At 62.8% G+C, this 57671-nt stretch carries 50 protein-coding genes (1 of these 50 running past the window's edge); 17 read left to right on the top strand and 33 right to left on the bottom strand.

What is annotated here, in order from left to right; genetic code table 11:
* From SO180_RS23985 to SO180_RS23975, 3 genes are all read right to left on the bottom strand, one after another.
* Nucleotides 1–545 carry the 5' portion of a carbohydrate ABC transporter permease gene (locus SO180_RS23985; protein ID WP_449381316.1) on the bottom strand. 373 nt of this gene lie to the left of the window's left edge, so the window shows 545 of its 918 coding nt (coding positions 1–545); the start codon lies at nt 543–545; its stop codon lies beyond the left edge, outside the window.
* Nucleotides 546–721: 176 nt separating this feature from the next.
* Complete coding sequence (locus SO180_RS23980) at nt 722–1984, bottom strand: ABC transporter substrate-binding protein (RefSeq protein ID WP_449381302.1); 1263 nt, start codon at nt 1982–1984, stop codon at nt 722–724.
* 1 nt (nt 1985) lies between these two features.
* A complete protein-coding gene (locus tag SO180_RS23975) occupies nt 1986–2933 on the bottom strand; it encodes an N-acetylmuramic acid 6-phosphate etherase (protein WP_449381301.1) in 948 nt (315 codons plus the stop codon).
* A 90-nt stretch (nt 2934–3023) separates the two neighbouring features.
* On the opposite strand from SO180_RS23975, the gene SO180_RS23970 reads away from it, so the two are divergent.
* Genes SO180_RS23970 through SO180_RS23950 form a run of 5 tightly spaced genes read left to right on the top strand, consistent with a single transcriptional unit; the run spans nt 3024 to nt 7952 of the window.
* Complete coding sequence (locus SO180_RS23970; protein WP_449381300.1) at nt 3024–3902, top strand: glucosamine kinase nucleotide-binding domain-containing protein; 879 nt, start codon at nt 3024–3026, stop codon at nt 3900–3902.
* A complete protein-coding gene (locus SO180_RS23965) occupies nt 3893–4648 on the top strand; it encodes a GntR family transcriptional regulator (protein ID WP_449381299.1) in 756 nt (251 codons plus the stop codon). The genes SO180_RS23970 and SO180_RS23965 overlap by 10 nt, the downstream gene beginning before the upstream one ends.
* Entirely contained in the window at nt 4645–5670 is a 1026-nt protein-coding gene (locus SO180_RS23960) for an SIS domain-containing protein (protein ID WP_449381298.1), read from the top strand. The genes SO180_RS23965 and SO180_RS23960 overlap by 4 nt, the downstream gene beginning before the upstream one ends.
* Nucleotides 5670–6806, top strand: a complete 1137-nt coding sequence (gene nagA / locus SO180_RS23955; protein WP_449381297.1) for an N-acetylglucosamine-6-phosphate deacetylase — start codon at nt 5670–5672, stop codon at nt 6804–6806. The genes SO180_RS23960 and nagA overlap by 1 nt, the downstream gene beginning before the upstream one ends.
* Nucleotides 6807–6854: 48 nt before the next feature.
* Nucleotides 6855–7952: a Gfo/Idh/MocA family protein gene (locus SO180_RS23950; protein WP_449381296.1), complete on the top strand. Its 1098-nt coding sequence runs from the start codon at nt 6855–6857 to the stop codon at nt 7950–7952.
* A 37-nt stretch (nt 7953–7989) separates the two neighbouring features.
* On the opposite strand, the gene SO180_RS23945 is transcribed toward SO180_RS23950, so the two are convergent.
* The 5 genes from SO180_RS23945 to SO180_RS23925 all read right to left on the bottom strand — a co-directional run bounded on the left by SO180_RS23945 (nt 7990) and on the right by SO180_RS23925 (nt 14897).
* Nucleotides 7990–10344: a glycoside hydrolase family 31 protein gene (locus SO180_RS23945; RefSeq protein WP_449381295.1), complete on the bottom strand. Its 2355-nt coding sequence runs from the start codon at nt 10342–10344 to the stop codon at nt 7990–7992.
* Nucleotides 10345–10393: 49 nt separating this feature from the next.
* The gene (locus SO180_RS23940) at nt 10394–11467 is read right to left on the bottom strand and encodes an ABC transporter ATP-binding protein (RefSeq protein WP_449381294.1); all 1074 of its coding nucleotides are present in this window, start codon (nt 11465–11467) and stop codon (nt 10394–10396) included.
* A 16-nt stretch (nt 11468–11483) separates the two neighbouring features.
* Nucleotides 11484–12533: a carbohydrate ABC transporter permease gene (locus tag SO180_RS23935; protein ID WP_449381293.1), complete on the bottom strand. Its 1050-nt coding sequence runs from the start codon at nt 12531–12533 to the stop codon at nt 11484–11486.
* Nucleotides 12530–13447, bottom strand: a complete 918-nt coding sequence (locus SO180_RS23930) for a carbohydrate ABC transporter permease (RefSeq protein ID WP_449381315.1) — start codon at nt 13445–13447, stop codon at nt 12530–12532. The genes SO180_RS23935 and SO180_RS23930 overlap by 4 nt, the downstream gene beginning before the upstream one ends.
* 151 nt (nt 13448–13598) lie before the next feature.
* Nucleotides 13599–14897, bottom strand: coding sequence for an ABC transporter substrate-binding protein (locus SO180_RS23925; RefSeq protein ID WP_449381292.1), 1299 nt, complete (start codon nt 14895–14897; stop codon nt 13599–13601).
* A 112-nt stretch (nt 14898–15009) separates the two neighbouring features.
* On the opposite strand from SO180_RS23925, the gene SO180_RS23920 reads away from it, so the two are divergent.
* The gene (locus SO180_RS23920; protein ID WP_449381291.1) at nt 15010–16002 is read left to right on the top strand and encodes a LacI family DNA-binding transcriptional regulator; all 993 of its coding nucleotides are present in this window, start codon (nt 15010–15012) and stop codon (nt 16000–16002) included.
* A gap of 596 nt (nt 16003–16598) precedes the next feature.
* Nucleotides 16599–22718, top strand: coding sequence for an AAA family ATPase (locus SO180_RS23915; RefSeq protein WP_449381290.1), 6120 nt, complete (start codon nt 16599–16601; stop codon nt 22716–22718).
* 58 nt (nt 22719–22776) lie between these two features.
* Here SO180_RS23915 and arfA read toward each other — a convergent pair whose 3' ends face one another.
* From arfA to SO180_RS23870, 9 genes are all read right to left on the bottom strand, one after another.
* Entirely contained in the window at nt 22777–24321 is a 1545-nt protein-coding gene (gene arfA / locus SO180_RS23910; protein WP_449381289.1) for an arabinosylfuranosidase ArfA, read from the bottom strand.
* 37 nt (nt 24322–24358) lie between these two features.
* Nucleotides 24359–25189 (bottom strand): ABC transporter ATP-binding protein, encoded by an 831-nt coding sequence (locus SO180_RS23905; protein ID WP_449381288.1) that lies wholly within the window; start codon nt 25187–25189, stop codon nt 24359–24361.
* The gene (locus SO180_RS23900; RefSeq protein WP_449381287.1) at nt 25186–26217 is read right to left on the bottom strand and encodes an ABC transporter ATP-binding protein; all 1032 of its coding nucleotides are present in this window, start codon (nt 26215–26217) and stop codon (nt 25186–25188) included. The genes SO180_RS23905 and SO180_RS23900 overlap by 4 nt, the downstream gene beginning before the upstream one ends.
* Entirely contained in the window at nt 26217–27080 is an 864-nt protein-coding gene (locus SO180_RS23895) for an ABC transporter permease (protein ID WP_449381286.1), read from the bottom strand. Before SO180_RS23895 ends, SO180_RS23900 begins: the two co-directional genes overlap by 1 nt.
* Nucleotides 27080–28084, bottom strand: a complete 1005-nt coding sequence (locus tag SO180_RS23890; RefSeq protein ID WP_449381285.1) for an ABC transporter permease — start codon at nt 28082–28084, stop codon at nt 27080–27082. Before SO180_RS23890 ends, SO180_RS23895 begins: the two co-directional genes overlap by 1 nt.
* A 74-nt stretch (nt 28085–28158) precedes the next feature.
* Nucleotides 28159–30060, bottom strand: a complete 1902-nt coding sequence (locus tag SO180_RS23885) for an ABC transporter substrate-binding protein (RefSeq protein ID WP_449381284.1) — start codon at nt 30058–30060, stop codon at nt 28159–28161.
* 256 nt (nt 30061–30316) lie between these two features.
* Complete coding sequence (locus SO180_RS23880; RefSeq protein ID WP_449381283.1) at nt 30317–31297, bottom strand: peptidyl-alpha-hydroxyglycine alpha-amidating lyase family protein; 981 nt, start codon at nt 31295–31297, stop codon at nt 30317–30319.
* 112 nt (nt 31298–31409) lie between these two features.
* Nucleotides 31410–32081 (bottom strand): 4-carboxy-4-hydroxy-2-oxoadipate aldolase/oxaloacetate decarboxylase, encoded by a 672-nt coding sequence (locus SO180_RS23875; RefSeq protein ID WP_449381282.1) that lies wholly within the window; start codon nt 32079–32081, stop codon nt 31410–31412.
* Between the two features lie 97 nt (nt 32082–32178).
* A complete protein-coding gene (locus SO180_RS23870; RefSeq protein WP_449381281.1) occupies nt 32179–33165 on the bottom strand; it encodes a LysR substrate-binding domain-containing protein in 987 nt (328 codons plus the stop codon).
* A 130-nt stretch (nt 33166–33295) separates the two neighbouring features.
* Between SO180_RS23870 and SO180_RS23865 the strand changes: the two genes are divergently transcribed.
* From SO180_RS23865 to SO180_RS23840, 6 genes are read left to right on the top strand one after another with little or no spacing between them, the layout of a single operon-like run.
* Complete coding sequence (locus SO180_RS23865) at nt 33296–34054, top strand: SDR family oxidoreductase (RefSeq protein ID WP_449381280.1); 759 nt, start codon at nt 33296–33298, stop codon at nt 34052–34054.
* Nucleotides 34055–34098: 44 nt separating this feature from the next.
* The gene (locus SO180_RS23860; protein WP_449381279.1) at nt 34099–34551 is read left to right on the top strand and encodes an acetyl-CoA carboxylase biotin carboxyl carrier protein; all 453 of its coding nucleotides are present in this window, start codon (nt 34099–34101) and stop codon (nt 34549–34551) included.
* Entirely contained in the window at nt 34551–35906 is a 1356-nt protein-coding gene (accC, locus tag SO180_RS23855) for an acetyl-CoA carboxylase biotin carboxylase subunit (protein ID WP_449381278.1), read from the top strand. The genes SO180_RS23860 and accC overlap by 1 nt, the downstream gene beginning before the upstream one ends.
* On the top strand, nt 35903–36565 hold the full coding sequence (gene pxpB / locus SO180_RS23850) for a 5-oxoprolinase subunit PxpB (RefSeq protein WP_449381277.1): 663 nt from the start codon (nt 35903–35905) through the stop codon (nt 36563–36565). The genes accC and pxpB (SO180_RS23850) overlap by 4 nt, the downstream gene beginning before the upstream one ends.
* A gap of 8 nt (nt 36566–36573) precedes the next feature.
* On the top strand, nt 36574–37542 hold the full coding sequence (locus tag SO180_RS23845; RefSeq protein WP_449381276.1) for a 5-oxoprolinase subunit C family protein: 969 nt from the start codon (nt 36574–36576) through the stop codon (nt 37540–37542).
* Entirely contained in the window at nt 37533–37955 is a 423-nt protein-coding gene (locus tag SO180_RS23840; protein WP_449381275.1) for an acetyl-CoA carboxylase biotin carboxyl carrier protein, read from the top strand. Before SO180_RS23845 ends, SO180_RS23840 begins: the two co-directional genes overlap by 10 nt.
* 26 nt (nt 37956–37981) lie before the next feature.
* Here the strand turns inward: SO180_RS23840 and SO180_RS23835 are convergent, their stop codons facing one another.
* From SO180_RS23835 to SO180_RS23795, 9 genes are all read right to left on the bottom strand, one after another.
* Entirely contained in the window at nt 37982–38749 is a 768-nt protein-coding gene (locus SO180_RS23835) for a LamB/YcsF family protein (RefSeq protein WP_449381274.1), read from the bottom strand.
* Nucleotides 38750–38786: 37 nt separating this feature from the next.
* Nucleotides 38787–39764 (bottom strand): 5-oxoprolinase subunit C family protein, encoded by a 978-nt coding sequence (locus SO180_RS23830; protein ID WP_449381273.1) that lies wholly within the window; start codon nt 39762–39764, stop codon nt 38787–38789.
* On the bottom strand, nt 39761–40456 hold the full coding sequence (pxpB, locus tag SO180_RS23825; RefSeq protein WP_449381272.1) for a 5-oxoprolinase subunit PxpB: 696 nt from the start codon (nt 40454–40456) through the stop codon (nt 39761–39763). The genes SO180_RS23830 and pxpB (SO180_RS23825) overlap by 4 nt, the downstream gene beginning before the upstream one ends.
* 215 nt (nt 40457–40671) lie before the next feature.
* On the bottom strand, nt 40672–41766 hold the full coding sequence (locus tag SO180_RS23820; RefSeq protein ID WP_449381271.1) for an ABC transporter ATP-binding protein: 1095 nt from the start codon (nt 41764–41766) through the stop codon (nt 40672–40674).
* A gap of 11 nt (nt 41767–41777) precedes the next feature.
* Nucleotides 41778–42842, bottom strand: a complete 1065-nt coding sequence (locus tag SO180_RS23815; protein ID WP_449381270.1) for an extracellular solute-binding protein — start codon at nt 42840–42842, stop codon at nt 41778–41780.
* Nucleotides 42843–42870: 28 nt separating this feature from the next.
* The gene (locus SO180_RS23810) at nt 42871–43674 is read right to left on the bottom strand and encodes an ABC transporter permease (RefSeq protein WP_449381269.1); all 804 of its coding nucleotides are present in this window, start codon (nt 43672–43674) and stop codon (nt 42871–42873) included.
* Nucleotides 43674–44522 (bottom strand): ABC transporter permease, encoded by an 849-nt coding sequence (locus SO180_RS23805; protein WP_449381268.1) that lies wholly within the window; start codon nt 44520–44522, stop codon nt 43674–43676. Before SO180_RS23805 ends, SO180_RS23810 begins: the two co-directional genes overlap by 1 nt.
* Nucleotides 44523–44777: 255 nt before the next feature.
* Entirely contained in the window at nt 44778–45980 is a 1203-nt protein-coding gene (locus SO180_RS23800; RefSeq protein ID WP_449381267.1) for a pyridoxal phosphate-dependent aminotransferase, read from the bottom strand.
* Nucleotides 45981–45982: 2 nt separating this feature from the next.
* Nucleotides 45983–46777, bottom strand: coding sequence for an SDR family oxidoreductase (locus SO180_RS23795; protein WP_449381266.1), 795 nt, complete (start codon nt 46775–46777; stop codon nt 45983–45985).
* A 229-nt stretch (nt 46778–47006) separates the two neighbouring features.
* On the opposite strand from SO180_RS23795, the gene SO180_RS23790 reads away from it, so the two are divergent.
* Entirely contained in the window at nt 47007–47699 is a 693-nt protein-coding gene (locus tag SO180_RS23790) for an SDR family NAD(P)-dependent oxidoreductase (RefSeq protein WP_449381265.1), read from the top strand.
* Nucleotides 47700–47897: 198 nt separating this feature from the next.
* Here SO180_RS23790 and SO180_RS23785 read toward each other — a convergent pair whose 3' ends face one another.
* The 4 genes from SO180_RS23785 to SO180_RS23770 form a co-directional block, all read right to left on the bottom strand.
* Complete coding sequence (locus tag SO180_RS23785; protein ID WP_449381264.1) at nt 47898–48131, bottom strand: hypothetical protein; 234 nt, start codon at nt 48129–48131, stop codon at nt 47898–47900.
* Nucleotides 48128–48349 (bottom strand): hypothetical protein, encoded by a 222-nt coding sequence (locus tag SO180_RS23780; protein WP_449381263.1) that lies wholly within the window; start codon nt 48347–48349, stop codon nt 48128–48130. The genes SO180_RS23785 and SO180_RS23780 overlap by 4 nt, the downstream gene beginning before the upstream one ends.
* A gap of 284 nt (nt 48350–48633) precedes the next feature.
* Nucleotides 48634–49380, bottom strand: coding sequence for a Crp/Fnr family transcriptional regulator (locus SO180_RS23775; RefSeq protein ID WP_449381262.1), 747 nt, complete (start codon nt 49378–49380; stop codon nt 48634–48636).
* Nucleotides 49380–52550, bottom strand: a complete 3171-nt coding sequence (locus SO180_RS23770; protein ID WP_449381261.1) for a CheR family methyltransferase — start codon at nt 52548–52550, stop codon at nt 49380–49382. The genes SO180_RS23775 and SO180_RS23770 overlap by 1 nt, the downstream gene beginning before the upstream one ends.
* 177 nt (nt 52551–52727) lie before the next feature.
* Between SO180_RS23770 and SO180_RS23765 the strand changes: the two genes are divergently transcribed.
* Both SO180_RS23765 and SO180_RS23760 read left to right on the top strand, forming a co-directional pair.
* The gene (locus SO180_RS23765) at nt 52728–52937 is read left to right on the top strand and encodes a hypothetical protein (RefSeq protein WP_449381260.1); all 210 of its coding nucleotides are present in this window, start codon (nt 52728–52730) and stop codon (nt 52935–52937) included.
* On the top strand, nt 52918–53160 hold the full coding sequence (locus SO180_RS23760; RefSeq protein ID WP_449381259.1) for a hypothetical protein: 243 nt from the start codon (nt 52918–52920) through the stop codon (nt 53158–53160). Before SO180_RS23765 ends, SO180_RS23760 begins: the two co-directional genes overlap by 20 nt.
* A 19-nt stretch (nt 53161–53179) precedes the next feature.
* Here the strand turns inward: SO180_RS23760 and SO180_RS23755 are convergent, their stop codons facing one another.
* Nucleotides 53180–54187 carry a chemotaxis protein CheB gene (locus tag SO180_RS23755; protein ID WP_449381258.1) on the bottom strand — a complete coding sequence of 336 codons (1008 nt, stop codon included), beginning with the start codon at nt 54185–54187 and terminating at the stop codon, nt 53180–53182.
* Here SO180_RS23755 and SO180_RS23750 point away from each other — a divergent pair.
* A complete protein-coding gene (locus tag SO180_RS23750; RefSeq protein WP_449381257.1) occupies nt 54162–54677 on the top strand; it encodes a response regulator in 516 nt (171 codons plus the stop codon). The genes SO180_RS23755 and SO180_RS23750 overlap by 26 nt on opposite strands.
* A gap of 594 nt (nt 54678–55271) precedes the next feature.
* Here the strand turns inward: SO180_RS23750 and SO180_RS23745 are convergent.
* A complete protein-coding gene (locus SO180_RS23745; RefSeq protein WP_449381256.1) occupies nt 55272–55880 on the bottom strand; it encodes a cysteine hydrolase family protein in 609 nt (202 codons plus the stop codon).
* Between the two features lie 148 nt (nt 55881–56028).
* Entirely contained in the window at nt 56029–56796 is a 768-nt protein-coding gene (locus tag SO180_RS23740) for an SDR family NAD(P)-dependent oxidoreductase (RefSeq protein WP_449381255.1), read from the bottom strand.
* Nucleotides 56797–57671 lie beyond the last annotated feature (875 nt).

Genomic DNA, 57671 nt, shown 5'->3' with positions numbered 1-57671 from the left:
GCATAGATTAGCATCATCGGGATGCCGACGAATTGCCAAACGGAAATGAGGGACAGGGTAACGAGCGCGCTCGATTCGAGGCCCAGCCAGGGAGCGAACAGCGAGCCCAACCCCACGGCCTTCAAAGCGCCGGAAGCTACGCCCCAGAGCGGGGATAGGATCAGGTTCCAGGAGAACCCGACGATGACAACCGAAAGCATCGTCGGCAGAAACATGACGGTGCGATAAAAGCCCTTGAGCCTCAGGCCCGGCAGGCTCAGCAATCCTGCGAGCGCGATACCGATCGGATTCTGCACGCACATATGTACGGCGAAGAATATGAGATTGTTGCTGAAGGCATTCCAGAACGGCTTCGACCACAACGCATCACCGAGCAGCGTTTCGAAGTTGGCAAGCCCGACGAAATACCGCGTTCCGGACGGCTCGCTTGTGTAGGTGGACAGCGCCATCGTCGCGACGAGGGGATATATCGAGAACAGGGTGTAGATCGCGACCGCCGGCCCGAGAAAGAACAGCAGCAGGCCCGCGAGTTTTGCGCGAGGCATCTGGGCGGTGATGTTCGAGACCGGTTCGGGCATGATGGAAAGAGATAAAACCTGCCGTGCGTTATCGCCCCTCTCCGCGCCTGCGGCGCGTGCCGGGGATCAGCGGAGTGTGCAGCAACTATCGAACAAAACAAGGAAAGTCCCTCTCCCTGCAAGAGCGGAGAGAGGGACTGACGTCACTTGGCCGGCTTGTACCACTTGTCGAGGCCGTCCTGCAGTTGCTTGCCGGCGGCATCAGGCGTGAGCTTGCCGTTGACGACCTGGGCGGACACGTTCCACATCTCGTTTTCGAGATTCGGCGTACCGCGCGACAGGATTTGATACGAGTTGCGGATCGTCGACTTGCAGGTCTGGCGCCATCCAACCATCGTCGCCGCGACGTCGTCTTCGACCTTCACCGGAGTCTTGGCGAGGGGGAAGAAGCCAGGAAGCGCGTTGGCGTAGATCGTTGCGAATTCCGGCGTCGTCAGCCATTCCAGGAACTTCTTCGCGTCCTCCTTGTTCTTCGACGCGGCGTTGACGCCCATCGCGATGTCGGTGTGATCGGAGATATAGCAATCGGTCGTGCCGGCCGGCTGCGGCGGCGGGAATGCACCCATGGCGAATTTTGCCTGGCCACGGAATGTCGAGATGTCCCACGAGCCGGCCGCATAGATCGCGCCCTTGCCGAGCGAGAACAGGTTCTGACTATCGGCGTAGGTCTGCGCCTGGAAGCCTGACCCGAGATACGGCGCCCAGCTTGCGATCTCCTTGAACGCGGCGACGTATTGCGGATCAGTGAGTTTTTCCTTGCCCGCAATCAGATTGGCGCGGCCGACCTCTCCCTTCCAGTAATCGGGCCCGACGTTCTGGAATCCCATGGTGGCGGCCTCCCACTGGTCGGCCGTGCCCATCACCAGCGGGACATAGGTGCCGTCCTTCTTGAATTTCTCGAGTACGGCGTGGAATTCATCGAGCGTCTTGGGCTCGGACACGCCGAGCTTGGCGAATGCCTCCTTGTTGTAGATGAACCCCGCAATGACGGAGGCCATCGGAACACAGAAGGTGGCTTTGCCGTCGTCGGTTTGCCATGCGGCCTTCGCGACATCGGAGAAATTGTCCATGCCCTTGAGGCCGTCGACCGCATCGAGCTGATGCTTCTGATAGAGCGCGAGCGAGGCGTCGAACGGACGACACGTGATGAGATCGCCGGCGGTGCCACCATCGAGCCGCGCGTTCAGGGCGGCGTTGTATTCCTTGGGGGCTGAAGGCGCGAATTCGATCTTGATGTCGGGATAGTGCTTGTTGAAGGCGGGGATGATCTTTGAGTTCCAGATATCGGCGTCGTCATTGCGCCAGCTCTCGATCTTCAACGAACCCGCCTGAGCTGAAGCAAGCCCCGCAAGCAACGCCAACGCGGCAACCTCAGCTCCCATTGCAGCCTTGAAAGTCCGTCTCATGCTACGCTCCCTTGTTCGGGCCTTCGCCCTTGATCCCGTTGACGCTTGCGCGGCGCAACGCTTCGTCGACGCGGCCTTCCGCAGCAGTGAGCCACCTAACGGCTTCGCTCATGCTGACGGCGCCGCAGGCAATCAGGATGGCCGGCTTAACCTCTCCGCCGGCCTCGCGCAGCGCCGTTTCCGCTTTGGCATCGCTGACGCCGGCGATTGTTGCTACGATCCCGCGCGCCCGCTCGCGCAATTTCAAATTATCGGCCTTCAGATTGACCATCAGGCCCCGATGGATGTGACCAAGCTCGAATCCCATCAATGATGAGAGCATGCCGAGCGCGACCTTTTGCGCAGCTCCGGCCGCGAGCCGTGTCGAGCCGCGCAGCGCCTCCTCCCCGCTCTCGAGCAAGATCGACGCATCGGCACCGACGAGCAGAGGCGAACCTGGACGATGCGCGATGCCGATCACAAAGGCGCCGCGACGGCGCGCCACGGCGGCGGCCGCGACGGTGAACGGCGTCGAGCCGCTCGCGGATACGACGATCACAGCATCACGAGAGAGGTCACCGAGCCCGGTCATAGCCCGTTCACCGGCGGCGGCATCGTCCTCCGCAGCCCCATCGATGCGGAACGGCTCGGCGGTCCCGCCCGGCAGGACAATCGCGATGCGGCTCTGCTCAAGGCCGAACGTGCCAGGAAGCTCGGCTGCATCTTCGGCCGCAGCTAGACCGGAGGAGCCTGCTCCCGCATAGACCAGACGCCCGCCTGCCCGCCAGATCGCGGCGAGACGAAGTGCGGCGGCGCGGATGTCGGGGGAGACAGCCGCGACCGAAGCAATCGCGCGGCGGTAGGATGCGAGCATGGCTTCCGCGAACATCGCCTCATCGATCATCACCACACCGCCGGCGGCGCGCCGCCCCTCCCCGTCCGTCTCCGAGCTCGGCAATACCGGCATCATGAATACCAATGGTAGATACCTCTTGTATTTGTTTTAGCCACGTGACATACCACTTGTCTAGAGGCGTTAAGAAATTTTTTAGGAGGCTCCTTGGCGACGGCCCAGTTCTTCCTCGGTGTGGACGGCGGCGCGACCCGCTGCCGCGCGAGACTGCGGGATTCGTCGGGCCACGAGCTCGGGCGCGGTCTCGGGCCGGCATCGAACATCTATCTCGATTTCGACGAGGCCATGCGGGTCGTCCGTGAAACGATCGAGTCCGCGATCTCTGCCGGCGCGCCAAAGCAGGAGATCGCAATCGGCCTTAGCCTTGCCGGGCTTTCGGACGACAAGGAAGCAGAGCGCGTCTCCGCTGCCCTGCCCGGCTTTGCGCGCATCGTCGCTGTCAATGATGCTGTCGCCGCCTGCGTCGGTGCCAATGGCCTCGGCGACGGCGGCCTGATCATCGCGGGCACGGGCTCGGCGGGCATCGCTCGGGTGGGAGCTCGAACGACGATCATCGGCGGACGCGGCTTCTGGCTCGGCGACGACGGATCTGCCGCACGCCTCGGCGAGTCGGCGTTGCGCGCGACGCTGCGTGCGATCGATGGCCTCGAGCCGATGAGCGGCCTGGCGCAAGCGCTCGGGCGCCATTTCGATGACGATCCACTGCGGATGAGCCGCTGGGCAGCAGACGCGAGGCCCAGAGACTACGGCGCCTTCGCGCCCCAGATCCTGGACGTCGCCAGGTCCGGAGACATGCGCGCACGCGAAATTGTCGGCGAGGCAGCCAGCGCGATAGCTTCACTTGCGAACGCGCTGAATGCGCTCGGCGCGGAGCGCATTGCGCTCGCCGGCGGCTTCGGCGAGCCCCTGCGGCCCTTTTTGCCGCCTGATGTGGCCAAGCGCCTCGCCCCGCCGCGGCGCGACGCGGTCGACGGCGCAATCCTGCTGGCCGGCGGAACGCTCGCGGAGGACGCGGCATGTCCCTAACGGTCGAAACCGCTCCGGGCCAGAAGCTGTATCGTGCGGTGGTCGACGCGCTTCGGCGCGAGATCGAGACCGGACGCTTCGCGGAGACACAATTGCTTCCGGCCGAGCGCCTATTGTGCGAGCTGCTCGACGTATCGCGCACCACACTGCGCAAGGCGATTGCCGATCTGATCGCCGAAGGAGTGCTGTTTCACCGCCATGGCGCCGGCACCTTCATCCATCGCGCAACGCCGCGCGTGGAACAGCCCTCCTCGCGCCTGACGAGTTTCACGGAAGACATGCGGCTGCGCGGATTGGAGGCGAGCTCGCGCGAGCTTGAGCGCGGTGTGTTCCTGCCGACGCCGGAAGAGGCTATGATGCTTGGCGTACGACCGAACGAACGCGTGTTCCGGCTCGGACGCCTGCGCCTCGCCGACGGTTCGCCCATGGCGATCGAGCGCGCCGCCGTGCCGATACGCTTTCTTCCTGAACAGGACTCGGTCGGCGGCTCGCTTTACGAGGCGCTTTCCACGAGAGGCTTCAAGCCCACCCGCGGCCTGCAGCGCTTGCGCGCGACGCTCGTCGATCATGCGGATGCGGAGCTGCTCGGCGTCGCACCGGACAGCCCGGCGCTCTATATCCAGCGTATCGCCTACCTCGCCGACGGATCCTGCGTCGAGTTCACGAAATCCTGGTACCGCGCCGACGCCTATGATTTCGTCTCCGAACTCACGCTGTCGCCACCGACCCGAAAGGCGCACCGATGACGACCCACATGCTTCAGGAGATCGACGAGGCAGGCGATGCGGTCGCGCGCCAGCTTAGCCAGAATGCAGAGCGGCTCGCCGAACTTGGGGCGCGTCTGCGTACCCTCGATCCGCCGCTCGTCGCAACGATCGCCCGCGGCTCGTCTGATTGCTGCGCGCTCTATCTGAAATACCTCGTCGAGATTGTTTCGGGGGTGCCTTGTGCCTCCATCGGCCCCTCCATCGCGACGCTTTATCGTACGCCGATGCGGCTCGAAGGCGGCGTTTCCGTCGCGATCTCGCAATCGGGACGCAGCCCCGACATCATTGAAATGCAGCGCGCCGCACGACGTGGCGGTGCGCTGGCCGTCGCTCTGGTCAACGACGTGGCCTCACCGCTCGCGCAAGAGGCCGAAGTACTGCTGCCGTTGTGCGCCGGCACCGAACGTTCCGTCGCCGCGACCAAATCGATGGTTGCGGGCCTCGTCGCGGGCGCGAGCCTCGTCGCGGCCTGGCGCGAGGATCGGCAGCTCGCAGACGCCCTCGCCGGCCTGCCGGGCGTCCTGCTCGGGCAAGCGGCGCCGCCGCCCTCGGCGATGCTGGAGAGACTGGCAAATGCCCGGAGCGCCTTCGTGCTCGGCCGCGGCGCGACGCTTGCGATCGCCGCGGAGGCGGCGCTGAAACTCAAGGAGACCTGCGCAATTCACGCCGAGGCCTACTCCGCGGCGGAGGTGCTGCACGGTCCGGCCGAACTTGTGGCCTCCGGCTTTCCCGTCATTGCCTTCCTGCCGTCCGACGCGGCGCGAGAGGGCATGCTACCGACGCTCACGGCCCTGACCAATGCCGGTGCGATGGTGATTGCAATCGAGGCGGGGGGCGCTGACGAGACCGATCGTCTCGCTACGGCAAAAGTCGAGGCAACGCTGTTGGAACCCATCATCATGATCCATCGCTTCTACCGCCTTGCCGAGGCGCTTGCGCTCCGGCTCGGGCGCGATCCTGACCACCCGCGCAACCTGCGCAAGGTGACGGAGACTGTGTGATGATCGTTCTGTCCGGCGCGCGGATTTTCGATGGCGAACGCTTTCTCGACGACCATGCCGTTGTCGTCGAAGGCGAGCGTATCACGGCAATCGTCCCTTACGCCGAGAGACCCGACGGCGCCGTACGCGATCTCGACGGCGGCCTGCTGGCGCCCGGCTATATCGATGTGCAGGTCAATGGCGGCGGCGGCGTCCTGTTCAACGAGGATCCGACGCCCGAAGGTATTGCCCGTATCGCCGCCGCGCATCGCAAGCACGGCACCGTCGGGCTGCTGCCGACGCTGATAACCGACGCGCCGCAAGTGACGGCCACCGCCATTGCCGCCGCGCGCGAGGCGCGGCGTCTGACGCCAGCTTCGCTTGGAATCCATCTGGAAGGACCATTCCTGGATCCGCGCCGCAAGGGCGCGCATGAGCTGAAATACATCCGCAACCTTGAGCCGGACGACGTCGCGGCAATCGTCGGAGCGAATTGCGGCACCGTCATGCTGACGCTCGCGCCCAATCGGGTCGGGGTGGAGAGCGTCGCCAAACTTTCCCGGCATGGCGTGCTCGTCTCGCTCGGCCACTCCGAGGCGACCTACAAGGAGGCGCGCGCCGCGGTCGAAGCCGGCGCGCGGGCATTCACCCATCTGTTCAATGCGATGAGTGCGCCGGCCGTGCGTGAGGCGGGCATGGTCGGTGCCGCGCTCGATCTCGACGAGCCGTTCGTTGGCATCATCGCCGACGGCCATCACGTGCATGAGGCGAACCTGCGCATCGCGCTTGCCGCCAAGCGGCGCGATCGTTTCATGCTGATTACCGACGCGATGCCGCCAGCGGCCGGTGGTCCCGATCAATTCAATCTGCTGGGCCGCCGCGTGACAAGCGTTGATGGTTGCCTGCGGCTCGACGATGACACGCTCGCCGGCTCCGTGCTGACCATGGACGAGGCAGTGCGTTATGCCGTCAACGTCCTACGGCTCGATCTCGCCGATGCTCTCGCGATGGCCTCGCGCGTTCCGGCAACGTTTCTGCGACGCGAGACGGAGCTTGGCCGCATCGCGCCGGGACATCTGGCGAGCCTCGTGCATCTCGACGACGATCTGCGCGTGCTCGAAACCTGGATCGAGGGTCGACCATCTGACGGCTCCTGACGCACGTATCTGGCAGCCGTTGTCTCGATTGAAGGACGCGATTGAGCCATGTCATCTTCATCCTTGTCGACAGCGTACCCCATCCGTGTTCTCGTGGTCGGGCTCGGTACCATGGGAACGAGCCACGCTCGCGCCTACGCAGCGATCGAAGGCTTCGAACTTATTGGCCTCTGCACGTCTCGCGCGGCTGATCGCCAGGACCTCGAGGCCGAGTTTCCTGGTCTGCCGCGCTTTGAACGATACGACGAGGCGCTCGCGACACTGCGTCCGGACGCCGTCGCGATTTGTACCTACACCGAACATCACGCCGCCATGGCTCTTCAGGCTTTCGCTGCAGGTGCGCATGTGTTCTGCGAAAAGCCGCTGGCCGACACGCTGGAGGCTGCGAGGCACGTCGTCGACGCCGCGCGAGAGAGCGGAAAGGCGCTGCTGATCGGTTATATCCTGCGCGTCCATCCGTCATGGTCGCGCTTCGTCGAGATAGGCCGCACGCTCGGAAAGCCGCTCGTGATGCGGATGAATCTCAACCAGCAATCCGCCGGCTCGTTCTGGGAGGTTCACAAGAAACTCATGCTGTCGACCTCGCCGATCGTCGATTGCGGCGTCCACTATGTCGATATCATGTGTCAGGTCACGGGCGCTCGGCCGGCCGCGGTGCATGCGGTCGGCGCGCGGCTCACGGACGAGATCGCATCTGGCATGTACAATTACGGCCATCTTCACATCTTGTTCGACGACGGATCGGTCGGGTGGTACGAGGTCGGTTGGGGACCGATGATGAGCGAGACCGCTCATTTTGTGAAGGATATCATCGGACCGAATGGCAGCGTGTCGATCGTTGCGAAGGAAAGCGCCGATATGACTGTGAGCTCAGCGGACCATGACACGCATACGCGCACCAACGCGCTCCGTATCCATCACGCAGCCCGCACCCTGGAAGGCCGCTTCGCGAGGCCTGACGAACTCCTCTCGACCGAGGACGAACCAGGCCATCAGGAGCTGTGCGAGCGCGAGCAGCGGCTATTTCTCAGGGCCATCCGTGGCGAGATCGATTTATCCGAGCATCACGAGGCCGCGATCAACTCGCTGAGCATTGTCTTTGCCGCCGATGCCAGCGTCCGAAGCGGCGAAATTGTGCGTCTGTAACGCCGGCATAAGAGCTTTGGCGTCACGCGCACGCTACTTAGCCGCTCCGAACTTCAAGTGTTATAGGTCCTTCGATCGTGCCGACGCTCAAGGGCTCCGCCACTCCAACAGGCCTCACATGCAAACGGTCGAACGTCGGGCGGAAACCGCCTCGCGCCCTTCCCGTCAATTCCAGGCCGGTCGCTTTCCGGCACAAGCGGAAGGACAACAGCAAGGCGTCGGTGCGCCAAGCTGCCGTGTCGCCGTCGTCCTCGTAGAGATCGGCTGTTGAATGCACCGCTGGTGCGCCGAAGATCATAAGTGACCGCTCACCCGGACTGCCGGCCGAATCGATATCAACGACCGGGATCATGGCTCCCGCGCGGACGAACACGGGCAGGCGTCCCAAGGGCGCGGCGACCTGTACCGTCTGCCCGCCGGAGAAATGTTGGCCATCGTGCCAATCGTACCAACCACCTTCGTGCGCAGGCAGCTGGACGCGGCGTTCGGAAGCGCCCTCCTCGAGCACGGGAGCGACGAGCAAGTCGGGACCGAGCATGAAGGCGTCCTCGACGTCTCTCGCCGCCGCATCGTCCGGGAAGTCCCAGAACAGCGGACGCACCGCGGGCTCATGGTCGCGGCTGGCGCGCCACATCTGCGTGTAGAGATAGGGCAGCAGCCGGTGCCGCAGCCCGATCACCGCGCGCACCTGCGGCAGCACGGATGCGTGCATCCAGGGCAGAGTGACCGAACCGTCGTCGTTCCAGGAGTTCATGATCATGCGCGGCCAGAGTGCGCAGAACTCGACGAAACGACAGAGCAACTCCGGGCTTGGCCTCGGGCCATGAAAACCACCGACATCGTGGCCGATGTTGAACAACCCGGATAGGCTCATGTTGAGGCCCTGCGTGAGATTGAAGCGCAGCGTCTTCCAGGCGGTCTCGTTGTCGCCCGACCAGGTCTGGCCATAGCGCGCAAGCCCCGCCGGCCCACCACGGGTGATGACATAGGGCCGTCGCGATGGCGATCGGTCGGCCTGTGTCTCGAAGGAGAGCTTCGTCATCAGCAACGCCTGGGCCGGGCGCGCCAGCGCCTGGGCGAAGGGGCGACCGTCGCCGGCACAGACCGCGTCCTCATCCCAGATCTCGAACTCATTGTTGTCGTTCCACATGGAAACCACGCCATGATCGAGCAGCGCATGCTCAATGCCCGCGCGCCACCAGCCGCGCCCATCGGGATTGGTGAAGTCGACGTGAAAGCCGACGCCATCCCAGAACTGCGCGACGGCCGGAGTTCCCGTCACCTTGTCCTTCACCAAAATGCCGGCATCGATGGCCTCGGTGAGCCGCGGATGATCGTCGAGCAGACACGGCTTGATGTTGGTCACCGGCTGCGTGCCCGCATCGACGAGTCGCGCCATGGTCGCCGATGGATCGGGAAACTTGTCGCGGTTCCAGTTGAATACGTAGCGCCGCCCTCCGATCGAGGTATAGCCGGAGCCGAAATGGAAGCTGTCGCAACGGATGGCGTGGCGCCGGCAGTCGGCGATGAACTCCGTAACCCGCCTGTCCGCGTCGGGCGAATCCGCGATCGCCATCGACGTGACACCGAACCCGAGCGACCAGCGCGGCGTAAACGCCTGGCCCCCGGTGAGCCAGGAGAAACGACGCACGACATCGCGCACATTGGGTCCCGCCAGCACGTAGAAGTCGAGGTCGCCGTCATCGGCGCGATAAGACCGGAACGTGCCATGGTAGTTGTCGATCGTGCAGCCGAGATCGACCGATCCGGTCGAGAGATTGTCATAGAAAATGCCGTGAGCGCCTTGCGGCCCATCGACGATGACAAACGGTAGCATCTTGTAGAGCGGATCGCTCAGTTCCGCATCGAATCCGCAGGGATCGACGGCGTCGATCGCAAAGCGCCGCCCCGTGCGGTCCAGCGGTCCAGCCTTGTCGCCGAGGCCGAAATGGCGTTCGTCCGGATGGCGAGCCATCACGTGCGCGATGGCCGGGGTTTTGTTGGAGACAAAATAGGCCTGGGTCGGCCGGTCGCGCAGGAATGGCTCGACCTCACCGTCGCGACGCCAGGCGATGCCAAACGGAAGAAGCGTGACCTCGGCCGTCAGCCCCTCCGCCGCGAGGGTGACGGTACCCTCGCCCACTGTGACCGCTATTGTGGGATTGGCGAATCCCGAAACATCATCGCGGTCGCGTCCCCCATACGGCGGCTCGATGCCGCCGGGCGCCAGCGACCAGCCGCGGTCAAGTCGAAAGCCGCCAGCGCGGCGAAGCGTCACCCGGCCGAGATCGCGCTCCAGGATGCGCACCACAATGGTGGCTCCCTGCCCGACGTCGAACATTGCGGCTCCGCCCTCGCAACCGCGATAGCGACCCTCAACCAGGGCTTTCATGTCTCAGCACTCCATCATTGATCTTGTTCTATCGTGCCTGCCTCAGGATTCAGCGGCTTGGCCGCACGGCAACCCCTTCGGCGTCGAACAGGTGAAGGTTGGCCGGCTCGAAACGGACCGGGAGAGCCTCGCCGCGCCCCCGTAGCGACTGACCGCCCTGGCGCACCGTGATCTGCGGCAGGCCGGGCGCGCTGCCATAGAAATACGTGTCGCCGCCGAGCTGTTCGACGAGGTCGATGATGAGTGACAGATCGGCCGCGCCGTCGGCGAGCGTGATATGCTCGGGGCGCACGCCAAGCGTGGCCGATGCGCCCGCAGCGAGCGAGCCCGTCGTTACTTTGATCGGTTCACCGGCCTGGCCGATGCGTACCAGCCCCGGCGACACCACCTGCACCGGCAGCAGATTCATGCGCGGCGAGCCGATGAAGCCGGCCACAAAGAGATTGTCCGGCCGATTGTACAGTTCGAGCGGCGTACCAACTTGCTCGATCCGGCCACCGCGTAGCACGACGATGCGGTCTGCCATGGTCATCGCCTCGACCTGATCGTGAGTGACGTAGATCATGGTGCCGCCGATCTCGGCATGCAGCGCCGCTAGCTCCTTGCGGGTTGCAACGCGCAGTTCGGCGTCGAGATTGGACAACGGCTCGTCGAGCAGGAAGATCTTGGGATCTCGGACGATCGCACGACCAATCGCCACGCGCTGCCGTTGACCGCCCGACAGTGCCTTCGGCTTGCGCTCGAGATACTCGGTGAGGCGCAGCATCTTGGCCGCGCGCCGAACCCGAGCGTCGATCTCGGAACCAGCAAGACCCATGTTCTCAAGCGCGAACGCCATGTTCCTGTAGACAGTCATGTGCGGATAGAGAGCATAGGACTGAAACACCATGGCGAGACCGCGGTCGGACGCAGCCACGCGCGTGACGTCGAGGCCATCGATCGCAATCTCGCCGTCGGTCACCTCCTCGAGCCCGGCGATGATGCGCAGCAAGGTCGATTTGCCGCAGCCGGATGGGCCGACGAAGACAATGAATTCGCCGTCGGCGATCGCGAGATCGACGCCGTGAATCACGGCGATCGTTCCGTAGGCCTTGCGGACGCCCTTGAGAGTCAGGCCAGCCATGACGACATCCCCGCCATCATTTCATCCCCGTATTGGCTATTCCCGTCGCGATGAAGCGCTGCAGAAAGACGAAGACGAGCGCCACCGGGAGCAGCGACACCACCGTCATCGCCAGGAGATAATTCCACTGGGTCTGCAGCTCACCCTGGAAGGCGTTGAGACCGATCTGCAGCGTGAAGGATTCGGACTTGGTGAGCACCGCGAGCGGCCACAGAAACTCATTCCACCGCCACATGATGGAGAAGATGGCGAGCACCGCCAGAGCCGGTGCCGCCAGCGGCATGACGATCCGCCAGTAGATTTGCCACTCACTTGCCTTGTCCATGCGCGCCGCCTCGATGAGGTCTCGCGGCAGCGTCAGCATGTATTGCCGCAATAGGAAGACGCCTGTGGGCGTCGCGGCGCCCGGAAGAATGACCGCCCAGAGCGAATTGACGAGGCCGAGTTTCGTGACGACAAGATAGACCGGCACGAGAATGATGGTGATCGGGATCATGAGCGTGCCGATCACCATCAGCATGGCAGCGGTCTTACCTCTGAATTCATAGATGGAGAGAGCGTAGGCTGCCATCGAATTGATGAGCAGTGTAATCAGAGTTGCGATCGTCGTGACGAACACCGAATTCCACAGATAGCGCGTGAAGGCGAATTTCTGGAGTGGCTCGGTGTAATTCGCGGTCACGAAACTCAGGTTCCGAACCGGCGCGAGCTTGGCGGTTGGCACGCGATATTGCTGTTTGGGATCGGCCGGATCGATCATCTGTGCGATCAAGCCGATGCGCCGAACTTGTGCGAGCTCGCGACGCTCGCCATTGTCGAGAGTGGCTGCAAAAAGTGGCAGCGGCTGCGGAAAGCCCTGCACTCTGACCTCTTGCTGGGACCGTGGCAGCAGCGAGGGCGGAAATTCCAGGAGGCTTGCCTGGGTCTTGAACGAGGAGAGGACCAACCACACGACGGGCCCGAACATCAGCAAGACGCCGAGCCCGAGATAGGCATAGGCCGCGATGTCGGTCCAATGCCAGTGCCCGCTCCGACGGCGGGCGCGCAGCAGCTGAATTGGCTTCATGAGGCGCTCCGGGTGCGAGACAACTGCGCCAGCGTGAGCAGAAACAGCACCACGCCGAGCACGATTGAAGCCGCCGCAGCGAGGCCGAAATTCTGCACCTGGCTCGCAAAAGCCGTCTCGTAGATGTACTGCACGATCATCAGAGTTGCGGTACCCGGTCCGCCGCCGGTCAGCACGAACACCTCGTCGAATGTCTGCACGCCGCGGATCAGCGCCAGCACGATCACCACGATGAGGTTCGGCCAGAGCAGCGGCAGCGTGATCCGCCAGAACACACGCCAGCGCGGCGTCGCGTCCATCTGCGCCGCTTCGTAGAGATCGGCTGGAATGGCCTGCAACCCCGCGAGCAGGATGAGCGTGTAGAACCCCATATGCGCCCAGACCGAGACGAACACCGACCAGAACATCGCCCAGCCGGGATCCACGAAGAACAGGATCTTCTGCCCGCCGATCGTGGTGAGCCCGGCGTTCAGCAGGCCGTCGCGTTGCAGGATCCATTTCCAGACCAGCGCAACCACGACCGGTGACAGCAGCACCGGAAAGAAAAAGACTGCGCGAAAAAAGCCGCGGCCGCGGATCCGCATGTTCAGGACCAGCGCAGTGACGAGCGAAAACGTCACCATGGATACGAGCTGGAAGATGGTGAAACGCAGCGTATTCGCAACGCCGCGCCAGAAATGATCGACCCGGCACGAAGCGGGATCGAAAAAGGAGCCGCAATCGAACAGATAGGCGTACTGATCGGTTCCGACATAGGGTCGCTGCGAAGGAAACAGCGACTCCCCGCCGGTGAACGAAAACACCAGATCGATCGCAAGGGGGACGAACACGAACAACGAGAAGAAAATGAGATTCGGCAGCAGAAAGACATAGGGCATTCGCCGCTCGCCGATGAGCTCCTGCAACAGGCGCATCGGACGATCGATGAGGCGCAGCAGGGTACCGAACACCACACCGAGCGCCGTCTCGCCCGCGCGGCGCAAGCGCGCGAGCAGCGTGGCCGTCGGCGCGGCCTGCGGTTCAATGCCAGTTGGCAAATCGGTCATGCCGCGATGTGTCCAGCGCCTACTTCTTGTTGCGCTCGGCGAGCTGCTGCTCGACATCGCCCGAGATGCGCTTATAGGCCTCATCGAGAGTGATCTCGCCTGAGACGGCCTGGCCAAGCCGGCTGATCACCGCGTTGAGGATGACGCGACTCGCCGGATAGCCCTGTAACTGATTGGCCGCCGGCGCGAGTTGGTTGACACCGTCGCTGAAGACCTTGAGCGCAGCATTCGCAACAGGCGACGCATCCTTGTAGTCGAGGCCCTTGCGGGCGAGGCCGAGATGGCCCGGCACGAACAGGGAGCGGGCATAGAACTCGGCGACGACGTCCTCGCTCGCGAGGTAATCGAGCACGCGCGCCACTTCTTCAGGGTGCTTGGTCGATTTGATGCCGACGAGCGCAGCACCGCCCGGCATGCCGGAGCAGTTGGCCGGCCCACACGGGGTCGGCACCGCAACCCAGTCGAACGCAGTTCCGATCGTCTTGTCGAACTGGCTGATCTGCCAGGAGCCCGATTCATACATCACGACCTGGGCGTTCTTGAATTCCTCGTTGGCGCCGCGATAGGTCGCCCCCGCCACCGAGCCCCACAACTCCTTCGACATCACGCCTGTGTTGTGCCAGTCATAGATCAGCTTGGCCGCGCGCTTGAACCCGTCGTCGATGACCGCCGGCTGTCCCTTGTCGTCGAACACGGCGGCGCCCTCCGAAATCGCCATGCCGAAAAAGCGGTGACCGGAACGGTCGAACGCGATCGGAAACGGCGCCTGGACCTTGTCCGCCACCTCTTTTGTCGCCTTTGCCCAGTCCTCCCATGACGCTTTCGAGGCGGGCATTGCGACGCCTGCCTGCTCGAAGAGCGTCTTGTTGACGAAAGGACCGGTCACGGTCAGCTGGGTCATGAATCCGGGGATCGAGGACGTGTCGCCCGGCACCCGCATCCACTTCAGGAAAGGACCGTAATTCGCTTCCCAGTAGTCGGCATTCTTCAAGTAAGGGCGCAGGTCGAGCATATAGCGGGCAAGGCCGCCCATGTCGCCGACGCGGGCGATGTCAGGCCCCTGCCCTGAAGCCAGCTGCACCGGCAGATTCTCGTTGATGGCCTTGAAAGGTACCTGATCCAGAACGACGTGGATGTCGCGGTTCTTATCCTCGAAGCGGCGGAGGAGATCGGCCATCACCTCGCCCTCGTTGCCGTCCGAGTACCAGGTCATCCGCAGGACCGTCTGCGCCTCGGCGGGGCGAACGCCCGAACTACCGGCCAAGAGGCAGGCCGCGAGCACAGAGGCGCTGATAGCGCGTCGGGTAATACTTCTCATTACGTCCTCCCCGGCGATACTTTGGTTCTTAGGGGTAGTTTGGCAAACGTTTGCCTAAATTGTCAATCGCTGTATTCTTCCTGTTCAGCGGATCACACAACCGAGCCGATCAATGACGAGCAAACAACGCTCCGCACCCCCTTCACTCGCGACCGTCGCTGCCGCCGCTGGGGTTTCGATCGCCACCGTCTCGCGCATCGTCAACGGCGAAACGCGCCGGGCCTCTGCCGAGACCGTCGAGCGCGTCCGCAAGGCCATTGCCGTCGTGGGCTACCACCCCAACCACGCCGGCCGGACGTTGCGCAGGCGGGAAAGCCGCCTCGTCGCGATGCTCGCCCCCAACCTGGACAATCCCGTGATGGCCGCCATCGCCGCTTCGACCGAAGCCGCGCTGCGCGCCGCCGGTTATGTGATGATCCTCTGCGACACGCACGATCGGCCTGATTTGCAAGACGAATATCTCAACGTCATGCGTTCGCAGGTGGTGCGCGGCTACATCATGGTCGCGAGCGTGCCGAGCGCTGTGCTGAAGGATTTCGTCGCTGACGGCGCCCCAATGGTTTTCGTCAACCGCCGCCCGCCGTTCGGGCGCGGTGCCTTCGTTGGTATCGACAACATCAAGGCAGGCGCTGACGCCGCCGACATGTTGTGGTCCGCGGGACTGCGGCGTTGCGGCGTGCTGGCGCCCGCCAAGGGATCGTCCGTCACGCGGGATCGCCTCAAGGGGTTCTGCAGCCGCATGCGTGCGCTCGGCGCCACAGAAATCCTGAAGGCCGAGGCGGCCGGCCGCTCTCACATCGAGATCGGCTACGAGGCTGCCCGGCGGCTCGCGGCGCGCAGCGGCTGGCTCGAGGGACTGATGTGTGTCAGCGACCAGATCGCCTACGGCGCCTATCGCTTTGCTCGTGAAAGCGGCATTGGAGTTCCGGAACGCTGCGGGCTTGTCGGTATCGATGGCAACCCACTCAACCGCTGGATTGCACCGTGGCTGCGATCTATCGAGGTGAAATACGAGGATTTTGGCGAGCCGATCGTCGAGCTGCTCGACCAGGTCTGGCACGGCAGAGGCCAAGCGGAGCGGATCATGCCGCACGGTGTGGTATGAAAGCCCTCATCTCCTAATTCGTTTGTCACACTCATCGTCCTTCGCGATAGATCTCGAGCAAGGGGGCGCTCGCAATGTCCTCGGCATCCTGTGCGCAATGCTCCCCTCTAAGTTGACGCAATGCTTGAAGCAGACCCCTGCTGCATGCCGGCATGCGGCAATCCGTCCTTCCGCTCGAATGCGCTTCGCCCTGCCTCGCGAAGGCGGCACGTTGACGAGATTGAGCCAAATGATACGATTTGAAAGCGCCCGGTTTCGCCGATCGAACCAAGTGCGGAATGAAGGCGTGAGGGGCCAGCCTCGTGGTGTTACGGGTCGTACGTGCGTCCTCCCCCTCATACCTCGCTCGCGTGGAAACGGAGATTCGGTGACGGCGCGCCTTGCCGCATCCGGGCAGCTCTTTGGGGGATAATGCGGAGTACCGGGCGAGCCCCTCAGGCGCTGGACTCGGCTCGGCCGCGGCATGGTTTACCGATATGAACCTTTCATCGTTTATGGGCGCTGGCTGGGCCCACGGCCCGCAGGTTCTGTGCGACGAAGAAGGGCTTCTCCTGTGCCGAACATCCCGCGAACGCATCGACGGCGAACGAGAGGTTGTGCTGGCCGTCGTCCCGGCGGCGGAACATCCGCCCCCGCAAAGCCTTGATCGGCTCGCGCACGAATTTGCACTGAAGGACGAATTGGACAGTGCCTGGGCCGCGAAGCCGATGGAGCTTGTGCAAGATCGCAACCGTACCATCCTTGTTCTCGAAGATCTCGGTGGCGAGCCGCTCACCTGGCTGCTGTTGGACACTCCCATGGAGACGGGGAGCTTCCTGCGCCTGGCGTCCCAGATCGCCGCGGCCCTGAGCAAGGTCCACCAGCGCGGTCTGGTGCACAAGGATATCAAACCAGCAAATATCCTGGTGAACCGCAGCGAGGGAAGCGTGCACCTCACCGGCTTCGGCTTTGCTTCGCGCCGGCCGCGCGAACGGCAGGCCCCAGCCACGCCCGAGTCGATAGCCGGCACATTCGCTTACATGTCGCCCGAGCAGACCGGGCGCATGAACCGCTCGATCGACTCCCGAAGTGACCTGTACTCACTCGGCGTCACGCTTTACCAGATGGCTACCGGCACGCTTCCATTCACCGCGTCCGATCCGATGGAGTGGGTGCACTGCCATGTCGCGAGAGAACCGGAGCCGCCGAACAGGCGATTTGCGAACATCCCCGCCGCGATTTCCAAGCTCATCATGAAGCTACTCGCCAAGATGGCCGAGGAGCGCTACCAGACCGCAGCCGGCGCCGAGAGAGATCTGCAGCGCTGTCTCGCGGAGTGGGAGCTTCGGCGCCGCATCGACGACTTCCAGCTGGGCCAGCACGACACGCCCGACCGGCTGCTCGTTCCCGAGAGATTGTATGGAAGAACGCGCGAGCGCGAGATGCTGCTCGCCTCGTTCGAGCGCATCGTCAAGACTGGCGCGCCCGAGTTGGCGCTGGTCTCGGGATATTCCGGGATCGGCAAATCCTCTGTCGTCAACGAACTCCATAAAGTGCTGGTGCCCTCACGCGGGCTGTTTGCATCGGGCAAGTTCGACCAGCACAAGCGCGACGTCCCGTACGCGACACTCGCCAAGGCGTTCCAGAGCCTCGTTCGGCCCATCCTGGGCAAGAGCGAGACCGAGCTCGGCAAGTGGCACCACGACCTCCTGAGCGCGCTCGGTCCAAACGGACAGCTCGTCGTGGATCTGATCCCGGAGCTGAAGGCGATCATCGGTGAACAGCCACCCGTCCCAGAGCTACCGCTCCAGAACGCGCAAAGCCGCTTTCACCGTGTGTTCGAGCAATTCATCGGCGTGTTTGCCCGGTCCGAACATCCCTTGGTGCTGTTTCTCGATGACTTGCAATGGCTCGACTTGGCGACGTTCGAGCTGCTCGAAGATCTCTTGACCCGGTCGAATCTGAAGCACCTGATGCTGATCGGCGCCTATCGGGACAATGAGGTGGATTCCGCTCATCCCGTGATGCGTATGCGTGAGGCCATCAAGGCGCGGGATGGCCGGGTCGTGGAGATCACGCTCGCGCCGCTCGGCAGCAGGCATCTCGCCCAGTTGCTTGCGGATGCGCTTCGCTGCGAACCGAAGCGCGCCGCGTCGCTGGTGCAGCTCGTGCACGAGAAAACTGGTGGTAACCCGTTTTTTGCTATCCAGTTCCTGTTTTCGCTGGTCGAAGAAGGAGTGCTCGCGTTTGACCATGATGCGGCGCACTGGTCCTGGGATCTCGATCGCATCTATGCCAAGCGATATACCGACAACGTCATCGATCTCATGCTCGGAAAGCTCACTCGGCTCCCCGTTGCAACGCGTACAGCCTTGCAGCAGATGGCCTGTCTGGGAAATATTGCCGAGGTCGCGGTGCTTTCGATCGTCCTCGGGACATCAGAGCAGCAAGTCCACGCAGACCTATGGCCCGCCGTTCGACAGGAATTCGTAGAGCCCCAAGCCGACGCCTATCGGTTCGTACACGATCGATTCCAAGAGGCGGCCTACGCACTTATCCCGGAGAGAGAACGGGACGCCGCCCATCTGCGTATTGGCCGCCTGTTCGCGGCGCGAACCCCGCCGGGAGCGGTCGAGGAAAACGTCTTCGAGATCGTGAGCCAACTCAACCGCGGCGCGACCTTGATCACCGCGGTCGAGGAGCGCGTGAAGGTAGCGGAGCTGAACCTGTTGGCCGGCCGGCGTGCCAAGGGGGCGTCCGCCTTGACTATGGCACTCGCTCACTTCGCTGCCGGAGAGGCCACGCTTCCAGAGGATTGCTGGGAGCAGCGCTACGCGCTCAGCTTCGCTCTGGCGCTACACCGGGCCGAGTGCGAGTTCCTCGCTGGCGAGCAGGCAACGGCGAAAGACCGCCTTGCCGAGCTGTCGAGCCGTGCAGCCACCCTACCCGACCTCGCCGCCGTCACCCGGCTGCGCATGGAGCCAAGTGATCGTGACGTCGAGGTTGCTCTCGACTATCTGCGTCGCGTCGGCATCGCCTGGTCGTCGCATCCCACATCGGAGGAGGTCGAGCGGGAATATGAGCGGATGTGGCAACAGATCGGTGAGCGCCCGATCGAGGCCCTGCTCGAGCTGCCCCGGATGTTCGACCCGATCGCGCGCGGAACGATGGACGTTCTCACGGTCCTTGTCTCACCCGCCTGGTACATCGACGAGAGCCTGCGCCGTCTCATCATCGGACGCATGGCCAATCTGAGCATGGAATACGGCAACTCCGATGCCTCATGTCTCGCCTATATCGTGCTTGGCACCGTGCTTGGCCCCGACTTCGGCGACTATGCTGCCGGATACCGCTTCGCCCAGCTCGGCCTCGACCTCGTCGAACGACAGGGACTGGATCGGTTCAAGGCTCGCGTCTATCTCGGCTTCGGGAGCTGGACGCGGCATGTGAGGACAGGCCGCCCCTGGCTCCGGCGGGCCTTCGACGCCGCGCAGCAGGTCGGCGACCTCAACTACGCCAGCTTTACCTGTCATCACCTCTTGACGCATCTTCTCGCCTGCGGCGATCCACTCGCCGACGTGCAGCGCGAGGCCGAGGCCGGACTCGAATTCGCACATCGGGCGTGCGTTGATCTGGCGGCCGACCGACTCGCCGGGCAGCTTCAGCTGGTCCGGACGCTACGCGGCCTCACCACAAAGTTTGGCTGTTTCGATCAAGCCGAGTTCAACGAGACGCAGTTTGAACGCCGCCTCGAGGAGGACCCACGTCTGGAACAGGCTGGCTTCTGGTACTGGGTCCGCAAGCTGCAGGCTCGTGTGCTCGCCGACGATCCCGGCGCGATCGCTGCGGCGACGAAGGCCGATCAACTGCTCTGGACGTCGAAGGCGCTTTTCGACCGGGTCGAATTTCACTTCTATGCTGCGCTGGCGCAGGCCGCATCGGGCGAGAACGCAACAGCCAGCGAACGAGCTCTACGTCTCGATGCGCTAGCGGTCCATCATCGCCAGCTTCAGCAATGGGCCGAGATCTGCCCTGAAGACTTCGCCGATCGCGCCGCTCTCGTCGCCGCGGAGATTGCACGGATTGAAGGTCGCGAGCTCGATGCGATGCGCTTTTACGACCAGGCTGTCGCCTCCGCGCGCACAAACGGGTTTCCTCAGAATGAGGCAATCGCGAACGAACTCGCCGGGCGCTTCTACGCGACGCGCGGGTTCGAGAAGATCGCCCATGCCTATCTGCGCGATGCTCACTACGGATTTCTCCGCTGGGGAGCCGATGCCAAGGTAAGACAGCTCGAACGCCTCTATCCTCGCCTCCACGTCGCCGAGGACACCAGTTCCGCCCGCAGGCCGACCGTCCAGCAAATGGATGTCACCACCGTGGTGAAAGCGTCTCAGGCGGTCTCCAGTGAAATTGAGCTGGCAAAGCTCATCGAAACACTGATGAAGATCGCGCTACAGAACGCAGGCGCGGATCGCGGCTTGCTGATCATGTCGCGGCATGATGACTTCTGGATCGAGGCCGAAGGCCAGTCCAAGGGCGACGAGTTTACGGTTGTGATGCATCCGAGTCCTCTCTCGGCGCCTGACTGTCCAGAGGCACTGGTACGTTACGTCATTCGTTCGCAAAAACCGCTCATCGTAGATGATGCAACGCGGCCCGATCCGCTCTACGGCGAAAGGTACGTGCATCGCCGACCTCCCAGATCGATCCTCTGCCTACCGCTCATGAAGCAGGCCAAGCTCACCGGATTGCTCTATCTCGAGAACACACTGACGACGCACGCGTTCACGCCCGATCGTGTTGCGGTGCTGGATCTGCTAGCAGCTCAGGCTGCGATTTCGCTCGAAAACACGCTCCTCTACCGTGACCTTCAGGAGCGCGAAGCCCGCATCCGACGGCTCGTCGACTCCAACATCATTGGAATACTTTTCTGGGACGGTAGCGGCGATATCAGCTACGCCAACGATGCCTTCCTGAGCATGACCGGATACTCCAGGCAGGAGCTGGTATCGGGCACGGTCCGCTGGAATGACATGACTCCGGCGGAGTACCGGAACGAGGATAGGCAGCGGATCGAGCACTTGCGGATATGGGGGCAGAACGCACCTCGTGAGAAGGAGTTTATCCGAAAAGACGGCAGCCGCGTCCCAGTCCTGATCGGCTCCGCCTCGCTCGCCGCATCAGCCGATCAGTGCGTCTCGTTCGTACTCGATCTCACTGCGCGCAAGCAGGCGGAAGAGAAATACCGTCTGCTGATGGAGCAGGCGCGTGATGCGATCCTGGTGCTTGATCAGAAAGGGTTGGTGATCGAGGCAAACCGCACGGCCGGAGTCATGCTGGGACGGCCCCGCGAGCAGATCATCGGCGCCCCGTTGCAAACCGTCCTGGATCCTGCGGGAGCGATCGACGTGGACAGCCTGCTCGCGCCGGGTTCAGCTGTCCTGCTCCAGCTGCGTCTGGATGGCTCTAACGGCAAGGGTCTCGATGCGGAGCTGTCCGCCGCTCACGTGTCGACGGGAGAACGAGAACTGATCATCGTCATCGGGCGCGACATCACCCATCGCCTGCGCCTAGAGCAGCAGCTGCGCCAATCGCAAAAGATGGATGCGATCGGCCAGCTCACCGGCGGTGTGGCTCATGACTTCAACAACATCCTGACCGTGATCACTGGGACCATACAGATCCTGATCGATGGTCTTTCGGACCAACCAGAGCTGGTTGCCATCGCTCACATGATCGATGAGGCCGCCACGCGCGGCGCCGATCTGACGAGCCAACTCCTGGCCTTCGCCCGCAAGCAGCCCCTCCAACCACGCAATATCGACGTCAACAACCTCATTGTCGATACCGCCAGGCTGCTGCGGCCGACGCTCGGCGAGCATGTCGAGATCGGCTCGACGCTGCAAGCCGATGGCTGGCACGCGCTGATCGATCCAAGTCAGCTTTCGACCGCTTTGATCAATCTGGCGGTGAACGCCCGCGACGCGATGGGAGGGGGTGGCAAGATCTCCTTCGGCACTGCGAATGTGAGTTTCGATGCGGACAACACCGGCCCGGACGGAATTCTCGGCGACTTCGTCCTGGTCACCGTGAGCGACACCGGGGCCGGCATCCCGCTGGCGATACGAGACAAGATATTCGAGCCATTCTTCACGACCAAGGAGCTTGGCAAGGGAACGGGCCTCGGATTGAGCATGGTCTATGGATTCATCAAGCAATCCGGCGGTCACATCAGGCTCGATAGTGAGGAAGCGCGCGGAACGACCATCAACCTGTATCTGCCGCGCTCGGCTCGGGCCGCGGCAATTTCAGACGCTGCACCGAGGAGCGAACTACAACGCGGCAATGAGACCATCCTCGTGGTCGAGGATGACGAGCTGGTGCGCAACTATGTAGTGGCGCAGCTCAAGAGTTTTGGCTATCGCACGATCGCCGCTGCCAATGGTCCCGATGCACTCGTCCTGGTGAACCGAGGCACAGCGTTTGATCTGCTCTTCACCGATGTTGTGATGCCTGGCGGGATGAACGGACGCGAACTCGCCGAAGCCGTCGCTCGGCAGCGCCCTGGCCTGCCGGTGCTCTACATGTCGGGGTATCCGGAAGCCGCCATGATGCATGACGGTCGGCTGGACCCTGGCATTACCTTGCTCAGCAAGCCCTACCGGCCGGCAGATTTGGCGCGGTCGATTCGTCAGGTCCTCGACTCACGGGCGCACCGCAACCGCTCGAGTTGATTGCGTCAGCGATCAGTATTCTCTTCGGCCTGCATTCGCGGCCTACCGTTCGATGTCCTCAGTTTGCCGACAGATGGATCACATTCCATGACGCCGGCTTGAGCGTCGCCAGCAACCGTCCACCATCGAAGCTCACACTCTGCAACGGCGCCGGCCTGACTTTGCCAGGCGCATTCTTGGTATTCGTCGCCTTGAGATCATCGTGCCGGAGTTCAAGCCGCTCGCCCACCGTGAGGCGGCCGAAGCTTCGGGCCTCGATACTCACCTCCAATTCCTGCTTCAAGTCGCGGTTGAGCAGAAAGAGCGATAGGCCACCGCCCTCCTCCGCGACTGCCGCCAACTTGAGATACGGCACGTTAGGTACCGGAAAGGTCAGATCCTGGGTACCGCGGGGATCGTAGTAGGATGAATCGTAGGTCTCCGACTCGACTTGCGTACGCAAAACCCTGCCGCGGCCGAAATGGCTCATATGCGCGAAAGGAAAGAAGATGGTCTGACGCCAAGCGCCTCCGCCCGTCTCGGTCATAATCGGCGCGATGACGTTGACGAGTTGCGCAAGGCAGGCGACCCTCACCCGATCGGCGTGATTGAGCAAGGAAATGCAGGCGCCGCCGAAGGCGAGAGCGTCTTCCATCGTATAGATTTCCTCGAGGATCGGCGGTGCCACCGGCCAGCCCTCCTTCACCCGGTCGGCCCGGGTGCGGCGCGTTCGATACCAGACGTTCCATTCATCGAAGCTCAGCATGAGACGCTTGTTGGAGCGCCGCTTGGCCGCCACCGCATCGGCCAAGGCGACGACCTCATCGATGAAGCGGTCCATCAGGTCGGGGCTCGCGAGAAACGATGCCGTGTCCTGCCGGTAGTTGTTGAGATAGGTATGGAGCGAAATGTAGTCGACATGATCGAAGGTGTGCTCGAGGACCGTGTCTTCCCACTGGCCGAAGGTCGGCATGTTGCGCCCCGACGAACCGCACGCCGCAAGCTCGATGGTCGGATCCAACCAGCGCATCATCTTGGCCGCTTCGCTCGCGACCGCGCCGTAGGCGGCGGCGCTCTTGTGCTCCATCTGCCAGGGCCCATCCATTTCGTTGCCGAGGCACCACAGCTTGATGCCATGCGGCTTGTCCCAGCCGTGCGTGCGGCGCAGCTCCGACCAGGTCGTTCCGCCCGGGTGGTTGCAGTATTCGACCAGGCTGCGGGCCGCATCGCCACCGCGGGTGCCGAGATTGACCGCCATCATCGGCTCGACGGCGGCGACCTTGCACCACTCCATGAATTCATTGGTGCCGAAGCTATTCGGCTCCGTGCTGAACCAGGCAAGGTCGAGGCGCCCCGGCCTCGCCTCCAGCGGACCAACGCCGTCCTCCCAATTGTATCCCGAGACGAAATTGCCGCCGGGATATCGAATGAGCGTTGGCCCAAGCTCCTTCACCAGCGCGAGCACATCCTTCCGAAAGCCGTTCTCGTCGGCGGTTGGATGGCCGGGCTCGTAGATGCCGCCATAGACGCACCGGCCCAAATGTTCGATGAATGCACCGAACAGGCGAGGATCGGTGTGGCCGATGGCGAAGTCGCGGTCGATCAGAACTCTGGCTTTCCTCATGCTCTTCTCTCGGATGTCCCGGGGCTGGTGAGATCGTTCATGCAAGAGATACGTCTGCCGTGGCATCGGCGACTTCAGGTAATAGCACGGCTTCGCGCAATTGGCGCGTATAGGGATGCTCCGGCGACTTCAGCACCGTTCTCGCATCACCGCTCTCGACGACGCGGCCTTTCTGCATGATCATGATGCGGTCGCTGATATAATAGGCCGTGGCCAGATCATGCGTGACATAGATGATTGATATCCCAAGATCGTCGCGCAGCGTCTTGAACAGATTGACGATGGATATGCGCAGCGACGCATCGATCATGGAAACTGGCTCATCCGCCACAATCAGTTTCGGCTCGGCCAGCAATGCTCGGGCGATCGCGACCCTTTGAAGCTGTCCCCCGGACAGTTCGTGCGGGTATCGATGGCTCACCTCTTTGAGCGACAGACCGACTTTGAGCAACGCCGCATCGACGGCAGCCTCAGCCGTGCCCTGCCCGGCCACGCCGGAAAACCGGCGCCGCGTCATGAACAGATATCGATCGAGGCGCTTCAGCGGGTTGAAGGACTCAAAGGGATTCTGAAAGATCGGCTGCACCTTGTGCATGAAGGCCGTACGACCGGCGCTGTTTCGAACGGCAGCAAGATTGATGCCATCGAGCACTAGTTCGCCGCTGGTCGGCGTTTCGATGTTCAGGATCATCCGGGCAAGCGTCGTCTTGCCACTCCCGGACTCGCCGATGATCGCCAGGATCTCCGGTCGCCGGGTGGCAAGCTGGAAGCTTACCTGGCTCACCGCAGCGATCTTCTGCCTCGACAACAGTCCTCCCCGGACGAACGTCTTGCTGACCTCGGAAATGTCGAGGAGCAGTTCGTTCATGCTCGGTTGCCCTGATCGACGGCAAAGCAGGCAACGCGATGCCCGGCGGCGGCCTCCAGCATCGCAGGGACCTCATTCCTGCATATTTCGCTTGCGAGCGGACAGCGCGGATGGAAGCGGCATCCGGCGGGTGGATCGGCTAGATTTGGCGGTGCGCCACCAAGTCCCTCGCGGGGCGCGTCATCGCCGATGCGCGGAAGGCTCGAAATGAGATGCCTGGTGTAAGGGTGTAGCGGATTCCCGAAAATCTCCGCGGTTGCAGCCTCTTCCACGAGACGTCCGGCATACATGATGGCGAGGCGGTCAGTGATGTGCGCGTGCACACCCATGTCATGGGTAACGAACAGGACCGACGAGCCGGTCTCCCGCTGAATGTCACGGATCATGCCGAGCACCTCCTTCTGCACCACCACATCCAGTGCGGTCGTGGGCTCGTCGGCGATGATGAAATCAGGACGGCAAATCGTTGCAAGCGCAAGCGTGGCGCGTTGACGCATGCCGCCTGAGAGCTCATGCGGAAAGGCAGCGAGCACCGACGGGTCGAGCCTCACCCGCGCCAGATGGGCGACCACCCGCTGCTCAAACTGCTTCCGGCTGCCACCGATATGCGGGTACGCGAAATCCACGAACGCCGATTCGACGCGGCGAACGGGGTTCAGCACGTTCATCGATCCCTGCATGATATAGGACAGGTGACGCCAGCGAATTCGCGCCACGTCCACTGGTGGAGCGCGGTGCAATCCGCCATAGCCAGGCAGAAATGCAAACTCCACGCTGCCGCCCACGATCTCGAGCGGCGGTCTGATCGCTCCTGCGATGCTCTTGATCAGCGTGGTCTTTCCGGAGCTGGATTCTCCGGCAAGCCCGTAGATCTCGCCACGACGAACAGCGAAGCTGACGCCATCAACCGCTTTGACGCCGCGTCTGACACCGAAATGGCTGGTCCGGTAATAGGCCTGCAGGTCGTGAACCCGGAGAACCGGCTTGGCGTCCTGGCGCGCATGCGGCTGCTCAACATTGGCGCGCATCACGAGGCCTCTCCGAGGCTCCAGAGGCGGCTTCGCGGATCGATGTAGGCGTTCGCCGATACCGCGAGCAGAAACAGCCCGATAAACGCCATGATCACCGTGATGGTCGGAAAGGCGATCCACCACCAGACTCCCGCCACCAATGCGGTGTGCTGGTTGGCCCAATAGATCATGCCGCCGATCGTCGGCGTGTTGATGTCGGTAAAACCGAGCACCGCGAGCGTCACCTCGAGCCCGATCGACCACACCATGTTGTTCATCGTCGTAGAGAATACGATCGGCATGACATAGGGCAGATGCTCCTGTGTCAGAATCTGGCGCGTGGTCATCCCCGAGAACAGGCTGGTCTGGGTGAATTCGCGCGCCTTTAGGCTCATGACCACGGAACGGATCAGCCGGGCGTCGTAGGCCCAACCGAAGCAGGCCATGATCAGCGCCAGCATCAGCCAGGAGATGCGGTCGCGCATCACGAAATAAAACAGCACCAGGATCGGGAGCAGAGGAATGACGATGAAGGTATCGTTCACCGACATCAGGGTACGATCGATCCAGCCCCCTTTGTAGCCGCTGACGAGTCCGACCACGAGCGCGATCACGCGGCTGATCAAAGCCACCGTGCATCCGAACAACAATGTATTTCGGATGGCAAAGCTCAATTGCCAGAACACGTCCTGGCCACGCGATGTCGTTCCGAACCAGTAGGTCAGCGACGGCGGCACATCGGGCGGCACCACATACACGCTGTCCGGCGGATAGGGCGAAAAGCTCGCCAGGACGGACAGCAACAGAACGAAGGCGAGCAGCACGGCCCCGATCCGAAATTCAGGGCTGTAGCGCAGCAGATCACGCAGGAGCACGGCCATCAGCTGACCTTCACCCTCGGGTCGAGCAGAGGATAGAGAAGATCGATCGCAAGCACGCCGATCGATACGCCGAGAATCGAGATGGTGGTGACGCCGAGGACAAGCCCGTAATCTCCGGCATAGACGGCGTCGACCAGGAGCGAGCCGAGACCGGGATAGCCGAACACCTTTTCGGTGATCACGGCGCCGTTGAAGATTCCGCCCAGCGACATGGCAAGTCCCGTCACCTGCGGCGTGAGCGCGTTACGCATCACGTAGGATGTCAGGATGCGCCAGGACCTTACGCCGGCGAGTTCGGCGTAGACGACGAAGTCCTCGGCGAGGACATTGGATACCAGCGAGCGCATGCCGAGGAACCAGCTCCCCACGCCAATCAGGATCAGAGAAAGGGCCGGCAGGATCGCGTGCTGCAGCACGCTCACAACGAATTCGGGCGTCCACGTCTGGGGCAGGTTCATCGCGGATCCGCCGGTAATCGGGAGTACCGGCCAAAGGAAGCCGAACACGATCAGCAGCAGCATCGCCAGAATATAGTAAGGGATCGGATGGAGGCCCATGGCGATCACCCCCATCAGCTTCAGACCCCGGCTCTGCCGGTAATAGCCGGCAAGCCCACCCAGCAGATTTCCGAGCCCCCAGGCGACAATGGTCGAAACCACAAGGAGCCCGGCGGTCCAGGGCAGCGCACGTCCGATGAGCGTGCCGACGGGGGTCGGAAACGCCGACATCGATGGACCGAAATCAGCGCGCAGGATCCGCTTCCAGAACAACAGGTATTGCTCAACAGGCGTGCCGCTGAGACCATAGAGCTCGCGCAAGGAGTTGCGCATCTGCTCGATCGCCCCCGGGGCGGTGTTGCCGAAGGAGGTCACCGCCGAGATCGACTGCTCGACGGGATCGATCGGCGATGCATGCGTGACGACATAAGCGATATTGATGCCGATGAAGACAACCAGCAGAAACTGCCCGAGCCGCCGACCCACATAGGCGAGATATCCGCTCATGGGGGCCCCAGGGCTGTCTGCCAAAGTCGTTCAGCCAGGCACGGCAAATGCGATCGCTCTTCTATCATCGCGTCTTAACTGGCCGGCTTCAGCTTGACGAACATGTAGCGCGAATTGCCCCAGTTCGGCACCGGGTTGGTGTAGGGATTTTCCGCGGTCGGAAAGCCGGTCCAGTAGGTCTGGTCCATTGCGGTGAATACGTTGTAGGCCATCAGCGGTATGGTGGGCATCTCCTTGACGGCGAGCTTGACGTACTCCTTGCCGAGCTCGATCGATTTCGGATCGTCGAAGCCGACCGTCCGGATCTCCTCGATGATCTTGTCGAGCGCGGGATTGGACCAGCGCTGCCAGTTGCGGAGCGGCTGCGGTTTGCCTGGCTCGGCGACGAACTGCGAATGCCAGCTGTCGAGGAAATAGGACAAGTCCTGGTGGCCGCCCCAGGTTTCGACGCTCCAGCCGATGAACGTGTCGAAATCGCCAGCCGCCCGTCGCGTGGGCAGCGTTCCCTGCGCGACATCGATCCTAGCGTCGATGCCCGCCTGCTTCCATAGCTGCACGATCATCGTTCCGGCCCGGGTCATCACTGGGCGCAAATCCCCTTCGACCATGACGCGAACGCTGAAGGGCTTCCCATCAGGCGTCATCCAGGTGCCGCCTCGTTTGGTGAAGCCTGCCTTTTCCAGAAGTTCCTGCGCCGCCTGCGGATCGGTCTTCCACCAGCCCCTGCCGAACGCCTTGGCAATCTCCGCAGGATCGGATGGGATCTGTTCGCCCATGGAAGGTCGCAGCATGTCGGCGATCTGCCTGCCAATCGTGGGGTCGTAGGGCTTGGTCTTGCGCTTGCCGGTATCGATCTCGAATGCCCTAAGCCACTCCTCCATCGGCCCATGATAGGTTGCCGGATGAGTTCCGGTCGGCGGTACGCCGATCGCCGATATCGTGGCGGCACCGCGATAGGCCGCCATGGTCACGGCCTTGATGTCGATCAACAGCGCCAGCGCCCATCGCACGTCTGGGTTCTTGAAACTCTCATTCTGGGTGTTGAAGATCACGGCGGGAAGCGTCGGATCGGGGTGGCCATAGGGGAAGCCCTTGAACCATGCCCGCGTCGTCTTGCTTTGCTTGGCCAGGGCAAACATGCCCTCCGGCGCGATATCGTGGATCACGTCGAGCTCGTGGTTGAGCTGCGCGATCACCCGCTTCTCGGGCGGTCCGGGATCGACATAAGCGAGATATTTCGGACCAGGCTTGCCAAAGCGCGCTAGCGTGGTGCGCTGCCAGTCTTCGCGAAGCTGCCAGATGTACCATTTGCCGTCCGGATCGTAGCTGTGCAGCACGTAGGCACCGAGAGAGATCGGCTTGTTGAAATCGAATTTGACGGGATCTTCGACCTTGTCGAAGACGTGTTTGGGCAGGATCCACACCGCCCCCCAGCGCACCGTAAAATTGGCATGGAAGCGTGAATTGGGCTTCTTGAGTTTGAAGACAACCGTATGGGCGTCCGGTGCAGCCACGGATGCGACGTTGCTCGCCAGCACTGCGCTGAAGCGCATGCCCGAATTTTTGATCTGAGTCGTGACCGTCGAGACGACATCGTCGGCGGTGAATTCGACCCCGTCACTCCAGAAGATGCCGCTGCGGAGCTTGACCGTCATTTCGGTAAAGTCGGCATTGTACTGCGGCTTGTCGGCAGCGAGCGAATTGTCCCAGACACCGTCGAGGCCGCTCTCGGGATCGATGTACCAAAGCGTATCGAGCCCGACCTGCTGCAGTCCGTTCGACTGCGATCCGGCATTGATCGCCCAGATGTTGAACCAGCCCGCGTTCTTGACGGTTCCTTCCGGGTTTTCCAGGATCAGCAAATCCTTTCTCGGGATGTTTTGCGGAATGCCCTGAGCACGGCTTGAAGCCGCCAGCGGCACCAGCAGCGAGCCGAGCGCGCACGCAACCAGCAGAAATGCTCGAATGCAGCGCATCATGTCCTCCCGGCGCGGTTTGTCTCAACGCTTGTTTTGGCGCGATGCTAGAGGCGCCAAATCGGTCGAACAACAGAAATCTTGAGCCGCGGGAAAGATGGGCTGCTCGCTCGTCTGCCCGCGCAGCTCGCCCAGGAGGATAGGAAGGCCGCTATCACGCGCCGCATCGCAACATCAAAGCATCGAAGGAAAGGCCGTCACCGCCCGCGTGGTCTGACTGCGCCGACCCGTTCTTTTCGCATTCTGGCACCGAACGCTAGGAGCCTTCCTGCACCCGCTCCAGCTTCTGCAGACAGCGCGTGGCGCGCACGACAGCCGGCATCTCATCGTCGGGAAAGCTCGTCTTCCAGTCGGTGACGCCGACCTCGCCGACATACAGGTCACCTTGCGAATCCAGCGCGATGCCATGCGGCGCCAGGAACTTGCCGCTCGCGACACCCGGACCATCTTCGCCGCCGAGCCGCGCGATGCGTTTTCCCTTGGCATCGACGATCGACAACCGCGGGCCAAGATTGGGCACCTTGCGGTTCACCGGCATGGCGGGGCCGAGCTCTCCAATGATGAAGGTTGGTTTCCTTCCACCACAGCAGCACAGCGCACAGGGCCGGTGCAGGTTGTTCCACTGCGTCTCGTATCTGCCGTTGCCGTCGAACACCTGCACGCGATGGTTCTCGCGGTCGGCGACGTAGACATAACCATCCGCGTCGGTGGCGATGTTGTGAACGATGTTGAACTGGCCGGGATCGGTGCCGGGTTCGCCCCAGCCCATCATCAGCTTGCCGTCCGGGGTGAACTTGTGGATGCGGGCATTGCCGTAGCCGTCGGAGACGTAGATCTCGCCCTTCGGCGACAGCGCGGTATGGGTGCAGCGATGGAAGGGATCGCCGCTCATGAACGGCGCAGGCTTCTCGGGGACGCCGATCGTCAGCAGCACCTTGCCGTCGGTCGTGCATTTGCGCACGGTGTGGTCGCCATCATCGGTGCAATAGAGATTATCGTCGGCGTCGATATGCAGGCCGTGGGCGCGGGCAAACAACCCTTCACCCCAGCTCCGCAGGAAATTGCCTTCGCGGTCGAGCACCACCATCGGATGGGCGCCGCGATTGAAGACGTAGATGCGGTCCTTGCTGTCAACCGCGACGGACGCGACATCGGTGAGCTGCCAGCCATCCGGCAGCTTCGCCCAGTCCTCGACGACGCGGTAACGATGCTCACCCGAGCCGAGAAAGGCCGGCATGTAGTCTCCTTGCCCGTCGCGTCGCGCCAATGGATCCGCATCTATCGCAGAACGTCACGCTCTAACGTTCGGATTGCCGGAGCCGCGTGCTAGTCGATTGTCGTTTGCTTGCTCAGGCAAAGGTACAATTCTTGGCCTCGAGCACCTTGCCAATGCCCGACAATTCGAGAATGTCGCCACCCGCCTTGAGCGCTTTCATCACGGCGGCTTCCTTTTCCTCGCGTGCGGCGGATTTGACGCAAACGTCTGCGATGTTCTCCTTGGGCACGATGACCACGCCGTCATCGTCAGCGCTGACGATATCGCCTGGACGGACTGCGATGCCGCCAATGACGATCGGCTGGTTGATGTAGCCGAGGGTCTCCTTGACGGTTCCCTTCATGCACAGCCCATAGGAGAAAACATTGAAGCCGGTGTTGCGGATCGCCGGACCATCGCGCACGCCGGCATCCGTGACCAGGCCAGCGAGCCCCTTGGCGACGCAGGCCGTGGCCAGCACCTCGCCGAAACCGCCCTGCTCCGGATGGTCACCTGCGCTCACCACGAGCACATCGCCCGGTCTGGCCAGCGAGATCGCCGTGATGAGCATCATGTTGTCGCCGGGGTGGCAGCTCACCGTAAACGCCGGCCCGCAGGCCCGCATTCCCGGATAGATCGGCTTGATCCGCGACGTCAGAGCACCCGAACGCCCCTGCGCTTCATGAAGGGTGGATGGAGGAAATTGCTTGATGCGCTCGACGAGGTCAGCGGCAGGCCGATCGAACGTTCTGACAACGTGAACCATGATCCCTCCAAGGGTCCGCAATCTGAGCTTCACCTGAGATAGTCGACCGCCTCATGTCGGAGAATTTCAGATTTTAGGATTGCCGCATCGTATTTCGTTATGGCTCGTCCTTGGAAGCGCCCAGAGGCGAAGTTGGGCTGCCACTAGCGACGGCAGCCGAGTCGGAGGGGCAATCGAACGGCCCCCAGTTCTTGACGATGATCTCGAGCAATATCTTGTAGACAGCGAATGCGGCATCGGACAAAGCGACGTTGTCGGAAATGCATAGCGACATTTGCTGCGACGCCGACGCCGCATCGATCCGCCGAATGCTGAGTTCATCGAGGTTTGGCAATGCCTTTGCGATCGACATGGGTAGCACGGCAGCACCCATTCCGGCTGCGATCGCCGAGGACAGAGTCGATTGCGAATGAATCTCGGCGATGACGCGCGGGCGGAGTCCCACCTCGGCGCAGACCCGTTCGACCGCCTGTCGCAGGAAGGACTCTCGATATGGAAGAAGCAGGTCGAATTGCGCGAGCTCCGCCGCCGAAACCTCTTCCGGAGGCACCTGCTTCGAATACATGCTGCGGGGCGCGACCAGATAAAAGTGCTCGCGCATCAGCGGCTTGTAATCGAGACCGGTCACCGGACGTTCGCCGTACAGGAGGGCGATGTCCATGCTGCCCTTCAGCACCATTTCGCTGAGCATGACCCCGGAACTATCGTAAATGTGCAGCACGATTCCGGGATAGCGTTCACGTAGCTGCATCAGCAACGGGATCGCGAGCAATGCCGCCGAGCTGAGGGGCGCCAGGCCGATCGTAACGTTGCCGGTCAGCCCCGATCGGTTCTCCAGAATAGTACGCCGCGCCTCGTCGATCTGCCGCTGGATCGACTTGGCATAGCGGTAGAGGATCTGCCCCGCGTCGGTCGGCCTGACGCCCCGGGCGCTGCGGTCCAGCAGCTTTCGCTTGAAATCGACCTCCAGGCTGGCGATCTGCTGGCTCAGCGCCGGCTGGGCAATGTTGAGCAGTTTCGCCGCACGCGACATGCTTCCGAGATCGACGACTTTGACGAAGGCTTCGAGGCGGCGCGTATCCAATACGGGGTTCCCAACAACAAGGTCATCACGGCGGCAGCAATACGCTGGGGCTATGGGACTAGAACGAAATATTCTTACCACCTGGAACCCGCCGGGCCTATAGGTAACGCTGCACGAAGGAGCCGAACGAATGGGATTTTCAGACTATCGAACGGCGCTGGTGACGGGCGCGTCCTCGGGCATCGGGTCTGCGACGGTTCGCCGCCTGAGCGCCGAGGGGCTGGACGTCTATGCGGTGGCGCGCGATGCGGACCGGCTGACGGCCCTCTCGGCCGAGACCGGTTGCCACGCCTGCGCCGTTGACGTCAGCGACCTGGAAGCGCTGACGGCGCTGGCAAATTCGGCCGAATTCGACGTTCTCGTCAACAATGCCGGCCAGTCCCGGCGTGGCAATATCCTGGACACCACGCCTGACGATGTCGATGCCCTGATCGACGTCAATTTGCGCGCCGTCCTGCATCTGACGCGGCTGATCACGCCCGGTATGGCGAAGCGCGACCGTGGCCACATCGTCAACATCTCGTCGATCGCCGGCCATTATGCTTTCGGCGGGGGGAATACCGTGTACCACGCAACGAAGGCAGGCATCCATTCGCTCTCGCAGCAGCTTCGCGTCGATCTCTATGGCACCCGGGTCCGCGTGACCGAAGTTTCGCCAGCCCGCGTGGAGACGGAAGTCTTCGGACGGCTGCTGGGCGATCTTGCCGAGGCCAAGCGTCGCTTTTTCGACGACTACGACGCGCTGCAGCCCGAGGACATCGCCAATTCCATTGCTTTCGCGGTCGGCTCGCCCGCGCGCATGAACGTCGCATTCATGGAGGTGCTGCCGACCCAGCAGGTGGTTGGCGGCCTCAACTTCGCGCAGAGACATCGGCAGACCACGACCTGATGGTCGAGAGGCGCATATCGATACGCTAGACAGGGGCGATGACCGTGGACCTCGCTAAAATCGAGCAACTGGTCGATCTGGTCTCGCGATCGCGTATCGCGGAGCTGGAGCTGACGCAAGACGGGACGCGCGTCCGCATCCTGAAAGGCTCTGTGCCGCGCGAGGCGAATCCGGTCTCGCCTCGTGTCCCGCATGGATCAGACGGGATGCGCGTTCCCAGGCATGAGCCGGCCGTGCCCGATGCCGAAGAGATCGTCGTACCCGCGCCGATGCATGGCGTGTTTTATCGGGCTGCCGCGCCAAATGAGCCGCCGCTGGTGGAGATCGGCACCACCATCGAAGCAGGCCAGAAAATATGCATCATCGAAGCCATGAAGACCTTCATCGACGTCACCGCCGAGACATCCGGCGTCGTTCTGGCCGTTCTCGCCGAGGACGGTAACGAGATCGAAGCGGGACAGGCGCTGTTCCGGATCCGACCTGCAGGCCCATCCTGATGTTCGACAAGGTCCTGATCGCCAATCGCGGCGAGATCGCGCTTCGCATCCAGCGCGCCTGCCGGACGATGGGCCTCAAGACCGTCGTCATTCACTCCGAGGCGGACCGGAATGCGCGATACGTTGCGCTCGCAGATGAAGCGCTCTGCATCGGACCGGCCGCGGCGAGCAGCACCTATCTGAATTCTGCAGCGATCCTGCTCGCGGCGGAAGTTACCGGCGCGCAGGCGGTTCATCCGGGCTACGGATTTCTGTCGGAAAGCGCTGATTTCGCCGACAAGGTCGCACAGGCCGGCCTCACCTTCATCGGCCCACCGGCAGACTGTATCCGGATCATGGGCGACAAGGTCGCGGCCAAACGAGCCATGCGGATGGCCGGCGTTCCTTGCGTGCCTGGCCCGGACAGCGCCTTGCCCGACGATCCGGTCGGGGTACGCGCCATCGCACGGGAGATCGGATATCCCGTCATCATCAAGGCCGCAGGCGGCGGTGGCGGGCGCGGCATGCGGATCGTGCGCGCCGAGCATGAACTCGCTGACGCGCTCGCGCTGACGCGCGCCGAAGCGAGCCAGGCCTTCAAGAACGCCGCCGTTTACATCGAGAAATTCCTCGAAAAGCCGCGCCATATCGAAATTCAGGTCCTGTGCGATCAGCACAATAACCATCTTTGGCTCGGGGACCGCGACTGCTCGCTCCAGCGCAGGAACCAGAAGGTCGTCGAGGAGGCCCCCGCCCCCGGCATCGACCGCGCGCTCGTCGAACGAGTCGGAGAGAGCTGTGTCGAAGCCTGTCGGCGGATCGGCTACCGCGGCGCAGGCACCTTCGAATTCCTCTATGAAGACGGGCAGTTCTTCTTCATCGAGATGAACACGCGCGTGCAGGTCGAGCACCCCGTTACCGAGATGACCACGGGCATCGACATCGTCAGGGAGCAGGTCCGCATTGCACGCGGCGAGCCGGTGCTGATCTCGCAGGCGGATATCGCGCGGCGCGGTCATGCCGTGGAATTTCGCATCAACGCGGAAGACCCGATCACCTTTGCACCTTCACCAGGCGCGGTGACGCGCTGGGATGTTCCCGGCGGCATCGGCATCCGTGTCGACTCGCACATCGTCACCGGCGCCGATGTTCCGCGTCATTATGACTCGTTGATCGGCAAGCTCATCGCCCATGGCGCTACCCGCGACGAAGCACTGGCACGCGCACGCGTCGCGCTTTCCGAGCTACGCGCCGAGGGCGTTCGAACCAATGTTCCGCTGCATCAGGCTATTCTGTCAGATCCAACGTTCTGCCGGGGTGGTTACGACATCCATCATCTGGAGCATTGGATGGCTGAGCGGAGAGCCGCGAAATGACGGCTCGCGATCGACCACGGATCAGCCTGCTCGGCACGTCAGCTCTTCTTTTCGAGGCGCCCGGCACGTTCGACCTGCCGCACCAGCAACGCATCTGGGCGCTCGCCGCGGCGGCTTCGAAGTGGCCGGGAATCCGCGAAGCCATCCCGGGCATCACCAATCTGATGCTGACCTTCGAAACACCTCCCCGCGAACTGGACTCTCTGATCGCCGCCCTCAACGACGGATGGGACGAAGCGAAGGAGTTTGCGATCGGCGGTCGCGAGATCAGGCTGCCCGTCACCTATGGCGGAGAGATCGGATCGTCACTCCAGGCCGTTGCCGAACACTCCGGGCTGTCCGTTGACGACGTGGTATCGATCCATGCTGCGCCTCTCTACACCGTGTTCGCGCTGGGAAGTCATCCCGGCTATTGCTACCTCGGCGGCATGGACCCTCGCATAACGATGCCGCGCCGTCAGACGCCGCTGCAACGTTCCGCCGGCGGCTCGGTGTCCATCGGTGGATCGCAGACCGGGGTCTCCGCTTCACCGGGCCCCAGTGGTTGGCATGCCATCGGACACACGACCTGGACGTTCTTCGATTCATCCTGGCCGACGCCGGCCGCGCTCGCGCCGGGCGACACCATCCGCTTCGAGATCGAACGGGTGATCCGTTGATCGAGATCATGTCAGTCCTCGGCCCGACCAGTGTCCAGGACCTCGGCCGCTTCGACCAATATCGGTTCGGGGTCGGCACCTCGGGCGCGATGGACGACATCGCCTTGCGCGCCGGCAATATCCTGCTTGGCAATGAGGAGAACGCCGCGGGCATTGAGATCCCGATGACACCGTTCAAGCTCCGTTTCTCCCAGAGCATGGCTTTTGCGCTCACGGGCGCCGAGGTCGAAGCCCAGATCGGAGGACGAATGATCCCGCCCTGGTGGCGGTCGCAGGCACGCGCCGGCGACGTTCTCACCCTCAAGGCGATGCCTCGTGGCGCACGATGCTATCTGACCGTCAGTGGTGGTATCGACGTGCCAGTGGTCTTGGGATCACGGAGCACCCAATTCCGCGGTGAGTTCGGCGGCCTTCACGGGCGACCTCTCCAGCCGGGGGATATGCTGCCATGCGCCGAGCCCAGCCCGGCAACGGGCATCGGCGAACTCGGGATCGAACCGGCCGACATCGCCCTCGCCCGGCCGGATGCGCAGGACGATATCCCGGTCAGGGTCGTGATCGCCGGCGAATACGATGCGTTCGACGGCGCCACGCAGGACCTGTTTTGGCGCAGCAGTTGGAAGATCACGCCGCAGAGCAACCGCTACGGTTACCGCCTGCAAGGTCCCGCCGTGAAACCGATCTCACCGATCGAAAAACGGTCGCACGGCATCGTCCCGGGCGTCATCCAGATCCCGCCCAATGGACAGCCGATCATCCAGATGCGCGATGCGCAGACTTCCGGCGGCTACCCGAAAATCGCAACCGTGATCAAGGCTGATCTTTGGCGCGTCGGGCAGGCAAGGCTCGGCAGTAGACTGCGCTTCGAGCAAACGGCCTATCCGGATGCGCTTGCTGCCGAGACCGATATGTCAGCCTATCTTGACCGGCTCAGGACCAACGTTCGACTTCTCGAGGAGCTTCGCAGATGCCGATAGATGCATCCCACATCGAACGTCTGGCCAGGCTCCTGGAGATATACGGCGTCGCCTCCATCGAGATCGAAGACAAGGACCAGTCGTTGAAACTCGTCGTGGAGACTGGCGGGTCTTCGCCGGCGCCGGTCGCAGCATCCAGCCCTCATGAGGATCCGCACGTCGTCGCGACGGCTGATATCGCGGGGCATTTCCTCGCCGGGCATCCCTGGCAGACAAAGCCGTTCGTCGAATCGGGCCAACGGATCGAGGCCGGCGCGATCGTCGGCCTCGTCAAGGTTGGCCTGATCTATGCGCCGGTTCTTTCTCCGGCCGAGGGTATCCTCGATGCTGTCCTCGCCGAGACGGGCGCGATGGTCGGCTACGGAACGCCCATCGCCAGAATTCGCCCCTTTGTCGAGGCCAGCTCGACCTGAGCGAGGGCCCGCGAGGTCCCGCGCAGCTAGTTGACCAGCACCGCCGCCGGGGCGACCTCGCCGCCGCCCTGCTCCACCACACGCCGCACCGTGGCCGCGAGATCGACGGAGCCGGGAGTGTCGCTGTGAATGAGAATCGAGCGCGCCTCGACCTTGATCGATTTGCCTTCGATCGTCTTCACCGTGCCGCTGTCCAAAAACCTCTGAACCCGCTCCGCCACTGCCTCCGACGAGGTGATGACCGAATTGGGCAGCTTGCGGGACACGAGATGGGCGTTCTCGTCGTAGGCACGATCGGCAAGAAAGAGCGTCAGCACCCGCAGGCCGACCTTGCGGGCGGCATGTACGATCGCGGCGTCGGGCTGCGAGAACACGATGAAGTCACGATCGATGGTTGCGATTGCGCGGGCGACGACGGCGGCCATATCCGGATCGGCGTTCACCATGTTGCCCATCGCTGCATGGAAGCTGACATGGGTCACGCGATGGCCGGCATTGGCCGCGATGCCCTGGAGTGCACCGATCTGATAGACCATATGCTTCTCGAGCTCGGCCGCATCCATCTGGATCACGCGGCGGCCAAATCCGAGCAGATCCGGCAGACCCGGATGCGCGCCGACTTCAACCCCCTTGGTCTTTGCCATGCGGACCGTGCGATCCATGATGATGGGGTCGCCGGCATGGAAGCCGCACGCCACGTTGGCGGAGGAGACGATTCCCATGAGCGCCTCGTCGTCACAAATGCGATAGTTGCCGAAGCCTTCGCCCATGTCCGAGTTGATGCCGATTTTCATGTTTGAACCATCCTTCTTGATTGTTGCTTAGTTCCACTCAAAGAGCTCGATAAAGATCGGCCGTCGCGCGCACCCTGCCGATGTACTCGTTGACGGGAGCCATGGCGGCAACGGCATCCTGGTAGCTGATCTCGCTGAATGCGATGAATGATCCCGACCGCGCCTGGCCGAGGCGCCACAGATCGGCCTGGATCACCGCGGCCATCTTCGGATACCCCCCCGCCGTGTTGGCGTCGCTCATCTGGATGATCGGCTCACCGCCCGGCGGCACCTGTACGACGCCGGCCACCACGCCATGCGAACGCATCTCGACCGGTGCAGCCAATGTCAGCTTCGCTCCGCTGAGCCGATACCCGCCGCGATCACTCTGCGCGCTGATCTTCCATCTTGTCGACCAGAACATCGCCTGCATCTCCTCGGAAAACAGGTCGTGCTCTCCAGCGCGGATGACGCGCACCCGCAGAACGCGATCCTCCCGCGGATCGGACTCCGCGATAGCGATCTCGGGTGGCTCGGCACCAAACTCGACGCGCCCCGAGGAGTCCCGCCGCGGATTTCCGATCGGCACGACGTCGCCCGACTGCAAGGCACGCCCGTCCAATCCGCCGAATCCCGCGCGAAGATGCGTGCTCCGTGAGCCAAGCACCGGTGGAACGTCGATACCACCTTCGAGCGAGACGTAGACGCGGGCACCGCGTTTGGGCGAGCCGATCGTGAGGACATCTCCTGCTCTCGCCCGCATCCGCCACCAGGGCGGAACGGCTCGCTGCCCCAGCCTCGCATCACAATCAGCTCCAGTGAGCGCAAATGAGATGTCCGCATTGAAACGCAGGCGGAAGGGAAACGTCTGCACCTCGATGCCCGCGGCGTCACCATCGTTGCCGAGAAGCGCGTTGCCGGCTTCGAGAGCGACCGGGTCCATGGCGCCGGACGTACTCACACCGAAGCGGCGCACGCCGCGGCGACCACGGTCCTGGATCGTGTTGAACGCGTGGCTGGTCAGGATTTCGATCACAGTTCGATCCGATCGATTCTGAACTTGACGCGATCGCCCGGTGCCATCAGCGACGGCTGTGTCTTGTGGGGATCGAACATCGCGATCTCGGCCCAGCCGATCGCGTTCCAGCCGTTCGGGCTCGTGAGCACCGCAACGCCGGTCTGCATCCCGCCGATCGTCACCGAGCCCGCGCGCATGTTGAGCGAGGGGACCGATTTGCGCGGCATGAAGATGCGGGGATCGAGGCCGTGGAGATAACCGAATCCCGGGGAGCTAGCGATCGCACAGACGGTATACTCACCCTCACTGTGGATCCTGATCACTTCCTGCGCCGACAATCCCGAGCGCGCCACCACCGCCGGCAGGTCGAAGCCAAGCTCGCCGCCGTAGACGACGGGAATCTCGATCAGCTTGCCGTCCGCATTACGCGGGCTCAAACGATGCCAGAGCTCGATAATATCTGCTGCAAGCGCGCCGATGTCGTTCGGCGGCTGCACAAACGTGAGCATGACGTTGGTCACGCCAACGACGGCTTCTTCGACATTGGGCCAGGACGAAAGTACATCGGCAAGCGACCAGATGCGGCCCTGCTGAACAAGGTCGAACTCCCCCGGCGCCTCCACCAGCATGGCCAGTGTGCCGATCAAGCTGATCTTTGGGTCCTTCTCGAGCACGCCGATGAAGGGAGAAACGCGGTGGGTGATCGACAAACAGCGCTCCGGAGATCGACGCGCGGCCTCGTGGCCGCTACGCCCAAATCTAGATGACCCGCGCGAGCCGAACCAACACGTTGTCGCTCTGCGGGTATAGGGGATATTGATTGCTGGCGAGATGTCCTGCCGCCTGCACCGGGGCGCACGCCGGCGAGCGCATGAGTTGCGCTCGCTATCCGGTTTGATGATCCGCGGGCTTGCGACCCCGAATTTTAGTGCCGCGCAATGACGTGATTGCTCGGTGCGTTCCATCGCGCAACGACCTGCTGCCCTACCGCGTAGCGGAGCTCCGATTGCTGCGACTGGTTCTGCTCGAATACAATCAGTTGCTCACCGCTCGCCGTCTTCAGATAATAGTGACTGACGAAGCCGCGATAGACGACCTGATCGATCCGCGCAGCCACACTGTTTGGCCGATCCGCCGCACCAACCTGATCGGCTCCCTCGACGATGATCGCTTCCGGCCTGATCGAGACCATCACGTCCGCGGCAGAAGCCGGTACCTGATCGACCTGGAGCTTCAGATCCTGCGACACGCGAATGATCGCGCCATTTCCGTTGCGCTGCTCGACCTTGCCCTCGAACAGGTTGGAGGCACCGATGAACTTCGCGACGAATTTGGAGGCTGGCCGCTGATAGATCTCGGTCGCCGAGCCGACCTGCTCGAGCTTGCCGTCCCGCATGACGACGATCTTGTCAGCCATCGTCAGGGCTTCGTCCTGGTCGTGCGTCACCATGATCGTGGTCAGGCCCAGTCGCCGCTGAAGGGCTCGCAATTCGACCTGCATGCTTTCGCGAAGCCCCTTGTCGAGCGCACCCAACGGCTCATCGAGCAGCAGCATCGCAGGCTCGATCACCAGCGCTCGCCCAAGCGCAACGCGCTGTTGCTGGCCACCCGAGAGCTGGGTCGGATATCGCTTCCCGAAGTTCGAAAGCTGGACAAGGCTCAGCGCCGCGGCGACCTTCTTGGCGGCCTCCGCCTTGGCGATCCCTCGCATCTGCAGGCCGAATGCGATGTTCTCCTCGATCGTCATGTGCGGAAACAACGCGTAGTTCTGGAACAGCATCCCGATGTTGCGCCGATGCACCGGCACATCGGTGATCTTCGCGTTGTTCACCAGGACATCACCGGATGTCGGGCGGATCAACCCAGCGATCATGCGAAGGCAGGTCGTTTTCCCGCATCCGCTTGGACCGAGCAGGGCCACCATGTGACCCGGCTCGATCGTCAGAGACACCTCATCGACCGCGACGACGCGGTTGTATTCCTTGCTGAGACGTTCAAGCCTGACTTCGGAGGACCTCATGATTATCCGCCTTAGCTTGTGAAGACCTGGTTGTAACGCTCCAGCCAGGGGCCGCGGCGCGGCACGATGAAATTCCAATCCGGCGTGAAGAGCCCGAGATCGGTCGCCTTGGTATCCGGATATGCGAGGAACTTCGCCGTCTCCGGCTTGAAGTCGATGCCGCTGACCGAGGGCGCACTCAGCGTCTGCTCAGAGAGCATCTTGGCAACCGACGGCTCGAGAATGCGGTTGATGAGTGCTGCTCCCAGTTCCGGCTCGGGCGCATTCTTGACCACCGTCATGCTGTTGATGCCCGTGAACGCGCCTTCCTTGGGGAAGGTCATGTCGAGGGGCATTCCCTTCGCCGTATGCGGGTAAATGGCCTTCGAATACTCGATGCCGCCGATCGTCGCCTGTCCCTGGGCGACCTGGAGGACCTGCGCCTCGCTGTCATAGATCGTCAGCACGTTCGGCTTCAGTGTCGCCAGCTTGTCCCAACCCTGATCGACCAGATACTGGGCTTCCTTGAACGGCTTGCCCGTCACGAGCGATGTCGCGGCGATGAGCATCAGCACGCTTTGGGTGTTTTTCGGCGTGTTCAGCAGAATCTGCTTGCGATACTTCGCATCGAAGATCTGTTCATAGCTCTCGATTGGTTTCGTCACCTGCGGGTTGATGAACAGGGCCGCACTCGAGATGGAGAACCCGACGCCGTAGCCATCCTCGAAGATGTAGCGCGGATACACCTTCGCGAGATTGGGAATCTTGGCAGGATCGAGCTTGTCGATCAAACCCTCCTGCTTCGCCTGCGGGATGCCGACATCATCCATCATCATGACGCTGTATCGCGGCGTATCGCGCGTCGCGCGGAGTGCAGCGATGTTGGAGAGGGTCGCTCCTTCAATCGTAAAGACGCGACACTTGAACTCCGCCTCGAACTTGGGAATGACTTCCTTCTGGATCAGCTTACCCAGGGCGGAGTTGTAGACGCCGACATGAAGCTGCTTGGCGTCCTGTGACCACGCCCGGCTGATGATCGTCGGGAAAGCAACCGCGGATGCACCGGCCTTGATGAGATTTCTACGCGTCAGTCTCATGGTCCAATCTCCATCTACGAAGTAAAAATCAGGCGGCCAGCGCGCGGCGAAGACCTACCAGCTTCTCCAGAAGCAGGACGCCGACCATCGCCATTAGGATGATGATCGTCGACATCGCTGGCACGGAAGGATCAAACACGTTGACGAGCTGCCGCATCAGCACGAGCGGCACCGGCGAGTACTCGGAATTGGCGAGCCACATCGTGACCGGGTAATTGTCGAAGGACACCATGAAGGCGAACAGACCTCCGGCGGCAACCCCGGATGCGATCTGCGGCAGCGTCACACGCCAGAAAGTCCACAGCCGGTTCGCACCAAGCGTCCGAGCCGCATCTTCCAGGTTCTCGTCCACCAGCTGAAGGCTGGTGACCACGGTCCGGATGACGTACGGCGAGGTCACGACAACGTGCCCGATCAGCAGGTTCAGCCTCGCATCCTGCGAGCCGAGCTTGGTGAGGACCTGGAGCAGCGCGAGGCCCGTCACCAGGGCGGGGAAAATCAATGGCGAGAGCAGGAAGCCCTTGATGGCCGCCAGGCCAAAGAAATTTCCGCGTACCAGCGCAAACGACGCCGGCACACCGAGCAGCAGCGAGCCCGCCGTCGTGCCGAGCGCCAGCAGGATGCTCAGCCGCATCGCCTCCAGGAAGTCTCGATCCCCGAGGACCTTGAAGTACCATTTCAGCGTAAAACCCTGAGGCGGAAACGTCACGAAATAGGAGTCGGAAACCGACACCGCCATAACGAGAAGCAGCGGCGCCATGATGAAGACCATCATCGCGGTCGTGATCGCATAGAGCACAAAGGCACCAAAGCCGGAAAAATGCTCGTCCATCAGGTCGGCCTCCGGAGACGGCGGCCCTCGAGAAGCCACATCGAGAAACCATTGACCGCGAAAACGACACCCACCAGGACCACAGCGATCGCCGCACCAAACGGCCAGTCGTACACGACGAAAATCTGCTGCTCGATCAGATTGCCCAGCATGATCGCGGACGCCCCTCCCAGGATGGCAGGGATGACGAAGGAGCCCGCCGTCAGCGAGAACACCAGGGTGAAGCCCGCCACGAAACCGGGCATGCTCAACGGCAACGTCACCCGCAGGAAGACTTTCCACCAGGGCGCACCGAGAACGCGGGCCGCATCCTCCAGATTGCGATCGATCTTGCCGAGCGCGGATGCCAGCGGCAGGACCATCATCGGGAAGAACACATGCAACGATCCGATGACCACGGCTTTCTCGGTATAGAGGACCGATACCGGCCCATCGACGATGTGCAGCGTCATCAGGATCCAGTTCAACATCCCCTTCGGGCCGTTCGCCAGGATCAACTGCCACCCGTAGCCACGCACGACGACGCTGACGACCAGCGGCGCGATGACGATGAGCGTGATAATTCGCGTAACGAGGGGGCGGCTCTTCACCATGACCAGCGCAACCGGATAGGCCAATACGGTCGCAAGAGCAGACGTGATCAGGCTGATCCTGAGCGTCGTCCAGAACACGCGCGCATAGAGCTCGACATCGATGAGCCTTGCGTAGTGCGCGAGCGTGAAGGGAGGCCCGATAATTCCCTGGCTGTTCTGCGTCTGTATGCTCGAGAACAGCAGCCTGATTGCGGGATAGAAGAAGAAGTAGGCCAGGAAGACCATCATCGGGAGCGCGAGCAGCCCGGCGGGCAAGCTCAGGCGCCACCGCGATCCCTGTCGGGCCTCTGGTTGGGCACTTACAACAGCCACCGCATCGTCGCTGGTCATTGCTGGCCGTCCCCGACTGCGCGATCCCAAGATCTACCCCTCTTTAAGCAAAGCTTAGACGCCGACATCCGATAGGACCAAGATTGTCTCCATTTAGGGGCATTGCAAACGGTTATGACAATGGGTGTGGCAGCCTGTGCCTGAACTTCAGTCATCGGGCCGCCCCTTACCTACCTCCCGTCAGCGCAAGCCTTCGCAGAAGCTCGCAATGCGCCGGCATCCCTCCTTCAGCGTTTCGATATCGGTCGCATAGGAAATCCGGAAATACGGGCTCATTCCGTAGGCTCCGCCGTGAACGGCGGCGACGTATTGCTCCTCCAGAAGGGCCGAAATGAAGTCGGCATCGGTGTCCAGCCGCCGCCCTCCCTTGGACGTCTTGCCGATGCAACCGGCGATGTTCGGGAACACGTAAAATGCACCCTGCGGCTTGTGGCAGGTGATGCCGGGGATCTGATTGAGGAGCGAGACCACCAGATCGCGCCTGTCGCGATAGATATCGGCCCGCTCCTTCAGATAACCCTGAGGACCGTCCAGAACAGCCACGGCGGCCGCCTGGCTGAGCGTGCAGATGCCGCCCGTCGCCTGACCGTGGACATTGTTCATGGCGGCAATCAAGCTTTTGGGGCCGCCGCAATAGCCGACGCGCCATCCCGTCATGGCGTAGGCCTTGGACGCGCCGTTCACCGTTACGACGCGATCCTTCAGCCTGGGCTCGACCTCCGCAATCGTGCAGAACTCGAAACCGTCATAGGTGAGGTGCTCATAGATGTCGTCGGTGAGGATCCAGACGTCGGGATGCCCGAGCATGACGTCCGCGATCGCGCGCATCTCGGCGCGCGAGCAGGCGGCGCCGGTCGGATTGTTCGGGAAGTTCAGGATCAGCCACTTCGTCTTGGGTGTGATCGCAGCCTCGAGATCCGCCGGCCGCAGCTTGAACTGGTTGTTCTCCGGGCACGGCACCGAAACTGGCGTCGCCTCGGCGAGGAGAACGATGTCCGCGTAGGTGATCCAGCCTGGCGCCGGAATGACCACCTCGTCGCCGGGATTGCAGGTGGCGAACAGCGCGTTGAAGATGATCTGCTTGCCCCCGTTGGCGATCAGGATTTCATCGAGGGCATAATCGAGATTGTTCTCACGCTTGAACTTGCGCTGGACCGCGGTTCTCAGGGCCACCGTCCCCGGCATCGCCGGGTATTTGGTATCCCCTGCCAGGGCCGCCCGATGCGCGGCGTCGATGGCATGCGGAGGCGTCGGGAAATCGGGCTCGCCGGATGACAGGCTGACGATCTTGACGCCCGCATCGCGCAGCTCACGCGCCTTATCCGTCATCGCCGCCGAGGCGGACACTTTTACGGTTTTGAGGCGGTTCGCAAGTTCAGGCATCGTCAGCTCCGTTTCTTGATCTCTGTCTGTTGCGCGACCTCTGTCCGCCGCGCAAATCGCAGGTCACCTACGACCTGAAATGTTGGAATGACCTCGAGCATCGCGACGTTCATGCGCATCGGCGATCCCACGGCGAACGCGATCGCGTCCGCAATGTCCTCGGGTTGAAGCGTCTCGAAGGCGCCGACAAAGCGATCATTCCCGTCGCCGCCGACGTCCGGGTTCTGGAAAATGCCGGTCGCGACCCGGCCCGGCGACACCTCGGTGACGCGAACCCGGCTGCCGAAGAGGTCCACGCGCAATTGCTGCGACAGCGAATGGATGCCGGCCTTGGTCGCGTGATAGGCGACGGACGAATTGAACGTCGTCGCGTTCTCGCCGAATGCATAGTGGCCGGCAATGGAGGAGATGTTCACGACGTGCCCACGGTCACGCTTGGCCATGCCCGGCACGATCAGCCGCGTAAGATGGAGGACCGCCCGCAAATTCACGTCCACGAGCGTGTCGACATCCTCAGGGGCGGTATCCAGAATATTGCTGCGTCGGGACTGGCCGGCGTTGTTGACGAGCACATCGAACTCGGCCGAGCCTGCCAGTTCCGTCAGCGCGCCCAGATCGTTCACGTCAACCGCACAGGCGCGGCACCCGGTCTCCGCCGACAAGGTCGCCAACCGTCCCGCGTCCCTGCCGGTCGCATAAACCTCGAGGCCCTCTGCGCTCAAGCGGCGAACCGTCGCAGCCCCGATTCCCGAGGACGCACCCGTCACCAATGCCGTTCGAAAGTCCGCAAATCCCATCCGCATGGCTCTCTTGCGATCAAGCGGAGCGGCGGAACACTACGTTCACATAAATGGGCACGGATAGAACGGATTCGGTCTGCCCTCATAAGCATGGCCGATAGCTCCGCCAAGCGATCCCATAAGCGTCACCGATACAGGCAGAGTGAATTGCTCTTACTCGCTTCCGGCCACGTCCCCCTACATTCGCTACGGTCCTTTTTGGCTCACCCTTGAGAGAGAAACGTACATGCTGGAGGTCAATAACCGGATCGTCATGGTTTCGGGCGCCTCGCGCGGCATCGGACGCGCCGTGGTCGATCGACTGCTGGCATCGGGTTTCCGAGTCTCGGCGGGAGTTCGTAATCCGAGCGCCCTGCAGGAGAGTCCGAGGCTCATGACGCACCGTTACGACGCTGACGACGCCGAGAGCCCCAAGGCATGGGTCAAGGCAACGCTCGCGCGATGGGGCGGCGTGGACGCCATCGTCAACGCAGCCGGCATCAATCCGAAGGTCCGCGTCTCCGACGAGGGTGAAGACGAATTGGAAGACATGTGGCGGATCAACGTCAAAGGCCCGCTCCGTGTCATCAGGGCCGCCCTGCCCCATCTGGCAGTTTGCGGCCACGGGCGAGTGGTCAACCTCGGCTCGCTCGCCGGCAAGCGCGTGGGAAGTAACGTCGGTTACGCCATGACCAAATTCGCCGTGGTCGCGCTCACGCACGGCATCCGCCGCGAGGGTCGCGCTGCAGGAATCCGGGCGACCGTCATATGCCCCGGCTATGTCGCCACCGACATGACGCTGAACGATGACGAGATTCCCCGCCACGAGATGAGTCAGCCCGGCGACATCGCACGACTGGTTGAGACCGTTCTCATGCTGCCGAACAACGCTTCGGTCTCCGAGCTGCTGGTGCACTGCCAGTTCGAGCCGATGTTGTAGCTATCGGGTTGCACGACCGTCGGTAACCTGCCGCAGCGAGCAGAGGCGTCTGGCGCACCGGGACATCCACCGGCTGACGGGCCTCCGCAAAAAACTCGAAAACAACCCCATGCAAAGTAGCCGGCAATCCCGAACACGGATCGCTACGATTTTTCCGAAATTGATTGACACGTCGGGCAAATCACCGGCATGATGCCATCATCGCAGACTGGCGCGCGGGGCCCGGTCGCCAAGCTGCTTCACACGATCCGGCACTTGCGAGACGGCTTCGAACCTGGCGACGCGCTGGTCCAGGCGCCATAGCTCGATGCGATAGAAGCTCACGAGCGCCTGCGCCTGACGCTTGGCATCCTCCTCCCCGTCGCAGACGAGGTTGATGCAACCGAAGACATGGCCGTCGGGGTTAATCTGAAACGCCCGGTAATGTTTCATGATCTGCCCTCTCCTTGCCAGCGCTTGCGGACGGCCGGGGCGGTCAACCAATCGGTCAGACTGGAAGCCACTTCGTCCTGCTTCGCACGGCGCAGCAACATCTCCCGCTCCTTGCCGGCCGGAAGACGGCGGGCATGTTGGCGGGCCTGTTCGGCTGATATCTGCAAACGCTCCTGGAGCGAATGCGTCTGTTTGGTTCGATTGCGTTTGGCGGTCATTTTCTGCGTTCACGGATGATCTGGCTTGAAGGGAGTCGGCCCCCGGCCGGAGGCTCAGAGCGCCGGGGCCGATCACCTGCCGCACCGGGGCGGCCCGGGCGGGCAGCCTTCGCAGCTTCGGAGCGGAACTGAGTTCCAGCATTTCCATAGGTTAAGCAAATGCGATCGTTGCGCGCAGGCTGACAAACGCTGCATCGCAGCACGCTAGATCACCACGGCCTCGCGCGCCGCACTCTGGACGGTCGCGAACGGCTCGACTGGTGCGTGACAGCTAGCGTTAGAAGCTACTTACTGCGATAGAGCTGCAGATAGCCCGGCGAGTACAGCGCGGCGTCCTTGAGTGCATCGAGATCGGTGATGGTCAGTGTTCGCTCGCGCAGTACGATCAGGCCGTTGGCGCGCAATTCCTGCACGGTGCGATTGAGATGGACCACCGACAGGCCGGTGGCATCGGCCAGATCCATCTGGGTTACCGGCATGATACAGGAATTGCCGTCGACCATTCCAACCGGGCGCAGCCGCTCGAAAATCTCGCAGAACAGATGCGCCACGCGTTCCAGCGCGACACGGCGGCCGAGATTGATGGCCCATTCGCGCTGGATGGCGCTGTTCACGAGCGTCTCACACCAGAACGCTTCCGCGAGCGAACGGTCGCTAGCGACAAGGCTCTCGAAGCGCGTGCGCTTGATTTCGGTATAGACGACCGGCGTCAGCGTCGCGATCGAGTGATCCATCACCGTCAGCAGGTACGCATGCGCGTCGCAGGTCTCGCCAGGGAAGATGAAGTTGACGATCTGGCGCCGGCCGTCCTCGAGCGTCTTGTAACGGCAGAGCCATCCCGACAGCACGATACGGACGCTGTCGACGGAATCGCCCTCCGAGATCAGATCCTCGCCCGATCCGGCGCGCTGCATCCCTTCGAGAGCGGCGTGCTCAAGCGAAGCGGAGGCTTGGGCCGACAACGGCCGCAGCGCATTCAGCCTGCGGACGACCGGATCAGTCACGCTTCGATCTAGAGTGGACACGGGCATCAACTAGCGCTCCCCCCGGCCATATGGAACGTGCGTTTGCTCAAAGGAATGGTGATCGTGCATTGCAGTCCTGAAGCGCTGAACGCCATCGTCGTCTGCCCCTTGAACTCGAACGCCAGCGTGCGCTCGAGAAGCTCCGTGCCAAAGCCCTTTCGCGGCGGCGGTGTGACCTGCGGCCCGCCCCGCTCGCGCCATTCGAAGACCAGCTCCGCCGGGTCGGTGGACTCATCGAGGCGCCAGGCGATCTCGATCCGCCCCGTGGGCCGGCTCAAAGCGCCGTATTTCAACGCGTTGGTCGCGAGCTCGTGGACGGCGAGTGCGAAGGTCTCGGCGGCCTTCGGCTGGAGACGCACCTTCGGGCCGGAGACCCGCACCTGCTCGCCTTCCCTGGCATTATAGGCCAGGAGCTCCTCGACGACGAGATATTCAAGATCGACGCCGCCCCCCGGATCGCGGGTCACCAGCGCCTGGGTGCGTGCGAAGGCGTTGAGCCGGCCGTCCAAGTGAGAGGCGTATTCCTCGACGGTAGAGCTCGTTTCCGCCGATCGACGGGCGATCGAGCGCACGACGCCGAGCGTGTTGCGGACGCGATGCTGCAGCTCGGCGAGCAGCAGGCGTTGCCGCTCCTCCGCGCGCGTGATCGCGGTGACGTCGATGAAGGTGATGACGACGCCGGCGATGAAATTGTCGATGCTGCGATAAGGCAGGATGCGCACGATGTAGCGCGTGCCACTATCCGGCGCGGTCAGCTCGCGCTCGGCGCTGGCCAGCGTTCGCAGCACCCGGCGTACGTCGTCATAGAGCTCCTCGATGGGGATACGCGCCTTGATGTGGGCGATCGGGCGGCCGACGTCGGTTTCCACCAGATGCAGGACCTGTGTGATCGCGGGCGTGAAATTCATCACCCGCAAATCGTTGTCGAGGAACACGGTTGCGATCTGCGTGCTCTCGAGGAAATTCTTCAGGTCGCTGGTAGCGCGTGTCAGCTCCTGCACGCGGTGCGCCAGCTCGCCATTGACGGTGGTCAGCTCCTCGTTGACCGACTGCAATTCCTCGCGCGAGGTCTCGAGCTCCTCATTGGCCGATTGCAGCTCCTCGTTGAGCGACTGATATTCCTCGTTCGAGGATTTCAGCTCCTCGTTGGTGCTCTCGAGCTCCTCGATGGTCGCCTGCAACCGCTCCCGCGTTGCCCGCAGCTCGCTTTCCAGACGCTCGACATGCTCGGTACGCACCAGCACATTGGGGTTGCTCTGGTTGGTATCGATCACCCGGACCGGGCCGTCCTTGAACAGGACGAGGAAGTTGCGATGGCCGCCGGCGCCGTCCTGGATCGGCTCGACGGTGATGTCGACGAGCACGCGGTGGCCGTTCAGCCCGAGTTGCACCTGCTCGGCATGGGCTGCCTCATTGGTCTCAGCGGCGCTGCTGAGCGCCGTGCGCAATTCGAGCCTGAGATCGCGGTGCACGAGCTGGAGCAGGTCGAGCGTGGCGGCGCCCGCGGTCGGCTCGATGTAGCGGCCGGTGCGCCCTGAAAAATGCAGGATCTGGAAATTGTCGTCGGTGATGACGTAGGCCGGCGCGTAGCGCTCGGCGATCCGCTGCGCGCGGCGCTCCAGACCCACATCTGGTCCGAACGAACGCACCGGCGGCACCTCGACCGGCGCCCTGCCCGCCGCCGTCGTGATCGGAAATTCCGGTGGCAGCCGCGTTCCGGTCTCGAGCTTCTTGAAGATGCGGGCACGGCGGTCGACCGGAGCGAACAGCTTTGGATGCCGTGTCACGTTCCCGGAATTGCCGAGAAAGAGGTAGCGGTCCGGCAACAGCGCGAAATGGAACAGCGGGATCACCCGGTTCTGCAGTTCGGCATTGAGATAGATGAGGAGGTTGCGGCAGGAGACGAGATCGAGCTTGGAGAACGGCGCGTCCTTGATGACGTTGTGCTGCGAGAAGATGCACATCTCGCGCAATTCCTTCACCACGCAATAGGTATCGCCTTCGCGCACGAACCAGCGCGCGAGGCGTTCGTTTTTCATATCCGCCTCGATACTGGTGCGGTAGCGGCCGACCCGCGCAGTGGCGAGCGCGCGCCCGTCGATGTCGGTTGCGAAGATCTGGACCTGTGGTGCGGAATCGAGCCGCGCCATGTGCTCGCGCAAGAGGATACCGATCGAATAGGCCTCCTCGCCGGTGGCGCAGCCGAGCACCCAGATTCGAACCTGCTGGCCCGCGCCCTTGCCTTCGAACATCTTCGGAATGATCTGGGTCTCCAGTACCTCGAACTCGCGCTTGTCGCGGAAGAACTCGGTGACGCCGATCAGAAGATCGTTGAAGAGGTGTTGGGCCTCGTCCTTATCGTTCCGCAGGAAATCGACATAGCCGGGAATCTCGTCGATCTGGACCACCTGCATGCGCCGCTGCACGCGACGCAGGAAGGTGTTCTGCTTGTACCCATGGAAATCGTTGCCGGTCTTGTTGCGCAGGATGTCGGCGATGCGCGAGAGCGAGGTTGCAGCCGCGGCCAGCACCTCGTCGAAGCCCTGCTTCTCCTCGAGGCGCCGCAGGTGACGGGCATAGACCTGGATGTGTTCGGGGATATCCTCGGGCGGCAGCACGTAGTCGGCGATGGCCGCGGGTGTGTTGCCGTCGAGCATATGCTCGGGCTCGGGACTCACGGCCTTCTCGGCGATGGCGAGACCGCCGTGGTCCTTGAGCGTCGCGGTGCCGAGCGTTCCGTCGCCGCCGGTGCCGGCGAGGATCACGCCAATCGACTGCTCGGCGCGCTCTTCGGCGAGCGACACCAGGAAACTGTCGATCGTGGCTCGCTCGCCGGGTGCTTGCTCGGCCTTGCGAATCGCAAATCGGTCGCCGTGGATGGTGGTGATCATCGCCGGCGGGCACAGGTAGATCGTGCCCCCCTCGATCGCTTCGGCCTCCCCGATGTCGGCGACCTTGGCGCCATTGGATCCCCGCACGATCTCGCGCAACCGGGCCTCGTCGAAGGCCTCGTGATGCTGAAGCGCCAGGACGATGGCCTGGTCGGCCGCCACGGTGAGCTTGGCAAAGAAACGTTCGATGCTGTCCAGGGCGCCGGGCGACGCGCCGACCCCGATGATCAGCGGGGCCTTGACCTGACGCTCTCCCTCGACCGACTGGTCGCCGACTTCATTCATGGCTCTGCTGGCTCTCATTGGCTGGCCGGGAGCAACCGGCGCCCGGCCTCTGCAAATAGCAGAAACCCATGTTACCCCAACAGATCAAAGGCAGAAATGGTCCCGCGCGCCTCCGCCCAGGGCGTTGTCATGCCCGGCGCAAACGGCCATAGCCGTGCCGTGCCGCCGGAACCCGCGATGCAATTTTCCGAAGAGCTCGCAGCCCTGATCAAGCGGGCCGAGGGCGCCACGGCAGCCGCCCACCGCTTGTTCGACGAGAACGACCGCTGGCGCCAGAGTGTCGTGCGGCAGTTCGACTACATGTTCGAGATCGGCGCCGAGTTCAGGAGACCGCCCCTCAGCTGGACGCAGGCGGCTCCGGATCGACTTGCTGCTGAAGATAGATGACGCGCTGCTCGATCAGGGTGCGGTGGCGCTCCCACTCGACCAGGGTCTGCTTGAGCAGGTCGACGAGGCGCTCGGCCTGACGCGTGTCGTGGCCACCGGCCACAAGATCGCGAACCCGCTCCTCCTGGTCGCGCACCCGCTGCCAGCCTTCCTCGATATCCTGATCGGCCTTGACGAGAAGTCGCTGCTCGGAATGGAGCTGCTCGGTACGCTCGGCAAGTGAGAGGGCCATGGCCACGCCTTCAGGCCTCCCGCTTGCGGGCCGGAGGATCGAGCGACTGTAGCACGACGCGCCGGATCAAGTCGGCATATTCGCGATATTCGACGGCGCGCGCGTCATACATCTCGGCGACTGCGGACCGGCCACTGCGCCTGCCGTCGGCGGCCATGCGCTGGACCAGTTCCGCTCGCTCCTCGATGATGCGCAGCGCGACGCGCAGGGCTTCGTCCACCCGCCCCTCCTGCTCCTTTGCAAGGACATCGGTGGTGTAGGCATGACCGACCTGGCAGCGGAAACGCATCGGACGCGCTGCCTTGACCTCGGACAGGACACCGCCACAGCCCGGGCAGGTCAGCGCGACGGGATCGGCAAGTGCAACAAGGCTGTCGCTGCCGATCCGGTCGCCGGCTGCAATCTCGACTTCGAGGCGGATGTCCGGCGGGATCGGCAATGTCGCCCCCGGAGGTTCCCTGACGAGATCGGACAGCACGTCGCCCATGGTTGCGCCGGGCACGCACAGATCGATGGTGCTCGCCTCCAAGGCACGCCGCGGCATCTCGTCGGAGATGGCGTCCAAGGGGTCCTGGACCACGGTCATCCCGCCGCAACGCTTGATGGCGTTGAGACCGGCTGCACCGTCGGACAGCAGGCCGCTCAGGAGCACGCCGATCACGCGAGGGCCATGATGCAGCGCTGCCGAGCGGAACAGGGCATCGATCGCCGGTCGTACCAGGTTCTCACGCGGACCGCGCCCGAGCAGCACATGATGTTCGGACAACAGCAGATGATGATCCGGCGCCGCCAGATAGACGTGACCGGTCTCGATTTTCATGCCGTTTTCGGCCTGCCGGACCGGCAGCTTGCCGGCGCCGCTTACGACCGTCGAGAGAATGCCTACGCCTTGCGCCGGTATGTGCAAGACGATGAATATGGCCGCCGGCAAGTCCGCCGGAAGGCGGCCCAAAATCTGCTTCAAGGGTGCGGTCGCCCCCGCCGAGCCCCCGATGACGATGATGTCGCGGTTGCTCATGGAACCCGCCTTCGATTACATCGTTTGGACCAAGGCGGCGGCCCGTTTTAGGTTCCTAACGGCCTGGAGCAGCGCTGGAGGCATCATGTCGGCATCGCCCACATCGTCCCGTCAACACATGCTTCTGGCGGGCCGGAGGATACTCGTCGTCGAGGACGAATATTTTCTCGCCGACGACATCGGCAAGACGCTCCGCGCGCTCGGCGCGGAGATCGCCGGGCCGGCCGGTCACATCGAGGACGCGATCGAGATTCTGCACGATGGCGGCGTTCTGGATGCCGCAGTGCTCGACGTGAACATTCGCAGCGACATGATCTTCCCCGTAGCCCGCGAGCTCAGATCGCGCCACGTGCCCTTCGTGTTCACGACGGGGTACGACAAAATCACCGTCATTTCAGAGTTCCAGGACGTGTTGCTCCTGGAGAAACCGATCGATCTGGCAGCAATGGCCCGGAAACTGACTGCGCTCATCAACGAGCGGAGGGGCTGACACTTAGCGACACGTGTTGCTTGCGGCGCTCATCGCAAAGATAAAGATAGAGGGAGATGCGATGATCTACACACCTGATTACGCGCTGGACTCAAGAGTCCTGGCGAATTCGCGCGAGCTGGTTCGCGAGGCGCTGGTACTCTTACGCGACAGCGATCACCTCGTCAGTGCGCTGCGCCTGCGTGAGGAGCTGGGGTGTCACGAACTCCCGCCGATGAAGGCTAGCGCCGGACGTAACGCCCGAGCGTCGCGCTCACGGCAAGTTGACAGCTAAAAGAGATGCGCGAAGGTGAGCCAGGCGGTGACCGCCAGGCACAGAACAACGGCGGCGTACGGCAGCGCGACGCGCAAGGTTGCCTCCGGGCCCATCAGCTCAGCATCATCCAGACAATCGCCCCCGTCATCACCAGAAAACCCGTGATGGCGGTCGCAACAAAGGCCTGTTCCACGCGGTCCATCGCCATGGCAGCCCCCTTTCCAGCCCAATCAGTGTGATTGGCTGCGACGCCTCGCGCATTAGGATATGTGAATCGGCTGCGCCTACTTGCTTCGGCTGCGCCTCAGAAGTTGCAGCGCTTCGGCGCTACGTCTTGGCTATTCTCGCCAGAATCTCGCCAGTTCCTCGGCCGTTACCAGATCCACCTGCCCATGGAAGCGAGTGCGATACATCGTCATGAGCGCATCGTGCCCGATATCCGAAGAACTGCACAAAGCGTCCTCCACGATGACGACCCTGAAACCGAGATCCACCGCACTCAGGACCGTCGACAAAACGCAAACGTCGGTTTCCGCACCGGTGACGACCACCGTGCCCACTCCTTTTTCGACCAGCAGGCCTGCCAGGGCGAGATTGCTGAATGCCGAATAGGCTGGCTTGTCGATCACCCGTGCCGGAGGGACGAACCGAGCCAGAGCCGGCACAAGGTCGAGGCCGAGCGGCGGAATCCGGGCGCGTGTCGCCTCCTTCCAGCGGCGAAAATAAGCCTGCCATTGCCCGGGACGATCTTCCGGGTCCTCAGGCGTGATGAAGCGCGAAAAGACGGTTCGCGTCTTGTAGCGCGAAGTGATCCCGGCGATCGCAGGCAGAACCCTCTCCATCCAGGGCGTTGCCCACAGCCCGCCGGGAGCGAAAATGTTCTGCATGTCGATGCAGAGGTGAACAGCATCCCGGATCTCGGCAATCTGCGACCTGTCGTCCCTCATCGTCCTGCACCCGTCAGCCTCTCGCGATTGCGTTGAACCGCAGATTGCGCTTCGCTCGCCGCGGCACCTGGATAACGCATCAGAGGCGGCGGAGTGGCGCGAGGATGGTCGGGACTGGCAGACCAAACCGGCCGGTGATCCGCTTAGCCTAAGAAAGCACAACACCCGTCAGTTCGCCCAACTTGGAGACGAGCCGGTCCTGGAATTCCGGATCGGTTGCCTCACCGGCCGGCTGCTCCTGCCGGAGGTGATGCCAGTAACGACCGCTGACCAAGGCGGCCGGTTCTTCGCTTGCGGCCAGCCAGGTCTGAGTCCGTTGCCCGGTATCGAGATCTACCGGCGCTCCCGAGCCGCCCATTCTTGTTCGCACCCAACCGGGATCGACGGCGTTGCTCAAGACCTGCGGCCAGCGCCGCGCCAGCGCGAAAGCCAGTGCGGCGACGTGCAGCTTGCTTTCGGCGTAGGCCCGTGCCGCATCCCAGGGCCGCTTCGTCCAGTCCAAATCGGCCAGCGAACCCTCCCCGCTGCGGTGCAGACCGCTGCTGAGGTACACTAGCCGTTCGGGGCGCTTGATCAGCGCCGTCAGCATGTACGGCGCTAGGGTGTTTATTGCGAGAGTGACGGCATGGCCGTCGGGCGTCGAGCCGCGACTTCGCTCCGAGTACACGCCGGCGTTATGGATCACCGCATCCATTCGTCCGATCGCGTTGACCTGATCTGCGATGTCTCGAGTCTCGGCCCCGCTGCGGAGATCGCCGATCACGACCGCTGCGCCCCGCGAGGCGAGATCGGCGACGGCCGCAGCTCGGCCGGCCGAGCGGGCGTGCAGCACAACTCGATGGCCGTCATCTAGAAGCGATTCCGCTGCCGCTCGACCCAACCCATCCGCGCTGCCGGTGATGAAAACGGTGGCCATGCCGCTCCTCTCGAGGTTCCTGCTCACACACTGATTGCTCGACAATCTTGGCTCGATCAAGAGGTTGGGAACACCGCGTAACCACGCCTTGCTATTTCGCGGCAAGCGAGCACCTTGGTGCATAGCGCGGTGTATCCGCGCGCCATGGCTCTAGGGGTTAGAAAGGCGGCAAGCTTGCTGGCCAATCCCGCATGAGCCCGTCGCAGCGGCGGGAGAAAACTTTATCCCAAGTTATGGCGGGAACTTATTCGGAGTGCGGAAGTGAGCCAGCTTCGACCTCCAATTGTAGCCTGAGACGGTCCCGCGGCCGGACGTAAGCACGCTTCCGCTTTTGTTGTGATCTCGCGCGCCTCACCAGGACGGTCATGCCCGTCAGTCTAACGACGGTGATCGACATGAAGAACCTGCGACCGCCGCATGGTCGTCAGAACTTCGTTGGCCCCTTTGGGGTCGCGCCCATGCCGATGCAACTCAGCGACTACCTCTTCTTGTCTGTCGTCCGGCAGGATCCCGCTCGCCTTCTCCAGCATGGCACTCAGCCTCAACATGGCGCTCAGCTTCCGCGCGATGCTGCGACGGCGTGGCTCGATGTCTCACAGCCAGTGCGCTGTGCCGATTTTCAGTCTGGAAATCTATCACGCCGTCGGAGTTAGGGAGTCCAGCAGGATTTGCTTGCCTTAAAGACCGGGAGGCAGAAGTGCTCAGATTGCTGATCAAGCTTGCCGTGCTAGCGACGTTGCTGACGGCCCTGATTGCTCCGCCCGTGATTAACCAGGCCTTTGCCAATGCCGGCGGAGGTGGCGGCGGCATTGGCAAAGGCCTGGTTAATCACGGGCGGAGCAATCAGGGCCGTCAGCAACGTCGCTAGCACGGCA

This window comes from Bradyrhizobium sp. UFLA05-112 (assembly GCF_053572325.1).
Note: the sequence above shows the minus strand (reverse complement) of the source record. Positions and strands in the feature narration are given on the sequence as shown.

Bases quoted from the DNA above. Each gene is read 5' to 3' on its own strand.
- SO180_RS23980 (WP_449381302.1), bottom strand. From the start codon at position 1,984: ATGAGACGGACTTTCAAGGCTGCAATGGGAGCTGAGGTTGCCGCGTTG.
- SO180_RS23975 (WP_449381301.1), bottom strand. From the start codon at position 2,933: ATGATGCCGGTATTGCCGAGCTCGGAGACGGACGGGGAGGGGCGGCGC.
- SO180_RS23965 (WP_449381299.1), top strand. From the start codon at position 3,893: ATGTCCCTAACGGTCGAAACCGCTCCGGGCCAGAAGCTGTATCGTGCG.
- SO180_RS23960 (WP_449381298.1), top strand. From the start codon at position 4,645: ATGACGACCCACATGCTTCAGGAGATCGACGAGGCAGGCGATGCGGTC.
- nagA (WP_449381297.1), top strand. From the start codon at position 5,670: ATGATCGTTCTGTCCGGCGCGCGGATTTTCGATGGCGAACGCTTTCTC.
- SO180_RS23950 (WP_449381296.1), top strand. From the start codon at position 6,855: ATGTCATCTTCATCCTTGTCGACAGCGTACCCCATCCGTGTTCTCGTG.
- SO180_RS23945 (WP_449381295.1), bottom strand. From the start codon at position 10,344: ATGAAAGCCCTGGTTGAGGGTCGCTATCGCGGTTGCGAGGGCGGAGCC.
- SO180_RS23940 (WP_449381294.1), bottom strand. From the start codon at position 11,467: ATGGCTGGCCTGACTCTCAAGGGCGTCCGCAAGGCCTACGGAACGATC.
- SO180_RS23935 (WP_449381293.1), bottom strand. From the start codon at position 12,533: ATGAAGCCAATTCAGCTGCTGCGCGCCCGCCGTCGGAGCGGGCACTGG.
- SO180_RS23930 (WP_449381315.1), bottom strand. From the start codon at position 13,447: ATGCGCCTGTTGCAGGAGCTCATCGGCGAGCGGCGAATGCCCTATGTC.
- SO180_RS23925 (WP_449381292.1), bottom strand. From the start codon at position 14,897: ATGAGAAGTATTACCCGACGCGCTATCAGCGCCTCTGTGCTCGCGGCC.
- SO180_RS23920 (WP_449381291.1), top strand. From the start codon at position 15,010: ATGACGAGCAAACAACGCTCCGCACCCCCTTCACTCGCGACCGTCGCT.
- arfA (WP_449381289.1), bottom strand. From the start codon at position 24,321: ATGAGGAAAGCCAGAGTTCTGATCGACCGCGACTTCGCCATCGGCCAC.
- SO180_RS23905 (WP_449381288.1), bottom strand. From the start codon at position 25,189: ATGAACGAACTGCTCCTCGACATTTCCGAGGTCAGCAAGACGTTCGTC.
- SO180_RS23900 (WP_449381287.1), bottom strand. From the start codon at position 26,217: ATGCGCGCCAATGTTGAGCAGCCGCATGCGCGCCAGGACGCCAAGCCG.
- SO180_RS23895 (WP_449381286.1), bottom strand. From the start codon at position 27,080: ATGGCCGTGCTCCTGCGTGATCTGCTGCGCTACAGCCCTGAATTTCGG.
- SO180_RS23890 (WP_449381285.1), bottom strand. From the start codon at position 28,084: ATGAGCGGATATCTCGCCTATGTGGGTCGGCGGCTCGGGCAGTTTCTG.
- SO180_RS23885 (WP_449381284.1), bottom strand. From the start codon at position 30,060: ATGCGCTGCATTCGAGCATTTCTGCTGGTTGCGTGCGCGCTCGGCTCG.
- SO180_RS23880 (WP_449381283.1), bottom strand. From the start codon at position 31,297: ATGCCGGCCTTTCTCGGCTCGGGTGAGCATCGTTACCGCGTCGTCGAG.
- SO180_RS23875 (WP_449381282.1), bottom strand. From the start codon at position 32,081: ATGGTTCACGTTGTCAGAACGTTCGATCGGCCTGCCGCTGACCTCGTC.
- SO180_RS23865 (WP_449381280.1), top strand. From the start codon at position 33,296: ATGGGATTTTCAGACTATCGAACGGCGCTGGTGACGGGCGCGTCCTCG.
- accC (WP_449381278.1), top strand. From the start codon at position 34,551: ATGTTCGACAAGGTCCTGATCGCCAATCGCGGCGAGATCGCGCTTCGC.
- pxpB (WP_449381277.1), top strand. From the start codon at position 35,903: ATGACGGCTCGCGATCGACCACGGATCAGCCTGCTCGGCACGTCAGCT.
- SO180_RS23845 (WP_449381276.1), top strand. From the start codon at position 36,574: ATGTCAGTCCTCGGCCCGACCAGTGTCCAGGACCTCGGCCGCTTCGAC.
- SO180_RS23840 (WP_449381275.1), top strand. From the start codon at position 37,533: ATGCCGATAGATGCATCCCACATCGAACGTCTGGCCAGGCTCCTGGAG.
- SO180_RS23835 (WP_449381274.1), bottom strand. From the start codon at position 38,749: ATGAAAATCGGCATCAACTCGGACATGGGCGAAGGCTTCGGCAACTAT.
- SO180_RS23820 (WP_449381271.1), bottom strand. From the start codon at position 41,766: ATGAGGTCCTCCGAAGTCAGGCTTGAACGTCTCAGCAAGGAATACAAC.
- SO180_RS23815 (WP_449381270.1), bottom strand. From the start codon at position 42,842: ATGAGACTGACGCGTAGAAATCTCATCAAGGCCGGTGCATCCGCGGTT.
- SO180_RS23810 (WP_449381269.1), bottom strand. From the start codon at position 43,674: ATGGACGAGCATTTTTCCGGCTTTGGTGCCTTTGTGCTCTATGCGATC.
- SO180_RS23800 (WP_449381267.1), bottom strand. From the start codon at position 45,980: ATGCCTGAACTTGCGAACCGCCTCAAAACCGTAAAAGTGTCCGCCTCG.
- SO180_RS23795 (WP_449381266.1), bottom strand. From the start codon at position 46,777: ATGGGATTTGCGGACTTTCGAACGGCATTGGTGACGGGTGCGTCCTCG.
- SO180_RS23790 (WP_449381265.1), top strand. From the start codon at position 47,007: ATGCTGGAGGTCAATAACCGGATCGTCATGGTTTCGGGCGCCTCGCGC.
- SO180_RS23785 (WP_449381264.1), bottom strand. From the start codon at position 48,131: ATGAAACATTACCGGGCGTTTCAGATTAACCCCGACGGCCATGTCTTC.
- SO180_RS23780 (WP_449381263.1), bottom strand. From the start codon at position 48,349: ATGACCGCCAAACGCAATCGAACCAAACAGACGCATTCGCTCCAGGAG.
- SO180_RS23775 (WP_449381262.1), bottom strand. From the start codon at position 49,380: ATGCCCGTGTCCACTCTAGATCGAAGCGTGACTGATCCGGTCGTCCGC.
- SO180_RS23770 (WP_449381261.1), bottom strand. From the start codon at position 52,550: ATGAATGAAGTCGGCGACCAGTCGGTCGAGGGAGAGCGTCAGGTCAAG.
- SO180_RS23765 (WP_449381260.1), top strand. From the start codon at position 52,728: ATGCAATTTTCCGAAGAGCTCGCAGCCCTGATCAAGCGGGCCGAGGGC.
- SO180_RS23750 (WP_449381257.1), top strand. From the start codon at position 54,162: ATGACGATGATGTCGCGGTTGCTCATGGAACCCGCCTTCGATTACATC.
- SO180_RS23755 (WP_449381258.1), bottom strand. From the start codon at position 54,187: ATGAGCAACCGCGACATCATCGTCATCGGGGGCTCGGCGGGGGCGACC.
- SO180_RS23745 (WP_449381256.1), bottom strand. From the start codon at position 55,880: ATGAGGGACGACAGGTCGCAGATTGCCGAGATCCGGGATGCTGTTCAC.
- SO180_RS23740 (WP_449381255.1), bottom strand. From the start codon at position 56,796: ATGGCCACCGTTTTCATCACCGGCAGCGCGGATGGGTTGGGTCGAGCG.